The sequence below is a fragment of the Xenorhabdus indica genome, assembly GCF_014467235.1.
Classification (GTDB): Bacteria; Pseudomonadota; Gammaproteobacteria; order Enterobacterales; family Enterobacteriaceae; genus Xenorhabdus; species Xenorhabdus indica.
The window spans coordinates 62,402-116,124 of the sequence record NZ_NKHP01000002.1; the positions used below are offsets into that span (position 1 = coordinate 62,402).

The 53,723-nt window shown below is 44.8% G+C and carries 40 protein-coding genes, 1 pseudogene and 1 riboswitch; of the genes and pseudogenes, 25 read left to right on the forward strand and 16 right to left on the reverse strand.

Annotated elements, in window-relative coordinates:
• The 10 genes from Xind_RS01990 to Xind_RS02035 all read left to right on the forward strand — a co-directional run.
• The coding region (locus Xind_RS01990; RefSeq protein WP_476756466.1) for an EF-Tu C-terminal domain-related protein at positions 1-199 on the forward strand (199 nt) is incomplete at its 5' end.
• A 358-nt stretch (positions 200-557) separates the two neighbouring features.
• The gene (secE, locus tag Xind_RS01995) at positions 558-941 is read left to right on the forward strand and encodes a preprotein translocase subunit SecE (RefSeq protein WP_047684961.1); all 384 of its coding nucleotides are present in this window, start codon (positions 558-560) and stop codon (positions 939-941) included.
• A gap of 2 nt (positions 942-943) precedes the next feature.
• The gene (gene nusG / locus Xind_RS02000) at positions 944-1,489 is read left to right on the forward strand and encodes a transcription termination/antitermination protein NusG (protein WP_038260749.1); all 546 of its coding nucleotides are present in this window, start codon (positions 944-946) and stop codon (positions 1,487-1,489) included.
• 216 nt (positions 1,490-1,705) lie between these two features.
• Positions 1,706-2,134, forward strand: a complete 429-nt coding sequence (gene rplK / locus Xind_RS02005; RefSeq protein ID WP_047684958.1) for a 50S ribosomal protein L11 — start codon at positions 1,706-1,708, stop codon at positions 2,132-2,134.
• A 3-nt stretch (positions 2,135-2,137) separates the two neighbouring features.
• Positions 2,138-2,839 carry a 50S ribosomal protein L1 gene (gene rplA / locus Xind_RS02010; RefSeq protein WP_047684955.1) on the forward strand — a complete coding sequence of 234 codons (702 nt, stop codon included), beginning with the start codon at positions 2,138-2,140 and terminating at the stop codon, positions 2,837-2,839.
• A gap of 340 nt (positions 2,840-3,179) precedes the next feature.
• A complete protein-coding gene (gene rplJ / locus Xind_RS02015; protein WP_038260741.1) occupies positions 3,180-3,677 on the forward strand; it encodes a 50S ribosomal protein L10 in 498 nt (165 codons plus the stop codon).
• 63 nt (positions 3,678-3,740) lie between these two features.
• Positions 3,741-4,106, forward strand: coding sequence for a 50S ribosomal protein L7/L12 (gene rplL / locus Xind_RS02020; RefSeq protein ID WP_047684952.1), 366 nt, complete (start codon positions 3,741-3,743; stop codon positions 4,104-4,106).
• A 421-nt stretch (positions 4,107-4,527) separates the two neighbouring features.
• On the forward strand, positions 4,528-8,556 hold the full coding sequence (rpoB, locus tag Xind_RS02025; RefSeq protein WP_047684950.1) for a DNA-directed RNA polymerase subunit beta: 4,029 nt from the start codon (positions 4,528-4,530) through the stop codon (positions 8,554-8,556).
• A gap of 209 nt (positions 8,557-8,765) precedes the next feature.
• Positions 8,766-12,989 (forward strand): DNA-directed RNA polymerase subunit beta', encoded by a 4,224-nt coding sequence (gene rpoC, locus Xind_RS02030; protein WP_047684947.1) that lies wholly within the window; start codon positions 8,766-8,768, stop codon positions 12,987-12,989.
• Between the two features lie 124 nt (positions 12,990-13,113).
• Complete coding sequence (locus tag Xind_RS02035; protein ID WP_369793167.1) at positions 13,114-14,382, forward strand: polysaccharide deacetylase family protein; 1,269 nt, start codon at positions 13,114-13,116, stop codon at positions 14,380-14,382.
• 165 nt (positions 14,383-14,547) lie between these two features.
• Here Xind_RS02035 and malM read toward each other — a convergent pair whose 3' ends face one another.
• Genes malM through malK form a run of 3 tightly spaced genes read right to left on the reverse strand, consistent with a single transcriptional unit; the run spans position 14,548 to position 17,932 of the window.
• Entirely contained in the window at positions 14,548-15,489 is a 942-nt protein-coding gene (gene malM / locus Xind_RS02040) for a maltose operon protein MalM (protein ID WP_187649365.1), read from the reverse strand.
• A 20-nt stretch (positions 15,490-15,509) separates the two neighbouring features.
• Positions 15,510-16,787, reverse strand: a complete 1,278-nt coding sequence (locus Xind_RS02045) for a maltoporin (protein ID WP_187649366.1) — start codon at positions 16,785-16,787, stop codon at positions 15,510-15,512.
• A gap of 35 nt (positions 16,788-16,822) precedes the next feature.
• Positions 16,823-17,932, reverse strand: coding sequence for a maltose/maltodextrin ABC transporter ATP-binding protein MalK (gene malK, locus Xind_RS02050; RefSeq protein WP_187649367.1), 1,110 nt, complete (start codon positions 17,930-17,932; stop codon positions 16,823-16,825).
• Between the two features lie 377 nt (positions 17,933-18,309).
• On the opposite strand from malK, the gene malE reads away from it, so the two are divergent.
• From malE to malG, 3 genes are all read left to right on the forward strand, one after another.
• A complete protein-coding gene (malE, locus tag Xind_RS02055; protein WP_047684935.1) occupies positions 18,310-19,509 on the forward strand; it encodes a maltose/maltodextrin ABC transporter substrate-binding protein MalE in 1,200 nt (399 codons plus the stop codon).
• 146 nt (positions 19,510-19,655) lie between these two features.
• Complete coding sequence (gene malF, locus Xind_RS02060; protein ID WP_187649368.1) at positions 19,656-21,245, forward strand: maltose ABC transporter permease MalF; 1,590 nt, start codon at positions 19,656-19,658, stop codon at positions 21,243-21,245.
• Positions 21,246-21,257: 12 nt separating this feature from the next.
• On the forward strand, positions 21,258-22,148 hold the full coding sequence (gene malG, locus Xind_RS02065) for a maltose ABC transporter permease MalG (protein WP_047684929.1): 891 nt from the start codon (positions 21,258-21,260) through the stop codon (positions 22,146-22,148).
• Positions 22,149-22,340: 192 nt separating this feature from the next.
• Here the strand turns inward: malG and malQ are convergent, their stop codons facing one another.
• Both malQ and malP read right to left on the reverse strand, forming a co-directional pair.
• Positions 22,341-24,488: a 4-alpha-glucanotransferase gene (malQ, locus tag Xind_RS02070; protein WP_187649369.1), complete on the reverse strand. Its 2,148-nt coding sequence runs from the start codon at positions 24,486-24,488 to the stop codon at positions 22,341-22,343.
• 9 nt (positions 24,489-24,497) lie between these two features.
• Entirely contained in the window at positions 24,498-26,933 is a 2,436-nt protein-coding gene (malP, locus tag Xind_RS02075) for a maltodextrin phosphorylase (protein ID WP_047684923.1), read from the reverse strand.
• Positions 26,934-27,278: 345 nt separating this feature from the next.
• On the opposite strand from malP, the gene malT reads away from it, so the two are divergent.
• From malT to Xind_RS02105, 6 genes are all read left to right on the forward strand, one after another.
• Positions 27,279-29,993, forward strand: coding sequence for an HTH-type transcriptional regulator MalT (malT, locus tag Xind_RS02080; protein WP_187649370.1), 2,715 nt, complete (start codon positions 27,279-27,281; stop codon positions 29,991-29,993).
• Between the two features lie 208 nt (positions 29,994-30,201).
• Positions 30,202-31,476 (forward strand): class-III pyridoxal-phosphate-dependent aminotransferase, encoded by a 1,275-nt coding sequence (locus Xind_RS02085; RefSeq protein ID WP_052189741.1) that lies wholly within the window; start codon positions 30,202-30,204, stop codon positions 31,474-31,476.
• Positions 31,476-32,537 carry a zinc-dependent alcohol dehydrogenase gene (locus tag Xind_RS02090; RefSeq protein ID WP_047684917.1) on the forward strand — a complete coding sequence of 354 codons (1,062 nt, stop codon included), beginning with the start codon at positions 31,476-31,478 and terminating at the stop codon, positions 32,535-32,537. Before Xind_RS02085 ends, Xind_RS02090 begins: the two co-directional genes overlap by 1 nt.
• A gap of 24 nt (positions 32,538-32,561) precedes the next feature.
• Positions 32,562-33,194: an HAD family hydrolase gene (locus tag Xind_RS02095; protein ID WP_047684976.1), complete on the forward strand. Its 633-nt coding sequence runs from the start codon at positions 32,562-32,564 to the stop codon at positions 33,192-33,194.
• 203 nt (positions 33,195-33,397) lie between these two features.
• Positions 33,398-34,507, forward strand: coding sequence for an MFS transporter (locus Xind_RS02100; RefSeq protein ID WP_187649452.1), 1,110 nt, complete (start codon positions 33,398-33,400; stop codon positions 34,505-34,507).
• A gap of 14 nt (positions 34,508-34,521) precedes the next feature.
• Entirely contained in the window at positions 34,522-35,127 is a 606-nt protein-coding gene (locus tag Xind_RS02105; protein ID WP_047684913.1) for a DUF1349 domain-containing protein, read from the forward strand.
• Positions 35,128-35,280: 153 nt separating this feature from the next.
• Here Xind_RS02105 and thiH read toward each other — a convergent pair whose 3' ends face one another.
• From thiH to Xind_RS02145, 8 genes and pseudogenes are all read right to left on the reverse strand, one after another.
• The gene (gene thiH / locus Xind_RS02110) at positions 35,281-36,459 is read right to left on the reverse strand and encodes a 2-iminoacetate synthase ThiH (RefSeq protein ID WP_187649371.1); all 1,179 of its coding nucleotides are present in this window, start codon (positions 36,457-36,459) and stop codon (positions 35,281-35,283) included.
• The gene (locus Xind_RS02115) at positions 36,456-37,223 is read right to left on the reverse strand and encodes a thiazole synthase (RefSeq protein WP_047684910.1); all 768 of its coding nucleotides are present in this window, start codon (positions 37,221-37,223) and stop codon (positions 36,456-36,458) included. Before Xind_RS02115 ends, thiH begins: the two co-directional genes overlap by 4 nt.
• 15 nt (positions 37,224-37,238) lie before the next feature.
• The gene (gene thiS, locus Xind_RS02120; RefSeq protein WP_047684907.1) at positions 37,239-37,451 is read right to left on the reverse strand and encodes a sulfur carrier protein ThiS; all 213 of its coding nucleotides are present in this window, start codon (positions 37,449-37,451) and stop codon (positions 37,239-37,241) included.
• Positions 37,448-38,233 (reverse strand): HesA/MoeB/ThiF family protein, encoded by a 786-nt coding sequence (locus tag Xind_RS02125; protein ID WP_187649372.1) that lies wholly within the window; start codon positions 38,231-38,233, stop codon positions 37,448-37,450. The genes thiS and Xind_RS02125 overlap by 4 nt, the downstream gene beginning before the upstream one ends.
• Positions 38,227-38,913: a thiamine phosphate synthase gene (thiE, locus tag Xind_RS02130; RefSeq protein WP_187649373.1), complete on the reverse strand. Its 687-nt coding sequence runs from the start codon at positions 38,911-38,913 to the stop codon at positions 38,227-38,229. The genes Xind_RS02125 and thiE overlap by 7 nt, the downstream gene beginning before the upstream one ends.
• The gene (gene thiC, locus Xind_RS02135) at positions 38,897-40,882 is read right to left on the reverse strand and encodes a phosphomethylpyrimidine synthase ThiC (RefSeq protein WP_187649374.1); all 1,986 of its coding nucleotides are present in this window, start codon (positions 40,880-40,882) and stop codon (positions 38,897-38,899) included. The genes thiE and thiC overlap by 17 nt, the downstream gene beginning before the upstream one ends.
• A gap of 191 nt (positions 40,883-41,073) precedes the next feature.
• Positions 41,074-41,197: riboswitch (TPP riboswitch) on the reverse strand.
• Between the two features lie 272 nt (positions 41,198-41,469).
• Positions 41,470-42,117: pseudogene (locus tag Xind_RS02140) on the reverse strand (Rpn family recombination-promoting nuclease/putative transposase); the annotation flags it as partial.
• Positions 42,118-42,228: 111 nt separating this feature from the next.
• Positions 42,229-42,903, reverse strand: a complete 675-nt coding sequence (locus Xind_RS02145; protein ID WP_047684898.1) for an HAD family hydrolase — start codon at positions 42,901-42,903, stop codon at positions 42,229-42,231.
• A 252-nt stretch (positions 42,904-43,155) separates the two neighbouring features.
• On the opposite strand from Xind_RS02145, the gene nudC reads away from it, so the two are divergent.
• Positions 43,156-43,920 carry an NAD(+) diphosphatase gene (gene nudC / locus Xind_RS02150; RefSeq protein ID WP_047684895.1) on the forward strand — a complete coding sequence of 255 codons (765 nt, stop codon included), beginning with the start codon at positions 43,156-43,158 and terminating at the stop codon, positions 43,918-43,920.
• 176 nt (positions 43,921-44,096) lie between these two features.
• Here the strand turns inward: nudC and dcp are convergent, their stop codons facing one another.
• Entirely contained in the window at positions 44,097-46,304 is a 2,208-nt protein-coding gene (dcp, locus tag Xind_RS02155) for a peptidyl-dipeptidase Dcp (protein ID WP_187649375.1), read from the reverse strand.
• A gap of 402 nt (positions 46,305-46,706) precedes the next feature.
• Between dcp and hemE the strand changes: the two genes are divergently transcribed.
• The 5 genes from hemE to Xind_RS02180 all read left to right on the forward strand — a co-directional run bounded on the left by hemE (position 46,707) and on the right by Xind_RS02180 (position 50,280).
• Positions 46,707-47,771, forward strand: coding sequence for a uroporphyrinogen decarboxylase (hemE, locus tag Xind_RS02160; RefSeq protein ID WP_187649376.1), 1,065 nt, complete (start codon positions 46,707-46,709; stop codon positions 47,769-47,771).
• 3 nt (positions 47,772-47,774) lie between these two features.
• The gene (gene nfi, locus Xind_RS02165; protein ID WP_047684887.1) at positions 47,775-48,452 is read left to right on the forward strand and encodes a deoxyribonuclease V; all 678 of its coding nucleotides are present in this window, start codon (positions 47,775-47,777) and stop codon (positions 48,450-48,452) included.
• A gap of 76 nt (positions 48,453-48,528) precedes the next feature.
• Positions 48,529-49,116 carry a YjaG family protein gene (locus Xind_RS02170; RefSeq protein WP_047684884.1) on the forward strand — a complete coding sequence of 196 codons (588 nt, stop codon included), beginning with the start codon at positions 48,529-48,531 and terminating at the stop codon, positions 49,114-49,116.
• A 187-nt stretch (positions 49,117-49,303) separates the two neighbouring features.
• Complete coding sequence (hupA, locus tag Xind_RS02175; RefSeq protein ID WP_010848914.1) at positions 49,304-49,576, forward strand: nucleoid-associated protein HU-alpha; 273 nt, start codon at positions 49,304-49,306, stop codon at positions 49,574-49,576.
• A 47-nt stretch (positions 49,577-49,623) separates the two neighbouring features.
• On the forward strand, positions 49,624-50,280 hold the full coding sequence (locus Xind_RS02180; protein ID WP_420856058.1) for a DUF1481 domain-containing protein: 657 nt from the start codon (positions 49,624-49,626) through the stop codon (positions 50,278-50,280).
• 36 nt (positions 50,281-50,316) lie between these two features.
• On the opposite strand, the gene purD is transcribed toward Xind_RS02180, so the two are convergent.
• Together purD and purH are read right to left on the reverse strand one after the other, a co-directional pair.
• Positions 50,317-51,615, reverse strand: a complete 1,299-nt coding sequence (gene purD, locus Xind_RS02185; RefSeq protein ID WP_187649377.1) for a phosphoribosylamine--glycine ligase — start codon at positions 51,613-51,615, stop codon at positions 50,317-50,319.
• A 30-nt stretch (positions 51,616-51,645) separates the two neighbouring features.
• On the reverse strand, positions 51,646-53,235 hold the full coding sequence (gene purH / locus Xind_RS02190) for a bifunctional phosphoribosylaminoimidazolecarboxamide formyltransferase/IMP cyclohydrolase (RefSeq protein WP_047684878.1): 1,590 nt from the start codon (positions 53,233-53,235) through the stop codon (positions 51,646-51,648).
• Between the last annotated feature and the right edge of the window lie 488 nt (positions 53,236-53,723).

Below are 53,723 nucleotides of genomic sequence, written 5' to 3' on the forward strand. Positions count from 1 at the left end.
ACAGTTCTACTTCCGTACCACTGACGTAACCGGTACTATCGAACTGCCAGAAGGCGTAGAGATGGTAATGCCAGGTGATAACATCAACATGAAAGTGACTCTGATTGCGCCAATCGCAATGGACGAAGGTCTGCGTTTCGCAATCCGTGAGGGTGGCCGTACTGTAGGTGCTGGTGTTGTTGCTAAAGTGATCGCATAATCTTTTTAATGTGTTCATTTTGGAAGGGGCATCGACAGATGCCCTTTTTATACGTTGTCCTAGGAAGAACCTATCTCATCAATAGTTGTCTGATGGTACGCTGACTGAAATAACTGTGAATTATTGGTGAGATAGGCTCTGATACAACGGATAGACTTTGGTATCGCCCAGTTTTCAAGAATTCTTTCTAAAAAATAGTTTTCAAGAAAACAGATACAAAAAGTCCTGCTGAATTATGGCACCGAGTCAGATACAATTACAATTATCTTTGGGTTCGGTCTGATTTGTTTTGCTCTTGCGAGGCAAGCTGGCTATCTATTTACATCATAGTTACTTACATATAGTTACAGGTTGGTTTATGAGTGCGAATAGCAATGCTCAAGAAAGCGGGCGTGGTCTTGATATAGCAAAATGGCTATTGGTGGCAGTGCTGCTGGTGGTTGCTATTGTGGGTAATTACTATTACCGGGAGTATAACCTGCCTCTGCGCGCGATAGCCGTTGTTGCTATTGTTGCCCTTGCAGGAGCAGTTGCATTGTGGACTGCGAAAGGCAAAACTGCATTAGCATTTGCCCGTGAATCCCGCGTTGAAATGCGTAAAGTCATTTGGCCAACACGCCAGGAAGCTCTGCATACGACACTGATTGTTGCGGCTGTTACGGCTGTCATGTCTCTTATTTTGTGGGGGCTGGATGGTATTCTGGTGCGTTTAGTTTCATTTATTACAGGCCTGAGGTTTTAAGAATGTCTGAATCCCCAAAAAAGCGTTGGTATGTCATACAGGCATTTTCTGGGTTTGAAGGTCGTGTGGCTCAATCTCTGCGTGAGCATATCAAATTGCATGATATGGAAGATTCTTTCGGCGAAGTGATGGTGCCGACAGAAGAGGTTGTTGAGATCCGCAGTGGCCAGCGTCGTAAAAGCGAGCGTAAGTTCTTCCCTGGCTATGTCTTAGTACAAATGGTAATGAACGATGCAACCTGGCATCTGGTTCGCAGTGTACCACGCGTAATGGGCTTTATCGGTGGTACATCTGACCGCCCGGCACCAATTAGTGATAAAGAAGTCGATGCGATTATGAATCGCCTTCAGCAGGTTGGTGATAAACCACGTCCAAAAACTTTGTTCGAACCAGGCGAAATGGTTCGTGTCAGCGATGGTCCGTTTGCGGACTTCAATGGCGTAGTGGAAGAAGTCGATTACGAGAAGAGCCGTTTGAAAGTTTCGGTTTCTATTTTTGGTCGTGCCACGCCAGTTGAGCTGGATTTCAGTCAGGTCGAGAAAGTTTGATCTGATGCTTAATTAAGCGAGTTGGCTTGCAAAGGGTGTGAAATTAACATACAATTTCGCGCCTTTTGTTTTTATCTAGATAAGCAAGCAACTAAGTCTGGTAACAAACATAACTTTTTTTGTGGTCTGGTCTTTATTAGATTATTAGACGAGGCCTGAATCGTTAGGGGAGCCTCTTTCTGGAGGCGATAACACCCATATAGAGGAAAAATATAGATGGCTAAGAAAGTACAAGCCTACGTTAAGCTGCAAGTTGCAGCAGGTATGGCTAACCCAAGCCCACCAGTTGGTCCAGCTTTGGGTCAGCAAGGTGTTAACATCATGGAATTCTGTAAAGCGTTTAATGCTAAAACTGAAAGCATTGAAAAAGGCCTGCCAATTCCAGTTGTTATCACTGTTTACGCAGACCGTTCTTTCACTTTCGTTACTAAAACCCCACCAGCGGCTGTCCTGCTGAAGAAAGCAGCAGGCATCAAATCTGGTTCTGGCAAGCCGAACAAAGACAAAGTTGGTAAAGTAACCAGCGCTCAGATTCGTGAAATTGCTGAAACTAAAGCTGCGGACATGACTGGTGCTGATGTTGACGCAATGATGCGTTCAATCGAAGGTACTGCTCGTTCCATGGGCCTGGTAGTGGAGGGTTAATCAATGGCTAAACTGACCAAGCGCATGCGCACTATTCGTGAAAAAGTTGATGCAACTAAACAATATGACATCAATGAAGCCGTTGCTCTGCTAAAAGAATTAGCTACCGCTAAATTTGTAGAAAGCGTTGACGTAGCTGTTAATCTTGGCATCGATGCGCGTAAATCTGACCAGAACGTTCGTGGTGCAACTGTACTGCCACACGGTACTGGTCGTTCAGTACGTGTTGCTGTATTTACTCAGGGCGCAAACGCTGAAGCAGCTAAAGCTGCTGGTGCAGAACTGGTAGGTATGGAAGATCTGGCTGAACTGGTTAAGAAAGGCGAGATGGATTTCGACGTAGTTATCGCATCTCCAGATGCAATGCGCGTTGTTGGCCAATTGGGTCAAATTCTGGGTCCACGTGGCCTGATGCCAAACCCAAAAGTTGGTACTGTAACTCCTAACGTTGCAGAAGCGGTACAAAACGCTAAAGCAGGTCAGGTTCGTTACCGTAACGACAAAAACGGTATTATCCATACCACCATCGGTAAAGTTGACTTTGATGCTGACAAACTGAAAGAAAACCTGGAAGCTCTGTTGGTTGCGCTGAAAAAAGCTAAGCCATCTTCTGCTAAAGGCGTTTACATCAAGAAAGTTAGCTTGTCCACTACCATGGGCGCAGGTGTTGCAATCGACCAGTCTGGTCTGAACACCGCAGCTTAATAATTTAAGCTAAAAGCGAATAACGCTTTACCTTGGCGTCAGATTTGTCTAAAATCTGACGCTTCGAATTTGCCTGAACAGATGTATAACAATTGATAATAATTGATACATAAAATGTATCAGAGCAAATCACAGTTTTCGGTTGGAGCTTGGCCTAATCCAAGCCCCGTCCAAGACCGCAGGCGTAAGTAATTACTTAATATCCTGCGTAGACGGTGACAGAGCCAAAGGAAATTTATTTTCTGGATTCTGCTCACCGTGTTTCAGCGCTCAGGCACATTTCGTGCTCTGGGTGAAGTGAGTCCCGGGTCTGCCCGGTTAATCCAGGAGCAAGAAGCTAATGGCACTAAATCTTCAAGACAAACAAGCGATTGTTGCTGAAGTCAGCGAAGTAGCCAAAGGCGCGCTGTCTGCGGTTGTTGCGGATTCTCGCGGCGTTACCGTAGATAAAATGACTGAACTGCGTAAAGCAGGTCGCGAAGCTGGCGTTTACATGCGTGTTGTTCGTAACACTCTGATGCGCCGTGCTGTTGAAGGTACTGAGTATGAGTGCCTGAAAGAAGCGTTTGTTGGTCCAACCTTGATTGCTTTTTCTAATGAACATCCGGGCGCCGCTGCTCGTCTGTTCAAAGATTTCGCGAAAGCGAACCCAGCATTCGAGATTAAAGCAGCAGCCTTTGAAGGTGAGTTTATCCCAGCGAGCAACATCGATCGTCTGGCAACGCTCCCAACTTACGAAGAAGCAATCGCACGCCTGATGTCAACCATGAAAGAAGCCGTTGCAGGCAAACTGGTTCGCACCCTGGCTGCACTACGCGATAAGAAAGAAGCAGCTTAATTGCTTATTTCCTTCGTTGCTTTTTAACGTATAAATTTTTTCTGAATTTTAGGAACACTTGTTATGTCTATCACTAAAGAACAAATTCTGGACGCAGTTGCAGAAATGTCTGTAATGGACGTTGTTGAAATTATCAGCATGATGGAAGAGAAATTCGGCGTTTCTGCTGCTGCTGCTGTAGCTGTAGTTGGTGCTACTGCTGAAGCAGTTGAAGAGAAAACTGAATTCGACGTAATCCTGACTGGCGCTGGTGCTAACAAAGTTGCTGTAATCAAAGCAGTACGTGGTGCAACTGGCCTGGGTCTGAAAGAAGCTAAAGACTTGGTTGAAAGCGCACCAGCAGCACTGAAAGAAGGCATCAGCAAAGAAGACGCTGAAGCTCTGAAAAAATCTCTGGAAGAAGCAGGTGCTTCTGTTGAGATCAAGTAAGATCAGTTTGAAGTTCGCAGCCTGATTATTAAGGCTGGCGGCTGGCGGTTTTTTAATCGCCAGCCTTTTTGCGCTGTAGAGCACCTTATTGTTTTAAAGATCATTGTTTTATAAAGTCATTTTGGAGTTTTATAAGGCATATGCTCTATAGAGCACAACGCAGGGAGTTAGTAGCATTTCACACTGTTTGGCTGCTAATGAACCCAGAATACTCCTTCCTATTGACGACTTAATATACTGCGTTCTCAGCTACGATCCACTCGGGTAGCTCGGTAGTAAGTAACGCAATGAAATGATTTAAGAGTAATAGTAATGAGTATTACGGAAAATATTCTATTTTCTGTTCGAAAAAATAGTGTTGCAGAGTGCTGTCCTTAAGGGCGGACAGAGTGGGTCACTTATCAGCGAGCTGAGGAACCCTATGGTTTACTCCTATACCGAGAAAAAACGTATTCGTAAGGATTTTGGTAAACGTCCACAAGTTTTGGATGTTCCATACCTTCTTTCTATCCAACTTGACTCGTTCCAGAAGTTTATCGAGCAAGATCCTGAAGGCCAGAATGGACTGGAAGCGGCCTTCCGTTCTGTGTTCCCAATTCAGAGTTACAGCGGCAGTTCTGAGCTGCAATATGTAAGCTACCGTCTTGGCGAACCTGTTTTTGATGTTCAAGAATGTCAGATCCGTGGCGTGACTTATTCTGCTCCACTGCGCGTTAAACTGCGTCTGGTGATCTATGAGCGTGAAGCGCCAGAGGGTACAGTTAAGGACATCAAAGAACAAGAAGTCTACATGGGTGAAATTCCACTCATGACTGATAACGGGACTTTCGTTATCAACGGTACTGAGCGCGTAATCGTATCTCAGTTGCATCGTAGCCCAGGCGTTTTCTTTGACAGCGATAAGGGTAAAACCCATTCATCCGGTAAGGTACTGTATAATGCACGTATCATTCCTTACCGTGGTTCATGGCTGGATTTCGAATTCGATCCTAAAGATAATCTGTTTGTACGTATTGACCGCCGTCGTAAATTGCCGGCTTCGATTATTCTGCGCGCGATGGATTACACCACTGAAGACATTCTGAATCTGTTCTTCGACAAAACTATTTTCGAAATCCGCGACAACAAGTTGCAGATGACTCTAGTACCAGAACGTCTGCGTGGTGAGACTGCTTCATTTGATATTGAAGCGAACGGCAAAGTATATGTTGAAAAAGGCCGTCGTATCACTGCTCGTCATATCCGTCAGTTAGAGAAAGATCAGGTAGACCGTATTGAGGTGCCTGTCGAATATATCGCGGGTAAAGTTGTTGCGAGAGATTACATCGATCAGAACACAGGTGAAATCATCTGTGCTGCTAACATGGAACTCTCTTTGGATCTGCTGGCACGTTTGAGCCAATCTGGTCATAAATCCATTGAAACTCTGTTTACCAACGACTTGGACCACGGTGCATACATCTCCGAAACTCTGCGTATTGACCCAACCAATGATCGTTTGAGCGCACTGGTTGAAATTTACCGCATGATGCGTCCAGGTGAACCACCAACCCGCGAAGCAGCAGAAAACTTATTTGAGAACCTGTTCTTCTCTGAAGATCGTTATGATCTGTCTGCTGTTGGCCGTATGAAGTTCAACCGTTCTCTGGATCGTGAAGAGATTGAAGGTTCCGGTATCCTGAGCAAAGACGACATCATTGATGTCATGAAGAAGCTTATCGATATCCGTAACGGTAAAGGCGAAGTGGATGATATTGACCACTTGGGCAACCGTCGTATTCGTTCCGTTGGCGAAATGGCTGAAAACCAGTTCCGGGTTGGTCTGGTACGTGTAGAACGTGCGGTGAAAGAGCGCTTGTCTCTGGGTGATCTGGATACCCTGATGCCACAGGACATGATCAACGCTAAGCCAATTTCTGCGGCAGTGAAAGAGTTCTTTGGTTCCAGCCAGTTGTCTCAATTTATGGACCAGAACAACCCACTGTCTGAAATTACCCATAAACGTCGTATTTCTGCTTTGGGCCCAGGTGGTTTGACCCGTGAGCGAGCAGGCTTTGAAGTTCGAGACGTACACCCGACTCACTATGGTCGTGTATGTCCAATCGAAACGCCTGAAGGTCCAAACATCGGTCTGATTAACTCACTGTCTGTTTATGCACGTACTAACGAATATGGTTTCCTTGAAACCCCTTACCGTTTAGTGCGCGACGGTGTAGTAACCGATGAGATTCACTACCTGTCAGCGATTGAAGAAGGTAATTACGTCATTGCGCAGGCTAACTCTGCATTAGACGAGGAAGGCCATTTCATTGAAGAACTGGTAACTTGCCGTCACTATGACGAATCCAGCTTATTTAACCGTGATCAGGTTCAGTACATGGACGTTTCGACACAACAGATCGTGTCTGTCGGTGCTTCCTTGATCCCATTCCTTGAACACGATGACGCCAACCGTGCATTGATGGGTGCAAACATGCAACGTCAGGCAGTTCCAACTCTGCGTGCAGATAAGCCGCTGGTCGGAACAGGTATGGAGCGTGCAGTAGCGGTTGACTCTGGTGTAACCTCCGTTGCTAAACGTGGTGGTGTGGTTCAGTACGTTGACGCATCCCGTATCGTGATTAAGGTTAACGAAGATGAAATGTACGCAGGTGAAGCGGGCATTGATATCTATAACCTGACCAAATATACCCGTTCTAACCAAAACACTTGTATCAACCAGATGCCATGTGTATCTCTGGGCGAACTCGTAGAACGTGGTGACGTTCTGGCTGATGGTCCATCCACTGACTTGGGTGAACTGGCACTGGGTCAGAATATGCGTGTGGCGTTCATGCCATGGAATGGTTATAACTTCGAGGACTCCATCCTCGTATCTGAACGTGTAGTTCAGGAAGACCGTTTCACCACTATTCATATTCAAGAACTGGCTTGTGTATCCCGTGATACCAAACTGGGGCCTGAAGAGATCACCGCTGACATCCCTAACGTGGGTGAAGCCGCCCTGTCTAAACTGGACGAATCCGGTATCGTTTATATCGGTGCGGAAGTGAAAGGTGGCGACATTCTGGTGGGTAAAGTGACACCGAAAGGTGAAACGCAGTTAACGCCAGAAGAAAAACTGTTGCGTGCGATCTTTGGTGAGAAAGCATCTGACGTTAAAGACTCATCACTGCGCGTACCAAACGGTGTTTCCGGCACTGTTATCGACGTACAGGTCTTTACCCGTGATGGTGTAGAAAAAGACAAGCGTGCGTTGGAAATCGAAGAGATGCAGTTGCGTCAGGCGAAAAAAGACCTGACTGAAGAACTACAAATTTTCGAAGCTGGTCTGTTTGCCCGAATTCGCAATGTATTGATTTCCGGTGGCATTGAAGCGGAAAAATTAGACAAACTGCCACGTGAGCGCTGGTTAGAACTGGGTCTGGCTGATGAAGATAAACAAAATCAGCTTGAGCAATTGGCAGAACAGTATGACGAACTGAAAGCTGAGTTCGAGAAGAAGCTGGATGCTAAGCGCCGTAAAATCACTCAGGGTGATGATTTGGCACCAGGCGTGCTGAAAATTGTCAAAGTTTATCTGGCAGTGAAACGTCAGATCCAACCTGGTGACAAGATGGCAGGTCGTCACGGTAACAAGGGTGTCATCTCTAAGATTAACCCAATCGAAGACATGCCTTACGATGAAAACGGTACGCCGGTTGATATCGTACTGAACCCGCTGGGCGTACCATCACGTATGAACATCGGTCAGATTCTGGAAACCCATTTAGGTATGGCGGCGAAAGGCATTGGTGACAAGATCAATGCGATGCTGAAACAGCAGCAAGAAGTTGCCAAACTGCGTGAATTCATCCAGAAAGCATATGATCTGGGTGACGATACCCGTCAGAAAGTTGATTTGAATACTTTCACTGACGACGAAGTCATGCGTCTGGCTGAAAACTTGAAGAAAGGGATGCCAATCGCAACTCCAGTCTTCGACGGTGCGAAAGAGACTGAAATCAAAGAGCTGTTGAAATTGGGTGGTTTGCCGACCTCTGGTCAGATCACTCTGTTCGATGGCCGTACTGGTGAGCAATTTGAGCGTCAGGTAACTGTTGGTTACATGTACATGCTGAAATTGAACCACTTGGTTGATGACAAGATGCATGCTCGTTCTACTGGTTCTTACAGCTTGGTTACTCAGCAGCCACTGGGTGGTAAGGCACAGTTCGGTGGTCAGCGTTTCGGGGAGATGGAAGTATGGGCACTGGAAGCATACGGTGCTGCATATACTCTGCAAGAAATGCTTACCGTTAAATCTGATGATGTTAACGGCCGTACCAAGATGTATAAAAACATCGTGGATGGTAATCACCAGATGGAACCAGGTATGCCGGAATCTTTCAACGTATTGCTGAAAGAGATCCGTTCCTTGGGTATCAACATCGAGCTGGAAGACGAATAAATTGTTTTCCGCTGGCACTGTCCGGCCTTATGTTGAAACCGGGTGTTGAAACATGGTTTTGCAACGTTGTGTTGAAATATTGCGTTGAAACATTGCGTTGAAACATATAGCAATGTCGGGCAGTTTGCCAGCCAGTGGTTACACTGGTCATAGGGGGGAGTGGCATGGGCCACTCACCTAACAGGTCTAACTCCGACAGGAGCCATTTCGTGAAAGACTTATTGAAGTTTCTGAAAGCGCAAACCAAGACCGAAGAGTTTGATGCGATCAAAATTGCTCTGGCCTCTCCAGATATGATCCGTTCGTGGTCATTCGGAGAAGTAAAAAAGCCGGAAACCATTAACTACCGTACGTTCAAACCTGAGCGTGACGGACTTTTCTGTGCGCGTATTTTCGGGCCAGTAAAAGATTACGAATGCTTGTGTGGTAAATACAAGCGCTTGAAACACCGGGGTGTCATTTGTGAGAAGTGTGGTGTTGAGGTGACTCAGACTAAAGTTCGTCGTGAACGTATGGGTCACATCGAACTGGCATCTCCGACCGCTCACATTTGGTTCCTGAAATCTCTGCCATCCCGTATCGGTTTGCTGCTGGATATGCCACTGCGCGACATTGAACGCGTATTGTACTTCGAATCCTATGTAGTTGTTGAAGGTGGCATGACCAGCCTTGAGCGCGGCCAGATCCTGACTGAAGAACAGTATCTGGATGCACTGGAAGAATTCGGTGATGAATTCGACGCCAAAATGGGTGCGGAAGCGATACAATCTTTGTTGAAAAACATGGATCTGGAAAACGAATGTGAAACCCTGCGTGAAGAACTGAACGAAACCAACTCTGAAACTAAGCGCAAGAAGCTGACCAAGCGCATTAAGCTGCTGGAAGCCTTTATTCAGTCTGGCAACAAGCCAGAGTGGATGGTTCTGACCGTTCTGCCAGTTCTGCCACCGGATCTGCGTCCATTGGTTCCACTGGATGGCGGTCGTTTCGCAACTTCAGACCTGAACGATCTGTATCGTCGCGTTATTAACCGTAACAACCGTCTGAAACGCCTGCTGGATCTGGCTGCGCCAGACATCATCGTACGTAATGAAAAACGTATGCTGCAAGAAGCGGTTGATGCGCTGTTAGACAACGGTCGTCGTGGTCGTGCGATTACGGGTTCCAATAAACGTCCTCTGAAATCCCTGGCAGACATGATCAAGGGTAAACAAGGCCGTTTCCGTCAGAACCTGCTAGGTAAACGTGTTGACTACTCAGGCCGTTCTGTCATTACCGTAGGTCCATACCTGCGTCTGCATCAGTGTGGTTTGCCTAAGAAAATGGCGCTGGAACTGTTCAAGCCATTCATCTACGGTAAGCTGGAACTGCGTGGTTTGGCGACTACCATCAAAGCAGCCAAGAAGATGGTTGAACGCGAAGAAGCGGTTGTATGGGATATCCTTGATGAGGTTATCCGTGAGCACCCGGTTTTGTTAAACCGTGCACCAACCCTTCACCGTCTGGGTATTCAGGCATTCGAACCGGTTCTGATCGAAGGTAAAGCAATCCAGTTGCACCCACTGGTGTGTGCGGCATATAACGCCGACTTTGACGGTGACCAGATGGCTGTTCACGTACCGTTGACACTGGAAGCTCAGTTGGAAGCGCGTGCGTTGATGATGTCTACCAACAACATCCTGTCTCCAGCGAGCGGTGAACCAATCATCGTTCCATCTCAGGACGTTGTATTGGGTCTGTACTACATGACTCGTGACTGTGTTAACGCGAAAGGCGAAGGCATGGTTTTGACCGGTCCTAAAGAAGCAGAACGCGTATACCGCGCAGGTCTGGCTTCTCTGCATGCCAGAGTCAAAGTTCGTATTACCGAAGAAGTGAAAGATGGTGAAGGTAATGTCACTGTCAATACAGGATTGGTTGATACGACTATTGGTCGTGCCATCCTGTGGATGATCGTACCAAAAGGTTTGCCGTATTCATTGATTAACCAGCCTCTGGGTAAAAAAGCTATCTCTAAGATGCTGAATACCTGTTACCGCGTACTGGGTTTGAAACCAACCGTTATTTTGGCTGACCAGACCATGTATACCGGTTTTGCTTACGCTGCCCGTTCAGGGGTATCCGTAGGTATTGATGACATGGTTATTCCTGAGAAGAAAGAAGGCATCATTGCAGAAGCTGAAGCCGAAGTTGCCGAAATTCAGGAACAGTTTCAGTCAGGACTGGTAACTGCGGGCGAACGTTATAACAAGGTTATCGATATCTGGGCTGCGGCGAACGAGCGTGTTGCTAAAGCAATGATGGAAAACCTCTCTTCTGAAACTGTGATTAACCGTAATGGCGAAGAAGAACAGCAGGTTTCCTTCAATAACATCTTTATGATGGCCGACTCTGGTGCTCGTGGTTCTGCGGCTCAGATCCGTCAGTTGGCGGGTATGCGTGGTCTGATGGCAACGCCAGATGGCTCCATCATTGAGACCCCAATCACTGCGAACTTCCGTGAAGGTCTGAACGTACTCCAGTACTTCATCTCAACTCACGGTGCTCGTAAAGGTCTGGCGGACACCGCATTGAAGACTGCGAACTCCGGTTACCTGACGCGTCGTCTGGTTGACGTTGCTCAGGATCTGGTGGTCACTGAAGATGACTGCGGTACTCACGACGGTATTCTGATGACCCCGGTTATTGAGGGTGGTGACGTTAAAGAACCTCTGCGTGAGCGTGTATTGGGCCGTGTGACTGCTGAAGACGTCCTGAAACCAGGTTCAGCAGACATTCTGGTTCCACGTAATACCCTGCTGAACGAAAAATGGTGTGACCTGTTAGAAGAAAACTCCGTTGACAGCGTGAAAGTACGTTCCGTCGTGAGTTGTGAAACTGACTTCGGTGTTTGTGCGAAATGTTACGGACGTGACCTTGCTCGTGGACATATCATCAACAAAGGTGAAGCAGTTGGTGTAATCGCGGCACAGTCAATCGGTGAACCAGGTACACAGTTGACGATGCGTACGTTCCATATCGGTGGTGCGGCATCTCGTGCGGCGGCAGAATCCAGCATTCAGGTACGTAATAAAGGTCAGCTTAAACTGACTAACGCAAAATTTGTTACTAACTCTGTGGGCAAACTGGTTATTACTTCCCGTAATACTGAATTGCGCCTGATTGACGGCTTCGGTCGTACGAAAGAAAGCTATAAAGTACCTTACGGCGCGGTATTGGCTAAAGGTGATGGTGAAGCAGTAACCGGCGGTGAAACTGTTGCGAACTGGGATCCACACACCATGCCAGTCGTGAGTGAAGTATCCGGTATCATCCAGTTCTACGACATGGTTGATGGTCAAACCATCACCCGTCAGACGGACGAACTGACTGGTCTGTCATCACTGGTCGTTCTGGATAGTGCAGAGCGTACTGGTAGTGGTAAAGACCTGCGTCCGGCACTGAAAATCGTTGATGTTCAGGGTAACGATGTTCTGATCCCAGGTACAGACATGCCTGCTCAGTACTTCCTGCCGGGTAAAGCGATTGTTCAGTTGGAAGATGGCATGGCTATCTCTGCGGGTGATACGCTGGCGCGTATTCCTCAGGAATCTGGCGGTACTAAAGATATTACCGGTGGTCTGCCACGCGTTGCAGACCTGTTCGAAGCTCGTCGTCCAAAAGAGCCTGCTATCCTGGCAGAGATCAGCGGTATCGTTTCCTTCGGTAAAGAAACCAAAGGCAAGCGTCGTCTGGTAATCAGCCCACTGGATGGTGGTGATGCTTACGAAGAGATGATCCCTAAATGGCGTCAGCTCAACGTGTTCGAAGGTGAGGTTGTTGAACGTGGTGACGTGATCTCCGATGGTCCAGAATCTCCACATGACATTCTGCGTTTGCGTGGTGTTCATGCTGTTGCCCGTTATATCACCAACGAAGTTCAGGAAGTTTACCGTCTGCAAGGCGTTAAGATTAACGATAAACACATTGAAGTTATCGTTCGTCAGATGCTGCGTAAAGTTACCATTGCAAATGCGGGAAGTTCTGAATTCCTCGAAGGCGAGCAAGTTGAATACGCACGCGTTAAAGTTGCTAACCGTAAGTTGGAGCAGGACGGCAAAGTATCTGCGACTTTCCACCGTGATCTGTTGGGTATTACCAAAGCGTCATTGGCAACAGAATCCTTCATTTCTGCGGCGTCGTTCCAGGAAACAACTCGCGTACTGACTGAAGCTGCTGTTGCAGGTAAGCGTGATGAGCTGCGTGGCCTGAAAGAGAACGTTATTGTGGGTCGTCTGATCCCTGCGGGTACAGGTTATGCTTACCATCAGGATCGTATGCGTCGTCGTCACGAAAATGAAGTGATTGAAGCACCACAAGTTAGTGTTGATGAAGCCACTGCAAACCTTGCTGAATTGTTGAATGCTGGTTTCGGTAGCAGCAATAACGAGTAATTTCCTGATGATGAATAATAGTATACTTAATCAGTATAGCTAATTGTAAAATGCCCTCTCTTGGTAGAGGGCATTTTTTATTGGGTGGAAAATACAAATGAGACGAATCGTTCATGTTTTTGTAATGGTTTTCTTACTGCCCTTGATATTTTTTCTCAATCCGGCCGTAGCACATCAGCATAATGGGTCAAGCTATCGTTATATGGAGGTAATCAGAGATAGTGAAATCTATGCCTGGATTGGTGAACATGTCATTCAGGTTGGACTATTCAAAAAAGGGCAAAACCTGAAAGTGACTCAGGAAGAAGGGGAAGACAGTGATTATTACGAACTTAGCTTTGGTAATGGGAAAGGTTATATTGCCAAAGAGAGTTTGAGGGAAATAAAGAGATCAGCATTTCCTATTGATCCCTTCCAGACTCTCAATAAAAAAGCATCTCAAGGCTTGGTTATTTTTAAGGACATTCGAGTCTATAGCACACCAAAAGTAGATAATAAACCCGTCGCAATTTTGGCAGCGGATCTCCGTTATCCAATTTTGGATAAATTACAAGACGCTTCACATCATATTTGGTATGAAATCAATTTAGGCGATCGCTTGGGTTACATTAGTGACCAAGATGCTGAGTTGGATAATGGTATTCCTGTGTTGACTTATCACCATGTTCTTAATGATAAGGAAAATAAACGTTTTCTCCATACTTCAACAACCACTTCTTTGACTGCTTTTCGTCATCAGATGGCTTATTTGAAACAGGCGGGCTATACCACGATTTCATTATATGAACTGGAAGGATACCTGAATAGAGACATTAACTTGCCAGCTAAAGCTGTTGCTTTGACGTTTGATGATGGATTGAAATCTGTATATCGGTATGCTTATCCAATACTGAAAGAAAATGGACAAAAGGCAACGCTTTTTATTATTTCATCCCGAATTAAACGCCACCCACAAAAATGGAACCCTAATAGTCTGCAATTTTTAAGTCTTTCTGAATTATACTCCATGCAGAACGTTTTTGATTTTCAATCCCATACCCATTTTTTGCATCGTTTAGGTAAAAATAAACAACCAATATTATTCAGTCGTTCATACCGCAATATCCTGTATGATTTCGAGCATTCACGCCGGGCACTATCACAATTTAATCCCTATGTACTTTATCTCTCTTATCCTTTTGGTGGATATAACCAGATAGCGATGAAAGCTGCTAAAAATGCAGGATTTCATTTGGCGGTTACTACAGTTCAGGGAAAAGTAAAGTTTGGGGATAATCCCTTCTCTTTGAAACGATTATATATATTACGGACAGACTCCATTGAAAAAATGGCAAGAATGATTTCTAATCAGGCAAATATTGTACCTTTACAGCTTATAGATAACAGGATGTAAGATATTAATACATTGTCAGATTTTTAGAGGTTCACCATAGTTATAAATGTACAGTTATAAACCTATCTGAATTCATAGGATATAGAGCCTATTCCTTTAGGCCCTAAGTTTATTTATTGAATCTCACTATGGTTTTCGCTGAATATGGTTTTCGCTGAAACAAGCCTATTCTTTGTTTTTTACCATTTTGATAAATGTTTCTCGTGCGCTTGGTGAGCCAAGACGCTCTGCTTCATCTAATAACTTCAGTGCCTTATCAATATCACCACTTTTAATCGCTTTTTTAATAGCATCATTGAAATACTGTTCGGTATCACCTAAGACCGATTTGGTTTCCGGTGCAATAGATGACGGTTGCCCAGAAGGAACAGTATTTAGTTGGGTAGAACCAACAGTCACTGCTTTAGGCTCGGATACAGTAAAAGCATGACCAATTAAAATATTTCCAGCATCTCGTTCCGATTTTACTTTCAGCGTTAAAGTACCTGTATCGGTATGGTGAGCTATCGGATTAGGGATATTAGGCACAGCATTACCGACTCCCTGTGCATAAGCTTTGGCGGGATCAACCATTTCTGTCGATGTTTGTAGATCTGTATGGGTTGTATAAATCAGCATATAAATTTGCTGCTGCCCTAATGCAGGTGTCAGTTTTAATGTCCCCTCAAGCCTGTCTGCTGACATAATACTTGGTTGCTGATAGGTAAAATAATGGCTTGGGTAAAAAGCAGCAGGACGGAATTGTTCATCAAGCACTAACACATTAGGTGAATAAACTTGTCTGTCTTTTATCAGGCTACTCAGGGTTATTTCCAATGCTCCATGATTGGCAGGTAAAGCAAGAGCGGCAACTGCACCCTGGATATTTCCTTGGTTAAGCTGAATTGATGCGTGATTAAGAGTCACTGTTTGCTTGGCATTGGTATTCACCGATTGCCATGCTAATTTCTGTAAAACGGAGATAGGTAAAGAAGGCGCAACAGCGTTGCGCTTTCTCAAATCAGTGATGGACTTATCAGAAACCGTTTCAGTGACAGCATAAGTCGTTGTGGGTATGTTCATGCAGAACAAGATACCGAAACAAATAGGAAGCAGTTTGATTCGCATTTTATGACCTTTGCCTGACATTACCACCAAGCCTCAAATTGAGCCCCAAACGTGAATTCATCACTCTTACCACGGCTGAAACGGTGTGCTGGTGTATCAGAGTAAGCAACGCCATTGAGATAACCGTCATGTTTATTGGCATAACCCCACTTTTCATTCCATTTGGCATAAGTAACAAATAAACGGATAGCAGGACGGGACCAGATACTATCCCCTGCTTGCCATTGCTGTGCCAATGTAATTTTGTATTGATTATTTGTTGCTTTGGTGCGTTGAGATTTCACACTGTCATAGCCAGCTTCCATCAACGTACTCATAATAGGGGTCCACTTATACATTGGCCGGATACCAACCGTATACCATGTGGTGCCGTTACGATTATCGCGGTCAATATCCTGATACATAGCCACGTACATCAGATCCCATTTTTTTGCCAGATTAATTGCACCATGATTTAAAATACGCAGCATATGACCATTATTGTTGACGTTAGCACCTTCTGGACGACCATTATTGCTGGAGGTCATGGAATCAGTTGCATACTGAACAACAAACTTGTTGAATCCTCCTAACATACTTTGTGTGTGTTCAGCCGTTAGCATAACGCCATCTTTGGAGGCGTTTTTATCCAGATGATAGCCTTTGCGCGCATTAGCACGCCCATAGTCAATCCCCAATTCCAGCGTTCCACCATCATTGATAGGTAAATCAGCAAGCCGAATATCGAAAACATCATTAGAGGTGGAGGGATCGCCCTGTTTACCTGCAATCCAGCCATATGAGCCACCATTTTCGGTATTGCGAGTCACAGCAAGGGAAAGTTTGCCCACACCAAGATCAATATTTTCCAAGCCTGCACCGGGGCCAGAGATATCCCAATAATAAAAATCGATCATATGCACATCATGGCGTTGGTAAAAGCGCTTACCTGCCCATAAAGTCGAACCGGGTAGCCAATCAATGATATTACTTGCCTTCACATTCATTTCACGAAGAGCCGGGCTGATTGATTCCCAATCGCTCTTTTGTGCGATGGAATAGGCCAGATTAGTGTCAAAATAGAAGCGCTTGTCACCTTCCTGCCACAATTCCTGTCCTAATTTTAATTCGGCATAGGTTTCACACTCATTGCCGAGGCGATATTTACTTTGTGCGCCTGTACTTTGAGCACATTTTTGTTCACCTCCACTGCCTGTCCAACCGATACCTGAACGGGCATAACCGTGAAAGTCTACCGCAGCGGCTTGTATGGAAAATAATCCAGCCAGTATAGTCAATGAGAGAGGTAAGATACGCATTAATAATTCTCCTGTTATTTTTTTATAGAGTAGATTTAAACTCCTGGTTCTTTATGCAAACGCTGGCATGCCGTTCCATCTTCCCGGAACAGATGGCAGCGATGAGGAGCTAACCCGATCGTGAAGGTTTCCCCTTCTTCCACGAGAACAATATCAGGCCGGAGATAAACGAGGTTTTGATGGATAGCTGATATGTGGATATGGATTTGCGTTTCATTTCCTAACTGCTCTACTAGCTGTATTGTTCCTTCTAGTGTTACGTCGGCAATATCATTGGGCAGTAGGTGTTCCGGGCGAATGCCTAGGGATACGTTACTGCCAACAGTGAGGCCTTTACTTTCGACAGGAAGCCAAACATGCTGTCCATTGGGCAGGCTGATTTGCACTTGATCGACGGCGATAGCAGAGACCTTGACGGGCAAGAAATTCATTTTCGGAGAGCCAATAAAACTGGCTACAAAACGGTTGGCAGGGTAGTGATAAATCTCCAGAGGTTTTCCAACCTGAGCAATATTGCCTCCGTTTAATACGACGATCTTATCTGCCAATGTCATAGCTTCGGTTTGATCATGGGTGACATAGATCATGGTGCGTTTCAGTCGCTTGTGCAGGCGTGAAATTTCAATACGCATTTGGACACGCAGGGCTGCATCCAAATTGGAAAGAGGCTCATCCAGCAAAAAGATATTAGGTTCGGCTACCAGAGTTCTGCCAATAGCAACTCGCTGACGTTGCCCGCCTGATAGCGCTTTTGGGCGGCGATCTAATAAGTGAGCAAGCTGGAGAGTTTCTGCAACTCGCTCTACTCGCTTCTGTATTTCACTCTTTTTAACACCTGCTAGCTTTAAACCGAAAGACATATTATCTGCTACAGACAGATGGGGGTAGAGCGCATAAGATTGAAAAACCATTCCGATACTGCGTTTGGCAGGCGGTACATCATTTATTCTTTGCCCTGCGATCAATAGCTCACCGGAAGTAATATCTTCCAGCCCGGCAATCATCCTTAATAAAGTTGATTTTCCACATCCTGATGGGCCAACAAAAACCACGAATTCCCCTTCTTCAATCTCAAGATTGAGATTTTTAGAAATAATATTTTCACCATAAGCCTTAGATACATTACGAAGTGTGACGCTGGACATGTATTTCCCTCGGAGTTGCCATCCTGGTTTGTAGTGAAAAGCAGATGGCAGGATTGTGTGCAAAATAACAGGAACAAAAATCCTCCATTTCATAGTTTTTTATGGGGGAGGAGGTAGGAGGATTAGATTAATAAAATTGAAAAATTCTTTGATAAGTCACGGAATAAGATGTGATTTTAATCCCAAAAATTGATGCCTTTTTAAGACTAACAGTCTGGTTTACAGTGCTTTTGTAATCATGCTCACACTCATTTGATGGGAGGCGTAGGATAAAGGAGGATGAGCCTGTTTTCCATTAATTGCACACTGAGGACTATTTTCTGAAAGTGTAATGAGAAATTTAGCTTAAATTAGCAGACGATAAAAAGGACGGAATGATGACAAAAACAACTTTGAAAGTGAGTGTTCGTGCTCTGATGCTTTCCGTTTTATCTACATGGGTACTCTCTGCCCCGGCTTTAGCAAAATTGGAAGAAGGTAAACTAGTCATTTGGATCAATGGGGATAAGGGATATAACGGTCTGTCTCAGGTTGGTGATAAGTTTGCGCAGGAAACGGGCATTTCAGTCAGTGTTGAACACCCAGATAAACTAGAAGAAAAGTACTCCCAGATTGCTACAACGGGGGATGGTCCTGATATCATTTTTTGGGCACATGACCGTTTTGGAGGCTATGCACAGTCTGGGCTGTTAGCTGAGGTCACACCTGATAAAAATTTTATAGACAAACTGTTTCCTTTTACCTGGGATGCTGTTCGCCATGATGGCAAGATAGTTGGTTATCCTGTTGCTGTTGAAGCACTTTCCCTTATTTACAATAAGGATCTACTTAAGTCACCACCTGCAACATGGGAAGAAATTCCGGCATTGGATAACGAACTAAAAAAACAGGGAAAGAGTGCCATTATGTTTAATTTACAGGAGCCTTATTTCTCCTGGCCCCTGATTGCTGCTGATGGTGGATATGCTTTTAAGAGGCAAGGAGATACTTACAATATTAAAGATAGTGGTGTAAATCATGCTGGCTCTAAAGCGGGTTTGACATTTTTAGTCAACTTGGTAAAAAACAAACATCTCAGTGCGGATATCGATTACTCCATTGCTGAAGCTGCTTTCAATAAAGGCAAAACAGCAATGACGATCAATGGCCCTTGGTCATGGGCGAATATCGACAAAAGTAAGATCAATTACGGTGTCACTCTGTTACCTACTTTTAAAGGTCAACCTTCTAAACCTTTTGTTGGTATTTTAAGTGCGGGAATTAATGCTGCCAGTCCTAATAAGGAATTGGCGAAAGAGTTTTTGGAAAATTACCTGCTGACTAATGAAGGTTTGGCCATGATGGATAAGGATAAGCCATTAGGTGCTGTAGCGTTGAAAACCTATCAGGATATCCTTGCCAAAGATCCTCGCATTGCTGCCACGATGGAAAATGCTCAGAAAGGGGAAATTATGCCCAATATTTCACAAATGAGCAGTTTCTGGTATGGCATGCGTAGCGCCGTACTCAATTCAATAAGTAGTCGACAATCTGTAGATGCGGCTCTTAATGATGCAGAGGCTCGGATAGTAAAATAAACGAATATTAAGCTCCTGATTTTGAAGGAGCTTTTTTTATCTGTTGAAAGGCAAGTTTGGTTACTGTATTTCAATAACAGATTTTGAGTAAAGATATTTTTGTAACGGGAATAGTTATTAACCGGGATAGTAACAGGAAGTGCATAATGTCAACGAGATTGAACAAAAAAGTATGGTGGTCACGTTCTGTCCTGAAACGGCTTGTTGTGGGGCTGATAGCGGGGATGGGCCTATTTTTTACCGGTTATTTAACTGTGTTGATGTATGCACAAGGGGAATACCTGTTTGCTATGCTGACACTGGTATTACTGGGCAGTGGTATTTATATTTTTGTTAACAGCAGAGCTTATGCTTGGCGTTATACCTATCCGGGTATTGCCGGAATGGCTTTGTTTGTATTGTTTCCGCTTATTTGCACCATTGCGATTGCTTTTACAAATTATAGCAGTACTAACCAACTCACCCTTGAGCGGGCTAAGACAGTATTAATGAGTCGTCAATATCAGACAGGAGAAGCATTTGATTTCAAGCTTTATCCTGAAGCTGAACGGTGGGTTTTGGCATTGAGTATCCCGGATAGTTCTAAGATGTCCAGTTATAATATATTGGTATCAGAACCTTTTTCTTTATCTGAATCTGAAAAGGAAGAGATGATTCTGCCATTGCATGAACGAACGGTTGGTTTCGAACGTAGTGCTGCTACATTACGTACTATCACTCAGAACCGACAGATATTAGGGAAAATTGTGGTGATTTTGCCTGATGGCAGTAAGTTACGTATGAGTTCTCTACGGCAATTTTCTGGTATACATGCACTTTATACTCTGAGTGAAGATGGTAACGCTCTAACCAACAATCAAACTGGTGTGCAATACCGACCAAATATGGAGACAGGCTTCTATCAATCCATTAATGCCAAAGGGGAATGGGGGCAAGAAACGTTGAGTCCCGGTTTTACTGTTTCTATTGGGTGGAAAAACTTCTTGCGGGTGATACAGGATGAAGGGATTCAAAAACCTTTTCTCTCCATTTTTGTCTGGACGGTGATCTTTTCCCTGTTGACAGTAATGTTGACTGTGGCGCTAGGTATGATCCTGGCGTGTATTGTACAGTGGGAAGCACTCAAAGGCAGGGCAATCTACCGAGTATTACTTATCTTACCGTATGCTGTACCTTCCTTTATTTCTATCCTTATCTTCAAGGGGTTATTTAATCAAAGTTTTGGCGAAATTAACCTGCTGCTTAATGGGTTATTTGGTCTGAAACCGGATTGGTTTACTGATCCGACTCTGACCAGAACCATGCTGATTATCGTCAATACATGGTTGGGTTATCCCTATATGATGATCCTGTGTATGGGATTGCTGAAAGCGATTCCTGATGATCTGTATGAATCATCCGCAATGGATGGTGCAGGACCGTTACAGAATTTCTTCTATATCACGTTTCCTTTGTTAATTAAGCCCCTGACGCCATTGATGATTGCCAGCTTTGCTTTTAACTTCAACAATTTTGTCCTGATCCAATTACTCACTAAAGGTGGACCAGATCGTATTGGCACAACAACACCTGCGGGTTATACCGACCTCTTAGTCAGCTATACCTATCGTATTGCGTTTGAAGGTGGTGGAGGACAGGATTTTGGATTAGCGGCGGCGATAGCAACGTTAATTTTCCTGCTGGTGGGCGCCTTAGCAATCATTAACCTGAAAACCACACGTATTAAATTTGACTAAGGAGATGACAACATGGCGATGGTGCAACCTAAATCGCAACGGTGGCGAGTATGGGCAACACATATATTCATGCTGACTTTTATCGCTTTGATTTTATTTCCATTACTGATGGTTATTGCTATTTCCTTACGGCCGGGAAATTTTGCTACAGGGAGTCTTATTCCGGATACGATTTCCTGGGAACACTGGAAATTGGCACTTGGCATTAGTGTAGAATCCGCTGATGGGCGAGTTACATCTCCACCATTTCCGGTGATGTTATGGCTATGGAATTCTGTAAAAGTCGCATTTATTACTGCCACGGGTATTGTTGCACTATCAACAACATGTGCTTATGCCTTTGCTCGTATGCGTTTTCGTGGCAAAAGTACCTTGTTGAAAGGAATGTTGATTTTTCAAATGTTCCCTGCTGTTTTGTCATTGGTAGCACTATATGCTCTGTTTGATCGACTAGGAGAATATATTCCTTTTATCGGGTTGAATACCCATGGCAGCGTGATCTTTGCTTATATGGGGGGAATTGCTCTGCATGTGTGGACGATAAAAGGTTATTTTGAAACGTTAGACCGTTCTTTAGAAGAAGCGGCTATGTTGGATGGGGCGACATCGTGGCAAGTTTTTCGTTTGATACTTTTGCCTCTTTCTGTACCAATACTGGCAGTTGTATTTATTCTGTCTTTTATTGGGGTGATTACTGAAGTGCCAGTGGCGTCACTATTGTTAAGTGATGTGGACAATTACACATTAGCTGTGGGGATGCAGCAATATCTTCATCCACAAAATTACCTTTGGGGGGATTTTGCAGCGGCTGCCGTACTTTCTGCTGTGCCTATCACAGTGGTTTTCTTACTTGCTCAGCGCTGGTTGGTGGGAGGATTAACAGCGGGTGGAGTGAAGGGGTGACTATCTGATTTGAAAGTCAACCAAAGTAAAGAGAATTTAAGTTGGAACTTCGTACCGCAATTATTCCGGTACGAAGTTTAATACTAAATAATTGCGGAGAATTTCAGACCAGAAGCGTGGACCACACGAATAATGGTATGGTTGTGCTTATATTTAGCAAAATCTGCCGTAAGCCCGCCCTAGTACAAGTATTTATTCAACAGATTCCGAAATCGTCCTTCTGTGCTTATTCACTGTTTCCAGCAAGTGATTTACACGCTCATCTTTGAAAATAGTTTCCAATGTAACAGCTAATTTACGTCTCCAGTTCGGGTATTCCCTGGTTGTGCCGGGAACATTGACAGGGTGTTCCATATCTAACCAATCTTCGGGCTGTAAGCCTAATAAAGCGCTGGTACTGCTGGCGAGATAATAGTGTATGTCATGATTAATGGAGATTGATATCTGTGATGATGATGCCTCTTGCTGCAATCGAATTGGCATATTTGTTATGAACGATGATTCAGAAAGATAGCCAGAGCGGTGTAAACCTGCCAATAGCTTTTGCTTACAATGTTCGCGTTCATCATATAACTCAGCAAGTAGCGTGTTATCTGGATATAAGCCGATTGATTCCCCCAGTTTCAGATCGCCACTTTGCCAAAACCCGCGTAATGTTGGTAAATCATGGGTGGTGATAGTCGCCATAGCTTGTATGGTATATGCATCAGGTGACTTAAATTCTCCTTGTCCGTCGCGCTCGAAATAAAATACCTTGTAAGAGTAGACACCACGGTCGCGTAATTTCCCGACAATCTCTTCTGGTACAATCCCTAAATCTTCACCTATCACCATGCAACAGTGGCGTTGACTTTCCAGTGCTAGTATTGCCAGCAGATCATCAACGGGATAGTGAACATAAACTCCGTGGGCTGCACTTTCTCCTTGTGGGATCCACCAAAGCCTGAGCAGTGCCATCACATGATCAATTCGTAATGCACCGCAATGACGCATATTGCTACGTAGTAATTCAATAAAAGGCTGGTAGTGTTGGGTCTGTAACACGTGAGGATTCATCGGTGGAAGTCCCCAGTCCTGCCCTAGTGGCCCCAAAATATCCGGTGGTGCACCAATGGATGCTTCAGTGCAATAAAGCTCTCGGTTCTCCCAGGTTTCTGAACCGCCTTGCGCCACACCGACAGCCAGATCACGGTAAATACCAATTGGCATAGAACTGTTTTGGCTTTCACTAAAACAGTCAGCTAACTGACTGTCAGCTATCCATTGTAGCCAAAGAAAAAATTCCACTTCCTGTGAGTGGGTATGACAAAATTCCTGAACGGTATCACTATCTGGATCACGATATTTTTCTGGCCAGGCGGGCCAACCCCAATAAGCATGGTTTTCACTGTACAGTTTACAGAGCAGGGCATCATAGACAGCCTGTGAATACAGGCTCTTACCACCTTGAGTAATAAATTGCCGGAAAGCGATGTAAAGGGGATCTGCATCAATTCGGGTATTGAATTGCTGATAAGCCAAACGTAACGCCGTCATTTTTAATGCCATTACGGTGGAATAATCAACCCATTCTGTTTGGCGGGCATGCTGAAGTTTGTGCTGAGTTTCCGGTGACTGCCACCATATTTGAGCTTCGATACAGGATTTGAAGTCTTCTACCTGATTTACATCAATGTAAATGACATTAAGCCAATGGCGGGATGAAGGACTATAAGGGCTGGCGTTTTCAGGCATGGCCGGATACATTGCATGTAGCGGATTCAGGCCGATAAAAGCCCCTCCGCGTTGTGCCAGTTCTCGCAACATCTGTTTTAAATCACCAAAATCACCGATTCCCCAGTTATTTTCTGAACGCAGAGTATAGAGTTGAACACAGGCTCCCCAAAGTTTATGGCCTTTCTTCAAGGGCTTTGGTTCATAACAGCGTTCTGGTGTGACAATGATCTGCATCGTGTGATGTTGTGCATCGTTTTTTTGCTCTGATATAGGTGTCAAAATAAGAGTGTGGTAACCCAGAGGCAAAGAGGTCGGCAATGTAATCTGATATTGGCAACTTCCATGTAAATCTTCTCCTTGTTCTGTCTGTATCTGCCATTGATATGGTATTGAGCTATCCAAAGACAAAGTAAATGCTTTTCCCTGCATCAATACTTTCACTGTGGGTAAAGACAGAACAGATAGGTCAGAAACCGGTCTTTTGACCGGTGTATTTGTCCCCATAGCTTGTAAAATCCGATGCCTTATTTGAGCAGGAATAGCCTGTGGTTTCCCATAAGCATTAATATATTCAGTGGCAATACCAGCCTCTGTTGCCAAATCATCAAGGCATTTATTTTCCATGACGGATCCTTATTTCGACTGCCAGATACGCTGTTGATAATCTTGAATAGTTCGGTCAGAGCTGAATTTTCCCATACGGGCAGTATTAAGGATCGCGCTCTGTGTCCAACCGTGGGTATTACGATATAGAGCGTCGATCCGCTGCTGAGCAACGCAGTAATCAGCAAAATCTGCCAGTACCAAATAAGGGTCACCGCCATCAATCAGGCTATGCAGCATTAAAGCAAATGCTTGTGTATCTCCATGACTGAATTCACCGTTGGCAAGCGAATCGAGGATGTCTTGTAGGTGACTGTTTTGTTGGAGAATGCTTTGTGGATTGTAGCCATTTTTCAGTAATGCTTTTGCTTCCTCTACTGTATGCCCGAAGATAAAAATATTATCGTTACCAACTTGTTCGGCTATTTCGACATTCGCACCATCCAGTGTGCCGATAGTTAGCGCTCCATTTAAGGCGAGTTTCATATTACCTGTGCCGGAGGCCTCTTTTCCTGCTGTAGAGATCTGTTCTGATACATCGGCGGCAGGGATCATTAATTCAGCTTTAGAAACATTGTAATCGGGAATAAAGACAATCTTTAGGCGATCTCGTACGATCGGATCATGGTTGATCTTTTCGGCTGCGTGGTTGATGGCTGAGATAATATTTTTTGCCAGATAGTAGCCGGGGGCGGCTTTAGCACCGAACAGGAAAACTCGTGGGTGAATATCCAACGCCGGGTTTTCCTGAATTTGTCGATAAAGTGAGAGGATATGCAGCAGATTCAAATGCTGGCGTTTGTATTCATGCAGTCGTTTGATTTGTACATCGAAAATGGCATGGGGATCGAGTTTAAGCCCCATCACTTTATTAACGTAGTTGGACAAGCGGATTTTATTATCCTGTTTTACCCCCCGATAAGCTTCATGGAAAGCCGCATCATTGGCATAGGGTTCGAGTTTTTTTAACGCGGTAATATCGTTGAACCATTCGTGTCCTAATGTCTGATCAATCAATGAGGAAAGTGCTGGATTGCACTGTTTTAGCCAGCGACGTGGTGTAACGCCATTGGTTACATTATGGAATTTTGCCGGCCACAATTGATGATATTCAGGGAATAGGTCTGTCACAATCAAAGATGAATGCAGTGCTGCCACTCCATTGACTGCAAAACAGGCTACAACACAGAGATTAGCCATCCTCACCTGATGGTCATGGATAACAGCCAGTTTTTCCCATATTTTTTGATTGCCTGGCCAGTTTTGTTCCACTGTTTCACGGAAACGACGGTTTATTTCCTGAATGATACGGTGGTGGCGCGGCAGTAATTCACTGACCAGATGTTCATCCCAACGTTCTAAGCCTTCTGGTAATAGGGTGTGGTTGGTATAAGCGAAGGTCTTCCCAGTAATGGCCCATGCAGTGTCCCAATCCAATTGGTGTTCATCAATCAGAAGACGCATCATCTCAGGAATGGCAATGGTTGGGTGGGTATCATTGAGCTGGATAACTTCGTACTGCGGTAACTCTTGTATTTTGCGGTCAGCTTGTTGATGACGGCGTAGAATATCAGCCACAGCACAGGCGCACTGGAAATACTGTTGCATCAGACGAAGGCGTTTTCCGGCCTGATGATTATCATTCGGATAGAGGACTTTGGTCAGGCTGGTGGCTTCAATGCCTTGTTGCTCAGCATGCAGGAACTGCCCATCATTAAACAGTGATAAATCAAAGGGGTTATCGTGAGTTGCCAGCCACAGACGCAGGGGTTGTATAACACCATTATCATAACCAATCACAGGTAGATCCCATGCTTCTCCTGTCAGCGTAAAATCAGGTAGCCAGGTTTCACGACCTTCTGTTGTTATGACAATTTTACCGCCGAAACTGACGTTAACTTTCAACTGTATATTGTGGTAAAACCACGGATAGGTATTGCGTTCCCAATCATCAGGAGTTTCAATTTGTAGCCCCTGTTCGAAAGATTGCCGGAACAGACCATATTGATAATTGAGTCCGTAGCCTATTGCTGGTTGCTTAAGGGTTGCCATCGAATCAAGAAAACAAGCTGCCAGACGCCCTAATCCACCATTACCCAAAGCAGGATCGACTTCTTCTTCCAGTACATCACTTAATACCACGCCATATTCGGCTAAATAAGTCTGAACATCATCATACCAGCCAAGGTTAAGCAAATTGTTAGCAGTCAAACGGCCGATGAGAAATTCCATCGAAATGTAGTTTACGTGTCGTTGATTGCCTTTTGAGTTATCGACGTGGTTTGGATTATCAATTTGATGATTACTGCTTTGACGATAAGTAGGCAGTAATTCCAAAAGAGTGGTACTGATAGCTTGCCACCACTGATGTGTTGTCATTTTCTGTGCTGAATCAAGGCCAAAGCGTTGCCATTGACGGGTAAGCGCAGCCTGAAATACGGCTTTATCGAGTTTGGGCTGTTTCATGGAGTCTTCATCCTGAGGAAAAGATAGAGATTATTTAGCCTGATATGCTGAAGGCTCAGTAGGCAAGACACATCATCCTGTAAGGATATTCACGGGGATGAGTATCAGGGCGTAGCTATTTTTTCGGATGCTTTCGCAATTCTATTGGGAACAAGAAACGTTTCAGATAAAGAATGTGACAAGGCGCAACTTAACACAATGAAATCAATCAACCTAATTGCAAAAGGCGGGCGTTTCTCTAAATTTGGTTGTTCATTAGCAAATGTTACTGATTTTGATTGCTTAATAACATCGAACAAAGTTTCAGGAATCAGTTTTACTCGTTATTTGTGAGGGGAGGAAATCATGCTTATCCCGTCGAAACTTAGTCGCCCCTTTCGCCTCAATAATATGGTTATGCGTGAGCGCCTGTTAAAACAGCTTAATGAAGCACAGAATTATCGATTGGTGCTGATAACCAGTCCGGCAGGGTATGGTAAAACCACGTTAATGTCACAATGGGCTGCCGGACAGGATAATCTGGGGTGGTATTCTCTGGATGATAGTGATAATCAGCCGGAACGTTTTGCCAGCTATCTGATTGCTGCTATCCAACAGGCGACACAGGGGCATTGTGTTAAAAGTGAAGTATTAGCGCAAAAACATCAATATGCCAATTTATCTGCTCTGTTTGCACAATTGTTTATTGAACTGAATGAATGGAAACAGCCACTGTTTCTGGTGATCGATGATTATCATCTGATCGTGAATAAGCTTATCCATGAAGCCATGCGTTTTTTTCTACGCCATCAGCCGGAAAACCTGACGTTGATTATCCTTTCCCGTCATTTACCGTCATTGGGCGTTGCCAACTTACGTGTGCGCGAGCAATTGTTGGAATTCGACAGTCAGCAGTTAGCTTTTAATGATCAGGAAGCTCAGCAATTTTTTGATAAACGGCTGACCAGACCATTAGAAGCTGATCATTGCAGACAGTTATGTCACGACGTGGGAGGGTGGGCGACGGCGTTGCAGTTAATTGCTCTTTCTGCTCGTCAGGCAGGTAATACAGCAGAAATGTCGGCAAAACGTCTCTCAGGAATTAATGCCTGCCATTTGTCAGATTATCTTGTGGACGAAGTTTTGAACCGCGTTGATCAGGAAACACGGGAGTTTTTGCTGCGTAGTTCTATCCTGCGTTCGATGAATGATGGTTTGATTGTCTGTCTGACAAGAATGGAAAATGGTCAGCAACGCCTTGAAGATATTGAACGTCAAGGGTTGTTTATCCAGCGCATGGATGATTCTGGAGAGTGGTTTTGTTTTCATCCCTTGTTTGCTTCATTCCTTCGCCAACGTTGTCAGTGGGAAATGGCAGCGGATTTACCGGAGTTGCATCGTGCGGCGGCAGAAGGCTGGTTGATGCAGGGGTATCCGGGAGAAGCGGTTCATCATGCTTTGGCGACAGCAGATACGAAGTTGTTATGTGGTATTTTGCTACAACATGCATGGGAGTTGTTTAACCACAGCCAGTTATCGCTACTGGAAGAGTGCATGAATGCTTTGCCACATGAGCAGCTATTGGAAAATCCGCGTTTGGTGCTGTTACAGGCATGGCTGGCGCAGAGTCAGTATCGGCATTATGAAGTCAATGCGTTATTGAATCAGGCAGAGCGATCTTTGGAGCAAAAAGAGATAAAGGTTGAGGCTGAATTACTGGGAGAGTTTGACGCATTGCGTGCTCAGGTCGCGATTAATGACGGCAGACCGGATGATGCCGATTTACTGGCTGAAAAAGCGTTGGCAAGTCTGCTGCCTGATAATGAATATGGCCGTATTGTCGCGATGTCAGTGAAAGGGGAGGTATTGCACTGTAAAGGTGAGTTGTCTCGTGCATTAACGTTGATGAAGCAGACAGAACTGCTTGCCCGCCACTGCCATGTTTACCACTATGCTTTATGGGCATTATTGCAACAAAGTGAAATTTTACTGGCTCAGGGATATTTGCAGGCCGCCTATGAGACTCAAAATAATGCTTTTGACTTGATCCGTGAACAGCATTTGGAACAGTTACCCATGCACGAGTTTCTGCTGCGTATTCGTTCACAGCTTTTGTGGTGTTGGGCGCGTATTGATGAATCGGAGGAATCGGCACGTCGTGGTTTAGATGTGTTGTCTAACTTTCAGCCTCAGCAGCAATTACAGTGTCTGACTCAACTGGCGAAATGCTCTTTGATTCGTGGCGATATTGATAATGCCCGCCGTCATTTATCCCGGTGTGAGAATCTGCTCAATAATGGGCATTATCACCGTGACTGGCGAACCAATACTGATAAATTGCGGGTCATTATCTGGCAACATCTGGAGGATAATGTTTCAGTGGCACAATGGCTGGTTCAGGCAGAAAAACCTGACAGCTTCAGTAACCATTTCAACCAGAACCAGTGGCGTAATATTGCCCGTGCTCAGATCTTGCTTGGTCAGTATGAAGAAGCAGAAGCCATTTTGGAAACGCTGAATGAATATGCTTTAAAGTTGGAATTGGTCAGCGATCTGAATCGCAATTTATTGTTATGCAATTTACTTTACTGGCAGCTTGAGCGTAAGGTTGAAGCACAACAAGTGCTAATGGAAGCCTTGCATTTGGCTAATCGCACGGGGTTTATCAGTCATTTTGTGCTTGAAGGTGAGTTAATGGCTCAGCAATTGCGCCAGCTCATTCAACTCAATATCTTGCCTGAATTTGAGCAACATCGGGCGCAGCGTATCCTGCGGGAAATCAATCGCCAGAATCGGCATAAATTTGCTCACTTTGATGAAACGTTTGTTGAGCAGCTCCTTACTCATCCTGATGTCCCTGAACTTATTCGTAATAGCCCATTAACTCAACGTGAATGGCAAGTATTGGGGTTAATTTATTCTGGTTACAGTAATGAGCAGATTGCTGTTGAACTGGAAGTGGCGGCGACGACAATTAAAACTCATATTCGCAATCTGTATCAAAAAATGGGTATTACCCATCGTCAGGAAGCTATTCAGCAAGCACAGTATTTAATGCAAATGATGGGATTAGGAATCTGATCATTTTTTCCCAATGTGATATTACTGTTAAGAACATAAATAAATATGAATAAATAAAAATATAACTTAAAAATATAAAATAATTTTTAAAACTATTTAATCTTTTTTATGGGCTTCTTGTGATCGACATTACATTTGAAAGAGGTCTAATCTTATTCTCCATAGTTGGCGTGTTTTTGTTAAATATAACTAATGATGGAGAGTGATTATGGAAAATAACTATCACCTTAAAGAAGATCACCTTAAAGAGAATCATTTCGAAGAAATGCTTTCTCGTTATGTCGGTCATGGCCCGTATTTGGTCATTGATGGTGAAAAATATATTGATGCGGCATCGGGAACGTTTAATTTACCGCTTGGTTACACCAATCACAGGATCGCTGAAAAATTAAAGCAGCAGATTGATAGATGCACACATTTGAGTTCTGCCTATACACGAGAAATGTCACAGTATATTTTGAATAAGTTGGTTAAACATACCCCAAAAGGTATAGACAGTATTTGGTTACGGGATGTTTCTGGCTCTGGTGCTGTGGAGTGTGCCATTCGTATTGCTCAAAAAGCGACAGGCCGTTCTGGTATCGTTTCTTTCTTTCTGGCCCATCATGGTCAGTCTCTTGCTACGGCGCAGGTTTCTGGCAATGCGTTCCGGCTTAAAAATTTTCATATCAATATCGAAGGTTCCATAAAAATTCCAGCTCCGAGTAGTGTCATGGCTGAACCCCCAGATGAAGCAACACAGTATATCGATTTGGAACAGTTCATTCAGTTGGGCTCAAGCGACAATATTGCATGTCTGATTATTGAACCGATTCAGGGGAATGGCGGGAATATTGTTTTCCCCGTGGAGTTCTATCGCAAGATCCGGGAGATTTGCCACCAGCATGGCATTATTATTATTGCAGATGAAGTTCAGACAGGGTTTGGGCGTACTGGTACTTTCTTTGCTTCTACTGGTTATGCCAAAGAACTAGAACCAGATATTATCGCCTTTGCCAAAGGCGCAGGCGGCATTGGCATCCCAACTGGCGGTGTGCTTATGCGTAGTTCATTGGATGTATTGGAATCATTCGAGCATTCAAGCACTTCCGGCGCTAATCCGTTGTCTTTGGTCGCGCTTAACGAAATCATCGATATTATTGAAGATGAACATATCTTAGAAAATGTACGTCAGAACGAAACCTTCCTGCGTAACGGATTGCTGGATTTACAACATAAATATCCTGAAATTACCGGAGTCAGGGGCATTGGGTATATGTTTGGTTTTGATACGCCAAGTCCAGAGTTTGCAGCCAGGGCGATTGCGGTTGCCAACTACCATAAACTTATCCTGCGTGGTTCCCGGTATGGTAAGGGGCGGGCACTCAAGGTACGTCCTCCTTTGATTTGTACACAAGTGCACTTGAACGAAATACTCCATAAATTGGATCTGACTTTTGCTGAGCTGACGGTTTCTGCCCAGGGACACAGGGAGGTTGCATAATGAAAGCGCTTAAATTTAATCAAGTATGGGATATTCAAGTCCAGGACGTTGAGCCGTTGCACTGTATTGAACCGGATGATGTGGTGGTGAATATCGCTGTATGCGGGATATGCGGAACTGATGTAGGCATTATCACTGGTTCTTACCCTGTTGCAGTACCGGGAACGACATTGGGTCATGAAACGGCAGGCGTTGTGGCACAGGTGGGTAGTGGAGTGACGCGCTTTCAACTTGGTGATCGTGTAGTCATTAACCCGACATACTCTTGCGGGTGTTGCAGAATGTGTCAGACAGGCAACCCAAATCATTGCGAGAAGAAAATGGGTACAGAAGCGGGTGTTTCCTATGATGGCGCATTTGCGGAGCAGTATCTGGCAAAAGAGGGTTCACTGATTAAATTGGAACCTCATGTCAGTATGGAAGCGGCTTCATTGACAGAACCATTAAGTTGTACATTGACTGGCGTGGATAAATTGGGGATTACCCACACTAATATTCGTGCAGTAGTCGCAGGCGCAGGGCCGATGGGGATGTTGTACCTTTGGGCGTTGCATGAGCGAGGCGTTAAGGCGTTCATGATTGAGAAAAACCCGAATCGTATACAGTTTGCCCGCCAGAATTTACCTGCGGAATGCCGATTATATACTGATTTTGATGAAGCGCTGACACAGGAATACGGTGATAAATCCGCATTAATAGACCTGTGTGTAGATACTACCGGGCAACTGACAGAGTATATTTTCGGTCATTTGGCACCGGGAGGTAAATTGTTGAATGTTGCTTTAAAAGACAAACATGCCAATCTCGATATCTTAAAAATTGCGGATAAAAGCCTTTCTGTGATTGGTTCTATTGATTCCCTGAACAACAGTTTTGAACGGGCTTACACCATGATCCGTGATGGTGTGATCCCGGCAGATCGCTTGATTAGTCATGTTTTTGCTTTTGATGATTATCAGCAGGCATTTCTGACTGTTGGTTGTGATGTTGCAGGCAAGGCTCAAATACCGCTTGGCACGCCAAACTGTAAGGTGTTAATCCGTGTGGCTGATTTGAAGTAATCGATAAGTATTGGAATAGTGATGATGGATAAATTCAATGTCATTTTTGATATCGACGGGGTCATTGTTGATAGTGAACAGCTACATTTTGATGTGCTGTGTGAACTGGCACCTGAACAGACACGCGATATTCAGCCACAACAACTGATCGGCCTGAGTCTGGCAGAAACACTGAATGTGATTGGTGTTCCATCACAAGTACAGCAAAGCATTACCAACAAGATTATCTCGGTTTATCAAGATAAATTATCTACACATTACCTGCGACCAGGCATTTCCGGCTTGCTAACAGCCTTACAGCAAAATGGAGTTGCTTTTGGCTTTGTTTCGACCGCTCCACGCGAAGTGTGTTTGGCCAATCTTGGGTTGTTGGGCCTGGCGGAAGAACCAGCGTTGATTTCTGGTGATGATGTTGAACAAACCAAGCCTTTTCCCGATCCCTATCTGGCTATGCTTAAATTGAAAAGAATGGAGGTTCGGCAGACTTTAGTCATTGAAGATACTGATTTGGGAATTATGGCAGCAAAACAAGCGGGAATTCCACAAATATATGCCTGGCCTCATGCCTTGTCAGTAATGGAACAGTATAAGCAGGCAACGCGTGTTATTAAGAGACTGGCAGATATTCCCCAATTTGCAGGGCTAATCTCAATATAATTCAAAAAGATTTTTCAGCCAGTATGATTTGGGTTTTATATCCCAAGCTAATGCCCTTTGTAAAAAATTGAGAAGGGCATTGTTTGAATAAGGGTAATTTTTATCAGGCTTGTGTATTTGTAAGACAACGTTGCATAAGCGGAAATTGATGGAGGAAGCGGGTGTCTGGGGAATATACGATTACTTTGGTTAAACAGCCTATTATGGCGACAAAAATCTCTTTTTTTATTGCAGGCTTCAGTATGGCGAGTTGGGCTCCTCTGATCCCATTAGTTAAAGAGCGACTATTCTTGGATGATGGTGCAATGGGGTTGCTGATGTTGGCATTTGGCATTGGCTCTTTCATTATGATGCCAGTTGCAGGAATGTTGGCCGCCCGATTTGGTTGCCGGAAAGTTTTTGCTTTCTTCACATTACTGGCCATTTTGATGTTGCCGGGATTAAGTATCCTACCTACTCCCGCAGTTCTGGCTTGTGCACTATTTTTATTTGGGGCAGGGATTGGGGCGATGGATGTCTCGGCCAATATCCACGCAGTTAATATTGAAAAAAGAGTACAGAGTCCTGTGATGTCAGGTTTTCATGCTTTGTTCAGTTTAGGGGGAATATCCGGGGCTGGTTCGGTGAGTTTGTTGCTGTTTATGGGAATATCCCCATTTTTAGTAATGGTCGCTGTGACATTATTGATTATCCTGTTGCTGTTTCCGGTATGGAATGGATTGCTGGATGATGCAGAAGCCGGAGATACCCCGTTTTTTGCTTTGCCGCGTGGTATTGTGATCCTGATAGGTTTTCTCTGCTTTGTTGTTTATCTGATGGAAGGTTCCATGCTGGATTGGAGTGGGATTTTATTAAGCAGTGTTCATAGCATAGATAGTCATCAGGCGGGATTGGGTTATACCCTGTTTGCCATTACCATGACATGCGGTCGATTTTTCGGAGACAGGATGATTGCCGCCTGCGGGTATCGGCAGGTTTTTTTGGCAAGCGCCATTTTGGCGACATCAGGGTTTATCCTGATTTATCTGGCATCCGGTGTCATTGCATTGGCGGTGGCATTCCTGATGATCGGCGCTGGTTTGTCCAATCTGGCTCCGATGTTTTTTACCGCATCGGGACGGCAAAAAGTGATGCCTGACTCTCTGGCTGTTTCTGCTGTCTCTACAATGGGATATTCAGGTATTTTGCTTGGGCCTGCGATTATTGGTGGTTTAGCCCATCAGATAACATTGCACAGCGCGTTTGGTTGTATCGCTTTGTTATCTCTTTCATTATTGGCGGGATATTGGTTAATTGCACCCGACCGAAAATAACAGAGGAAATATTGATGAATTTGTTGCACTGCCATTGGCTTAATGAACCCGTTTCGTGGAAGCATCAAGATGATGAATTGCATGTGGTGACTGATAATCAAACAGATTTTTGGCGGGATACTTGGTACGGCTTCCAACGCCATAGTGGACATGTTTTTGGTGGTTATGTAGAGGCTGCTTTTATCGAAGAAGGGTTCACTTTTCAGCTCTGCATTGAAGGGCGTTTTGAGCAGTTATACGATCAGGCCGGTATTATGTTGCTGGTGGATGAGCACCACTGGTTGAAAGCGGGTATTGAGCATTCTGATGGGCAGTCAACAATTGGCAGTGTACTGACAGCTCCTTGCTCTGATTGGGCAATGGGGGTTTTTCCGGGTGACCCTGATAGATACTGGCTGCGTCTGACCTATCAGGAGGGTGCTATCCGCTTGCAATATTCCACTGATGGTAAGCGATGGCCATTGTTGCGGTTAGCTCCTTTTAATATCAGTAATCACACTGAACAGCAGGTATTTGTTGGGGCTATGTGTTGTTCACCGGAACGTGAAGGATTACAGGTGAAATTCTCTGATTTCAAATTGACGTCATCATTGAACAAAGCTCTGCATGATTTGAGTTAGAAACTATTCTATCGGGTTGTGTGTTTTATGCACAGACTTTATTGAAGTGATGGCTTGTATGATTGCAAACCGATCCGATGAAATCCCGTTTTTAAATAAATAGTTAGATGATACCCCTCATCCAATGTGGATGAGGGGTATCATTTTATTTTTTTATCCATGCCTGCCCAAATAACTATCCCAATCCTTCCAGACTGGTTGCAATCCAGCTTTCACCAAAGCACCTGCAACCTGTTCAACAGAACGATGATCGTTTGGAGAAAACTGCTCCAGCTCGTGATGGTCATTATCGACATAACCACCTGGTTGGGTTTTGGAGCCGGCACTGACACTATTTATTGCCAATGGCACGACGTGATCGCGGAAATACGGGGATTCACGTGTGGAGAGGGAAAGCTCTACATCTGGTGCCAGCAGGCGGAATGCACAGATCAATTGTACCAGTTCGGCCTCATTCATCAGAGAAGCGGGTTCAATGCCTCCAGCACAGGGACGCAGGCGTGGAAAAGAGATGGAATATCGGCTTTTCCAGAATTCTTTTTGCAGGAAGAGCAGATGTTCTGCCACCATATAACAATCTGTGCGCCAGTTATAGGATAAACCGATTAACGCGCCCAAACCGATTTTGTCGATACCTGCTCGTCCGAGTCGTTCAGGGGTTTCCAGTCGCCAATGGAAATCCTGTTTTTTCCCTTTGAGATGATGCAATTGATAACTTGGTTCATGATAGGTTTCCTGATAGACCAGTACGCCATCCAATCCTAGTGTTTTTAGTTCTGCATATTCCTCTTGTGCCAATGGTTGCACTTCCATTGTGACAGAGCTGAAGTAACGGTGTATTAAGGGAAGATAACGGCGAAAATAATCCATGCCGACCTTTTTCTGATGTTCCCCGGTTACCAGCAGGATATGCTTAAACCCTAGTTTTTTGATGGCCTGACATTCAGCTTCAATTTCCTGTTCATTGAGCGTCTTACGTTTGATGTGGTTACTCATAGAAAAACCACAATAAGTGCAGTCGTTGGCGCACAGGTTGGAAAGGTAAAGTGGGATGTAAAATCCCACGGTATGACCAAATCGTTGACGGGTTAATTGCTGTGCCCGTTGCGCCAACGGTTCAAGGTAAAACTGCGCTGCGGGGGAGAGCAGTGCCATAAAATCATCCAATGTCAGATGTTCGCTGTTTAGGGCATGTTCGACATCTTGTCTGGTTTTACTGTTGATATGTAGCGTGATGTCATCCCAATCCAACTGTTGCCAGCGTTGACGAAAGGTAGCTTCTGTCAATCGATTACGGGTCGCTGTGTTACTGGGTAATGTGTTAACTGTCATAACACCCCCAGAAAATCGGTCAGTGGGCTGGAGGCTTCTGCATGGGATTTCTGGCTTGCCATACCGGCCTGATGAGCAAGTTCACCTGCCTCAATGGCTGCTTTAAATGCTTGCGCCATTTTGACCGGATTATGAGCAACGGCGATGGCAGTATTGACCAAGACGGCATCGGCTCCCATTTCAATGGCTGCCAGTGCATGGCTTGGTGCGCCAATACCCGCGTCCACGACGACAGGAACATGGGATTGTTCGATGATGATTTGCAGAAAATCACGGGTGAGCAAGCCCTTGTTTGAACCAATAGGAGCGCCTAATGGCATTACAGCAGCACAGCCTGCTTCTTCCAGGCGACGGCACAGAACCGGATCTGCGCCGCAATAAGGCAGGACAATAAAGCCTTCTTTGACTAACTGCTCTGCACCTTTCAGTGTTTCTACCGGATCAGGCAACAGGTATTTTACGTCAGGGTGAATTTCCAGTTTGATCCAGTTGGTGTCCAGTGCTTCCCGTGCAAGACGGGCGGCAAACACGGCTTCTTCTGCGGTTTTTGCCCCAGAGGTATTAGGCAGGAGTTTGACGCCTGACGCTTGTAATGGTGCGAGAATACCATCATCGTTGCCATGCAGATCGATACGTTTCATGGCCATTGTGACTAACTGGCTACCGGAAGCACGGATAGTTTCCATCATTAATCCGGCATTGGCGAATTTACCTGTTCCTGTAAACAGGCGGGAGTGAAAGGGAGTATCAGCGATTTTTAACATGATTAACCTCCGGCATTAGCCACCAGCAATGGCCTGAAACAGCAGGATATTGTCCCCGTCATTAATCAGGTGAGTATCCCATGCTGAGCGCGGGATAATAGTCTGATTAATAGCTAACGCAGTGCCCGGTTGGGTACGCTGTATATGTTTCAGTAACTGTTGTACCGTCATAGGCTTATTCACAGGAGCGGGCAGTGTGACTGTTTGATCATTGACGATAATATTCATGCGATTTTTTTTCCTGAAACTGTTTTATCTATAAAAGATAATGTTCCGCAGATTGGGCATTGCGGTGATGCAGTTAGCTGTAATGTGCTCCAGCTTTGTTGCCTGCCATCAAACAGCCGCAGTTTTCCACTCAGATGAGAAGGAAGACCGGACAGCATTTTGATTGCTTCCAGCGCTTGCAGTGTACCGATAACACCGACGACTGGCCCCAGAACACCAGCAGTTCGACAATTACGTTGCGGTTCTTCTTGATCGGGATAGAGACAGGCATAACAGCCATGTGGGTAAGGGGGCTCAAACACCATCAGTTGCCCGCTGAACCCCACAGCACTGCCACTGATAAGGGGGGTATTAGTTTCAACACAGACAGCATTAATTGCGTGTCGGGTTGCCATATTGTCACAACAGTCCAATATCAGATCGACTTGCCGGGCAAGATTTGTCAGTGACGTTTTATCTTGTCGCTCGCTAATAACGGTGAAATTGACAAGGGGATTTAAATCGGCCAATTGTTCTGCCGCCAGAGCCGCTTTTCCGGCGGAAATATCTGCCGTGCGATAGAGGATTTGGCGTTGCAGGTTAGAGACATGTAGTTTGTCATCATCTGAAAGATAGAGGTGCCCTATTCCTGCTGCGGCGAGATAAAGTGCTGCGGGGGAGCCTAATCCCCCCATTCCAACAATCAATACCTTGCTTGCTTTTAATTTTTCTTGTCCATCAGGACCGATGTCTTCCAGTAACAATTGGCGGCTGTACCGCATAAATTCTTGATCGCTCAACATAAGAGCCTCCGATCATTTCTCTCAACGATCCCTTCAACCATTATTCCTTCAACCAAATGAAGCAATCTGGATGTTGCCTGTCGCCAGTCTTTGGCTTTAGTGATGGCACTGACCATCGCCACACCCCCGACACCTGTTGCGATCACATCCGGTACACGTTCCAGTGAGATACCGCCGATGGCAACGGTAGGAAATTCTGGCGTGGTCTCTACCTGATGTTTCAGTGCGATAAGCCCCTGTGGCGCTGATGGCATCTCTTTGGTCGTGGTCGGGAAAATATGGCCCAGTGCGATATAAGATGGACGCAGAGCTTTTGCCCGTGCTAATTCCTGTTCATTATGGGTGGAAATACCCAGACGAAGTCCGGCCTGTTGAATGGACTGAAGATCGGCGATATCCAAATCTTCTTGCCCCAGATGTACGCCATAGGCACGGTGTTTGATTGCCAGACGCCAGTAATCGTTGATGAACAGACGAGCGTTGTATTGATTCCCCAGTGTAATGGCTTGCCGGATATCGTTCTCCACTTGCTCTTCGGACATATCTTTGATGCGCAATTGCAGAGTTCTGATACCCGCTTCCAGTAATCGTTCAATCCACATCAGGGAATCCACAACGGGATATAGCCCCAGCCGATGTTCAGTCGGAGCAAAGGATATTGTTTTAAGCTGATTTGACATCGTTGATATCCTCGGCACGGTGATACAGTTCACTGCCATGAGCACGGAATTCTTCGGACATCTGTTCCATGCCAGCTTCTTGCTCTAGTTTTGCAGCATAATCTCGCACATCTTGCGTGATCTTCATTGAACAGAATTTTGGCCCACACATTGAGCAGAAGTGAGCAACCTTACCGGATTCTTGTGGTAAAGTTTCATCGTGGTAAGCGCGGGCAGTTTCAGGATCAAGCGCCAGATTAAATTGATCTTCCCAACGGAATTCAAAACGAGCTTTTGACATGGCGTTATCGCGGATTTGTGCACCGGGATGACCTTTAGCAAGATCTGCAGCATGAGCGGCGATTTTGTAGGTGATCAGCCCCTGCTTCACATCTTCTTTGTTTGGCAGGCCGAGATGCTCTTTAGGCGTGACATAACACAGCATGGCACAGCCGAACCAACCGATCATTGCTGCGCCAATACCAGAGGTGAAATGGTCATAACCCGGTGCGATATCCGTTGTCAGTGGTCCCAAAGTATAGAATGGTGCTTCGTGGCAGTGCTCCAGTTCTTCTGTCATATTGCGGCGAATTAACTGCATTGGAATATGCCCCGGCCCTTCTATCATCACCTGAACATCATATTCCCAGGCGATTGTGGTCAGTTCACCGAGGGTATGCAGTTCGGCAAATTGAGCTTCATCATTAGCATCCTGAATAGAGCCGGGGCGTAATCCGTCCCCCAAAGAGAGGGAAATGTCGTAGGTCGCACAAATTTCACAAATTTCACGAAAGTGGGTATAGAGAAAGTTTTCCTGATGATGGGAAAGGCACCATTTCGCCATAATTGAACCACCACGGGAAACAATGCCTGTCAGGCGCTTGGCGGTCATAGGAACGTAACGCAGCAATACCCCCGCGTGGATGGTGAAATAATCCACGCCTTGTTCGGCTTGCTCCAGTAACGTATCGCGGAACATTTCCCATGTCAGGCTTTCCGCAATGCCATTGACTTTTTCCAGTGCCTGATAAATAGGCACTGTGCCGATGGGTACTGGGCTGTTACGTAGTATCCATTCACGGGTTTCGTGGATATAGCGTCCGGTGGAGAGATCCATCACCGTGTCAGCCCCCCAACGGGTAGACCAAATCAATTTTTCGACTTCTTCTTCAATAGAGGAAGTGACGGAGGAATTACCGATATTGGCATTAACTTTCACCAGAAAGTTACGCCCGATAATCATCGGTTCAGATTCTGGATGATTAATATTAGCAGGAATAATCGCACGGCCAGATGCGACTTCTTGACGGACAAATTCAGGGGTGATGTTATCCGGCAAGTTTGCGCCGAAACTTTGTCCTGCATGTTGTTGAAGCAGAATGTCACCACGGATACGCTCACGTCCCATATTTTCACGCAGTGCAATAAATTCCATTTCTGGTGTGATAATGCCTTGGCGTGCATAGTGCAATTGAGTCACGCGCTTGCCCTGTTTGGCTTTCAATGGCTGAGAACGATGTTTGAAGCGCAGGTGATCCAGTCCGGCATCTGCAAGACGCTGTTGAGTAAAGTCAGAACTGCGTCTTGCAACAGGTTCAGTATCATTGCGCTCTTCAATCCATGGTTGGCGGATTTTCTGCAAACCCGTTTTTACGTCCAGTATGGCTTCTGGATCACCATAAGGGCCGGAGGTGTCATAAACAGGTACGGGTTCATTCTCCTCAAATTGAGGATCCTCTTTCGTTCCGCCAATCAGTGTGGGAGATAACTGAATTTCCCGCATGGGAACCTGAATATCTTCGCGTGATCCTGCCAGATAAATACGGTTTGAATTGGGAAATGTCACACCTTGAATCGAACTGATAAATTCCTGTGCTGCATCTCGTTGGGCTTTACGTGGCCGTGCTGGATGAGCTTTAGGTGAGATATTGGTTGCAGGGATAATGTCAGCGGTAGAGGTAACGCTGTTGTTATTAATCGCATTAGACATAGCAAATTCCTGACTGTGTTATCGCCTGTCTCATTGCGCAAATAAACATGACGCTCAGAGAGGGCTTAAGTTGAGAAAATTGCTTGTCTGGAGCTCGCAGGGAGTAATGGTTGATTGCTGAATTACGTCATCCAAACAGATTTGTTTGTACAACAACTTATTTGTACAACAATAAAGAAGAACATATCAGCGGAGTGATTACTCTTGTTCCCTTCGCGGGTATTAGCCCGATCAGGTTCTGCGGATCCCGAATAAACGGTCTCAGCCTGTGTTCACCGTGATACAGGTGAACGCTAGGCACTCCGACAAGAAAACACCCAGAGTATAAAGGGGATTCTGAAAACTGCAACCAGAAAGCGATAACCTTAAAGTCAGAATCCTTTGTGTGAAGCTGGCCATCCGGGATTAGATTCGTGGGATTAGGTACTACGATGAGTCTGAACCCCCTTTTTTCCGTTAAAAGACCTTGTGCCAACTGCCCTTTTCTCAAAGAAAATGGTTGAGTAAATTTAATTTTGGTTAACTTAATAAATTAATAACGCTTACCCGCCCCGAAAAGCGGGTAAGGGAACAACAAGAAGAGAGTATTATTGCAGGGAAAGAAGTTCTTCACGGCTCAGGCCAGTGCTTGCCATGACCAGTTCAATACTGACGCCATTCTTTAAGAGAGTACGGGCAATATCAATTGATGCCTCTTTTTTACCTTCCAATCTGCCTTCCAATCTGCCTTCCAATTTACCTTCCAATCTGCCTTTATCCTGTAATCGTTGTGCAATATTCACAATTACCTCCTGATGACTATCTGCCTGTTCAGTCAGTTGCTGGATCACCTGTTCAAAATGGGGAGAATCCATCGTAACAAACAGGTAATTAAGGATAGTAACAACATCACTGTCACTATTGTAGTTCTGTTTGAGGGCGTGAGCTAATAACGTAGTCACAGCTTTAAACCCCTCGCGCAAATTCTTATGTTTCATCGCCAGTTCCATCACGGCGATTTTACGATGATTAACCAATTCGTCATCATCAATAACAGTCACATCGACTAGCGGAAATGAGTTGAAATACATCTCCTCCGCCAGTTTTGGCAATGAAAAACATTGCGTCCAGACCTGCTGGAAAGGATAAGGGCTGGCATCGCCATGATAAAACAAAACGGGCACAACCAGCGGCAATTCTTTATTGCCCTGTTGCAAATGCTGATTCATTGCCATAAATGCATAGTGCATCATGCGGTGTGGGGATCGCCTTTTTATTCTTCATATTTTTTTATTAAAAATGATTCTCGCACCCAGTGTATAGTACATTTGTAAAAAACTAATTTTTCACGTAGTTAGATCCGTAAATTAAGTGCGTGACGCTAAAGCCCAATTCAATTGTTTCCAACCATGAGCTTTTGCTGCCGCCCGCAATTGTCTATCTGGATTAACGGTAAAGACTTCGCTGGCAAATCGGCACATCGGTAAGTCATTCGCAGAGTCTGTATAAAAATAGATATGTTGTGGCGATAAATTCTGCTCTGCCAGCCACTGTTGTAAACGGGCAACTTTTCCTTCCCGGAAAGTAGGGATGCCCTGAATATCTCCGGTATAACAACCATCTTTCATTACCATATCAATCCCCATTGCTGTTTGTACTCCAAATGCCGTCGCGATTTTCTTAACGACAAAAGAAACAGTGGCAGAAATGATGATGACAGGAATGTTTTGATGGCGGTAGATATCTAATTGTTTTTTGGCGGCAGGATAGAAGACAGGTTTGATTTTGGTTTCCACAAAATCGGTCAGCCAGATATCTATTTGCTCATGAGGAATTTGGCTGAGTGCCTGCAAGTTGGTCGCCAGATATTCTTGCATATTCAGTTTTCCTGCACAGTAATCCGATATCATTTTCTGGTCAGCTTCTATAAAGTGCGGGTCAGTAATGATGCCTTTTTCCCATAAATAATGAGTCCAGAACTGGCTGGAATCTCCACAAATCAGGGTATCATCCAGATCAAATATGGCAACCTGTTGTGACATAGTTATTATTCCTTAATTTAGGATACCTATTGATACCTTCTTATTATTGATTGAAAGAAAATTAAACACTTTATCTGCATTAAAGAACATTCAGAAACGTAATTAATATAACAGATTGCAGACAAAATACGATGAAGAGGAGTATGCTGTACTTATATTGATTTTTTATAACATTTAATTAACATTTTAATGTGGTTATAACTTAATTTGGCTATAACACAAAATACGATGCAACACATGATGGAATTGATGATGCAAAAAAAATTGACAGGTATAGAACGAGGCTGGTGGATTGTCAGTCTGGAAAACAGGCTATGGCTACCACAAGGAGAATTGCCATTAGGGACAGCCAGTCAGTGGTCATTGCAAGGCTATGTAGCTTACGCTATCGGTGAATGGTTGGGAGAAACTGTTTGGTTGATACGTCATAAGATGGAAGCAGATATGTCTTCTCCTCGTCGGGTTGCAGAGCAAGATCCCAGGTTATTTCAATTGGCAGGACGTGGAATCCAATTGGCTGAGTTCTATCGTTCACATCATTACTGTGGTTATTGTGGCCAAGAAATGCAACAGAGTCAGCATGAATGGGCCTGTTTGTGCCGGCACTGTGATGAACATTATTATCCGCAAATTGCGCCTTGCATTATTGTCGGCATTCGTCGTGGTGATCACATTCTGCTGGCACAGCATCAGCGTCATCGTAACGGTATTCATACGGTACTTGCCGGGTTTGTTGAAGTGGGAGAAACACTGGAAGAAGCTGTGCATCGTGAAGTGATGGAAGAGAGTGGGATAAAAATCCGTAACTTGCGTTATGTTGCTTCTCAGCCGTGGCCTTTCCCAAATTCATTGATGATGGGATTTCTGGCGGATTATGATAGCGGTGAAATTGAACATGACCCTGTCGAACTTATCAGCGCAGATTGGTATCGTTATGATGAGCTCCCTCTGATCCCTACGTCTGACACGATTGCCCGCCGTTTGATTGAGGAAACGGTTGCATTATGTCGTCAGTAATGATGTTGATTGATCAATGCGCTAATCCTTTTCAAAACATGTCCATAATCTGCGCGGGAGTAGCCTGGTAACAGCTATTTCTCCCGCGGCTGTATAAACCATGAGAGTTACCTTGTGTTTTGTATAAGGGGACTATACTCATATCAAAATAGGTGACTCTCAATCTTTAATACACTTTATTGTTTTTGTTCCTCTAGGCCTCGGTTTTTCAGCATATGCTTAATACTCGGTGGCTTACCGCGCCAGTCGATATACAGTTTTTCCAAGTCTTCACTATTACCACGTGACAACACTTTATCGCGGAAACGTTGGCCATTCTCTGCCGTCAGACCGCCGTGTTCGGTAAACCAGGCAAAAGCATCATCTGCCAGCATTTCTGTCCACAGATAAGCATAATAACCGGCAGAATAACCGCCACCCCAAATGTGGCTGAAGTAGCTGGAACGATAGCGCGGCGGTACGTAGCTGAGATAGATGTTGTCTTGTTGCAGGGACTCGGCTTCAAACTTATCCACGTCCTGCTGTGGTTGAGCCGCGGTCAGCATATGCCAGTGCATATCCAGCAACGCGGCTGACAGAAGTTCGGTCATGCTATAACCTTTGTTGAATTTGTCAGCTTTATTGATTTTATCCACCAACGTCTGTGGCATTGCTTCACCGGTTTGGTAATGCTTGGCATAGTGGGCAAACACTTTTGGATCACGCGCCCAATACTCATTAAATTGTGATGGAAATTCCACAAAATCACGGGCGGTGTTGGTGCCGGACAGGCTCGGATATTCCTGATCGGCAAACATTCCGTGCAAGGCATGCCCAAACTCATGGAATATTGTGATCACGTCATCATACGACAATAGCGCTGGTTGGCCCGGTGCTGGTTTAGTAAAGTTGGCGACGTTGTAAATTACCGGCTTGGTTCCGATGAGCTTTGACTGATCGACAAAATTACTCATCCAGGCCCCACCGTTTTTGTTGTCGCGCTTAAAGTAATCGGCATAAAACAACGCCAATGGCTTCTTGTCTTTATCGAAAACTTCATACACGCGGACGTCGGGTTGATAAACTGGGATGTCTTTGCGCTCTTTAAAAGTAAGGCCATACAGCAGATTGGCGGCATAGAATACGCCATTATTCAGAACGTTATTCAACTCGAAATATGGCTTAATCTGTGATTCATCCAAATCATATTTTGCTTTGCGTACCTGTTCGGCATAAAACGGCCAGTCCCAGGCCTCCAGCTTGAAGCCTCCTTTTTGCTGATCAATCACCGCCTGAATGTCTTTGGCTTCGCGCTCAGCGCGTGCAGTGGCCGCTGGTACAATATCACGCAAAAATTTCAATGCGGCTTTAGGCGTTTTGGCCATCTGATTTTGCAGTTTCCACGATGCATAATCCGGGAAGCCTAGCAGCTTAGCTTGTTCAGCACGGATCTTCGCTAACCGGGCCAGGGTTTGACGCGTATCATTATCGTCACCTTTTTCAGCTCGCGTCCACGAGGCCTCAAATAACGCTTTACGCGTCCCACGATCTTTCAGGCTTTGCAGACTCGGCTGTTGGGTCGTGTTTTGCAATACCAACAACCATTGTTTATCTAGGTTACGCTCACTGGCAGCCTGCGCAGCTGCGGCAATTTCACCCTCGGACAGCCCGTCCAGGCTGGCTTTATCTTGAATCGCCAGCGCACCATTTTGGGTTGCCGCCAGCAGTTTGTTAGTAAACTGGGTACTGAGTGTTGCTGCTTCCTGGTTCAACGCCTTTAACTTTGTTTTATCTGCATCAGATAAGTTGGCTCCCGCTAACTCGAAGTTTTGATAAGTCACTTCCACCAATCGGCGCGATTCTGGATCCAGATTCAACGTTTCGCGCTGCTGGTAAATGGTTTTGATACGGTTGAACAATTTACTGTTCAGCATAATTTCATCATTCATTGCTGCCAGTTTTGGTGAAGTTTCTTCATTCAGTTTTTGTAGCCTGCCAGTGGTATTAGCCGACGTCATTGCCCCAAATACGTTCATCACCCGTGTTAACATTGCCCCCGATTTCTCCAGCGCGACAAATGTATTTTTAAAACTAGGTGCAGCGGGGTTATTGGCGATCTTCTCTACCTCCTTCAGTTTCTGTTTAATACCGGCCGCAATTGCGGGGGCATAGTCTGTTTCTTTTATCTTATTGAACGGAGGAGCCTGGAACGGTAGTACACTTGGAGAGAAGAAAGGATTTTTGTTCTTCTTGTATTGTTGTTGATTCGCTTCATCGGTCACACTCACCTCCTTTACTTGGTCACTTGATACGTTCGTGTGGTCAGATCCCAGTTTATTTTCTTCGGCCTGCGCCTGACTGCCTAGTGCCAAGCCAATAGCTAGTACTAAAGTGGATAAACGCATTAGTCTAAACTCCTCCATGTAAATAGGTTATTTATCAATGAAATGACTTCATAGGCGCTTTGACACAGTTAATTAACTAACTAAACAATTAACTAACGTAAACCAATTCGTCCAATGATTAACTGAAGAGCGCAAACAATGAAGGGTTATGGCAACACGAGAAACGGTATTGCCTCCATGCAACATGGGTGTTACATGAATGTAACATAATGAGAGCGATGGGTCGGTGTGCATAGTTCTTGTTCCGGGTTTTGTGACTCTGCACATAAATTTTTTTTATCTGGTGACGTTTGTTTTGGGGAATTGGTGCTTGAACGTTTATTTATTGTAGTCAAGACGGAAGTTCGGCTTCTGACGTGTTATCATGCGCGCGCTTTTTGTCGATAATCAAGGGAGCTTGTCATGAATGAGTTGAAAAACGACCGCTATCTGCGCGCCTTATTACGTCAGCCTGTTGATATTACACCCGTATGGATGATGCGTCAGGCAGGACGCTATTTACCTGAATATAAAGCCACGCGTCAGGAGGCGGGGGATTTCATCTCGTTATGCAAAAATACTGAATTGGCTTGCGAAGTTACGCTCCAGCCCCTGCAACGTTTTCCATTGGATGCGGCGATTCTGTTTTCTGATATTTTGACGATCCCTGATGCAATGGGATTGGGGCTTTATTTTGAAGCAGGTGAAGGGCCGCGTTTTCAATTTCCGATCCTTAATCGTGCTAATGTGGCAAAGTTATCTGTCCCCGATCCAGAGATGGAGTTGGGTTATGTGATGGATGCTGTTAGAGCGATCCGCAAAGCACTAGCAGGGCAAGTTCCTCTGATCGGTTTTTCTGGCAGTCCGTGGACATTGGCGACTTATATGGTCGAAGGGGGAAGCAGTAAGGCATTTACTAAGATCAAAGCCATGATGTATGCTGAGCCCGCGACATTGCATCTACTGCTGGATAAATTGGCAAACAGCGTTATTCTATATCTAAACGCGCAAATTAAAGCTGGTGCTCAATCTGTCATGATTTTCGATACTTGGGGCGGTGTGTTATCTCAGCGTGATTATCAGGAATTTTCGTTGCAATATATGCATAAAATTGTCGATGGATTAATCCGTGAACATGAAGGCCGCCGTGTACCTGTGACTCTGTTTACAAAAGGCGGCGGGCAGTGGCTTGAGGCGATAGCTGCAACAGGTTGTGATGCCCTTGGGCTGGATTGGACAACGAATATTGCTGACGCCCGCCGCCGTGTCGGGGATAAAGTTGCTTTACAAGGTAACATGGACCCATCCATGCTGTATGCCGCGCCAGCGCGAATTGAACAAGAAGTTTCGACGATCCTACAGGACTTTGGTGCAGGCAGCGGGCACGTTTTCAATCTGGGGCATGGTATCCATCAGGATATTCCGCCAGAACATGCAGGGGCTTTTGTCGAAGCAGTGCACAGACTTTCAGTAAAATATCATCAATAGCCTATGATTGATACGAAGGCATTACGTCAGGAACAGATAGAAAAAGCACGACAGGTTATCCGCCATGATGCTTTTTCTGCGTCTTTTGTACCGGAGTTCATTGCGGGCGCGGATGTTGGATTTGAAGAAAACGGTACGATAACCCGTGCTGCCATTGCTATCTTGCATTATCCCACCCTTAAACTGGTAGAATACCAAATCGCGAGGGTGGATACTGTACTCCCCTATATTCCCGGTTTACTCTCATTTCGTGAATATCCGGCATTGCTCGCAGCATGGAATAAGCTAAATCTACGACCCAATCTGGTGATGGTTGATGGTCAGGGTATTGCCCATCCGAGACGCTTGGGGGTTGCCAGCCATTTTGGCTTGCTGGTGGATGTTCCGACAATCGGGATAGCTAAAAGTCGCTTATGTGGTGAGCATGAGCCTGTGGGCGAGGCATTGGGTAGTAGTCAGCCATTGATCGATCATGGTGAACAGATTGGTCTCGTATGGCGGAGTAAAAAAAGATGTAATCCACTCTATATTTCCATCGGTCATAAGATCAGTATTGAGAGTGCTATCTATTGGATTGAACATTGTATGAAAGGATATAAATTGCCTGAACCGACCCGTTGGGCTGATGGAATTGCCTCAAATAGACCGTTTTTTAAGCAAACAATGCAGAAAAATCTATAATTGAGGCGGAAATATGTGGATATTCTTGATTTTCAGGTAAACTTCGACGCAAATTAAGCATCATGAGTAACAGCTAATGTTAAGAAACCCGATCCACCTGAGGTTGGAGAAACTTGAAAGTTGGCAACATTTGACTTTTATGGCTAGTCTATGTGAGCGGATGCATCCAAACTATCGAGCGTTTTGTTGCCAGACTGAGTTTGTAGATCCTGCGCAATATCGTCGCATTCTCGATCTGGTTTGGGAGACATTAGTTGTCAAAGATGTAAAAGTAAATTTTGATAACCAACTGGAAAAACTGGAAGCCATTATCCCATCAGCAGATAGCTATGATATTTATGGTGTGTATCCAGCAATTGATGCGTGTATTGCATTAGGTGAAGTCATTCATTCGCGTTTGAGTGGTTCAACGTTAGAGCATGCAATAGCCGTCAGTGAAATATCCATCCGAACTGTCGCCATGCTGGAAATGACCCAAGTTGGTAAAGAAATGACAGAGGATGAATTAAAGGCATTGCCTGCCATTGAAGAAGAATGGGATATTCAATGGGAGATTTACCGTTTATTGGCGAACTGCGAAGAACGGGACATAGAATTAATTAAAGGATTAAAGGCTGATCTCCGTGAGTGCGGGGTCAGCAATATCGGCATAAACTTGGAGTGATAAGTCATAAAACGTGACTTAGTGCTTGAATTGCCGGATTTAAAGACTTCACATTTGCCCTCACTCTGTTCTACATTGAGGGCGAAAAGAAGTGGCTATCGGTGCGTGTATGCAGGGGTGCTGTCAAATCGGCATATCCGTCGCACTCGATGCTTTGCAAACGATAAACACACTGTAAGGATAATCTATGAATAAGACTGAATTAGTTGATGCAATCGCAGCAGGTGCTGATCTGACCAAAACTCAGGCTAAAGCTGCCCTGGAATCAACTTTGAATGCAATCACTGAATCTCTGAAAAACGGTGATGCAGTGCAACTGGTTGGCTTTGGTACTTTCAAAGTTAATCATCGTGCAGAGCGCACTGGTCGTAACCCACAGACTGGTAAAGAAATCAAAATTGCAGCAGCAAACGTACCTGCTTTCTCTGCTGGTAAAGCACTAAAAGACGCAGTTAAGTAATCGTATTGCGAAAAAAGAAGAGAGAGGGGAATTCAACGCCCCTTTTGTTGACGCTACAGGGGCTGCTAGCATTGGGGGTTATCTCATTGCTCAGCGCCTGTTCAGTCCAACCAAAAACTCCAATTTTCAGCGCCAGTGGTTTCATTACCGATGGTGGCGTTATCCGCTTATGGCGCTTGAATGATCAAAATAGTAAACCTCAAGTTATTATGAGTGTTTACAGCCCCTATCATCATAAAAATACCACTGTCTCTTTCTATGAATACCGCCGGGGGAATTTGTGGCAAGTGCGTCGTAATGTACTCAACAACTATCCGGTAGAAGAGATTTTGCGGTTAGATAGAGAGGACAATGTTATTTTTATGCAAAGTCAGTTCGATGGCCGACGTGAACAACTCTCCAATGATGACATTATTAGCTTGCAGTTTGATGCTAAACGGACAAAGGAAATCAGCAATGCTTTAATTGCAGGAGCAGTTAAACTGGTTCAGGGACATTGGCAGAATGGTGAAGTGACTACTTGTGCGGGGAAAAAAGTATTTATTGAGTTTGAGCCTCAGGATCGGGTATGGCTCGAAGAAAGGCACAAGAATAGTTATGGTACACTCACAATTGCATGGTTGGAAGCCCCGGCAGGGAGGCAGTTATTACTGGTTGCCAATGATGATTTTTGTCGCTGGGAGCCGACGAAAGATAAGTTGTAAGTCTGTATTTTCGCCAGCCCTTTATTTCCGATTATTTTATTTCAGACGCGCAATGGCACGATAACCAATGTCTTTCCGATAAAAACAACCTTCCCAGTTAATCTTTTCAGCTTTCAAGTAAGCCTTTTTTTGTGCTTCTGCAATATTGCCACCTAATGCCGTAACACATAAAACACGGCCACCTGCGGTTACTATCTCTGTATCCTTGAGCGCTGTTCCCGCGTGGAAAACTTTTTCATCAGATTGAGTTTCGTTGAATAGTGCTTCTTGATTCAGGCCAGTGATCACATCACCTTTGGTATAATCAGCCGGATAGCCATTTGCCGCTAACACTACACCCAGTGCAGAGCGGGCATCCCAGTCGGATGTTTTGCCATCTAACTGGCCTTTTGCTCCAGCGAGACAGAGTTCAACCAAATCAGAGCGCAAACGCATCATAATTGGTTGGGTTTCAGGATCACCAAAACGGCAGTTAAATTCGATAACTTTCGGCTCACCTTGTTTATCAATCATCAAACCTGCATAGAGAAAGCCGACATAGGTATGTCCTTCTGCAGCCATACCTTCAATTGTCGGGTAAATGATTTTCTCCATCACACGCTGGTGGATCTCATTATTTATAACTGGTGCTGGAGAGTATGCGCCCATTCCGCCAGTATTTGGCCCTGTATCTCCATCACCGACCCGTTTGTGATCCTGGCTGGTTGCCATGGGAACCACATTTTTACCATCTGCCATGACAATAAAACTGGCCTCTTCTCCGTCCAGAAATTCTTCAATGACAATACGGTGCCCTGCGTCACCAAATGCATTGCCCGCCAACATATCTTTAACAGCGTTTTGAGCCTCTTCCATCGTCATGGCGACAACTACTCCTTTACCTGCTGCCAGACCATCGGCCTTAATGACAATAGGTGCTCCCATTTTTTCCAGATAAGCGAGAGCGGGTGCAACTTCTGTGAAATTTTGGTAAGCCGCTGTTGGTATATGGTGACGTGCGAGAAAATCTTTGGAGAAAGCCTTAGAACCTTCCAGTTGGGCGGCCGCCTTAGTCGGGCCAAAGACTGTCAGCCCTGCCTGTTGAAAAGCATCAACCACACCGATAACCAGAGGGGCTTCTGGCCCTACAATAGTGAGAGCAATATTATGGCTTTGAGCAAAGGCCAATAAACCATCAATATCTGTTGCAGCAATATCTACATTCTTTAGATTCGTTTCCAATGCTGTTCCAGCGTTACCCGGTGCGACATAAACTTGGCTTGCCAGCGGAGATTGAGCTGCTTTCCACGCCAGTGCATGTTCCCTCCCACCACTACCAATAATCAGTATATTCATCAGGTTCTCCTATTATAAAGCTGAGATAGGTTAATGGCGGAAATGACGCATGCCGGTAAAAATCATGGCAATGCCATGCTCATCAGCAGCAGCAATCACTTCATCATCACGTATAGAGCCGCCTGGCTGGATCACACAACTCACTCCCACGGCTGCGGCAGCATCAATACCATCTCGGAACGGGAAAAAAGCATCAGAAGCCATAGCACATCCCTGAACTTCCAGCCCTTCATCGGCTGCCTTAATTCCTGCGATCTTAGCTGAATAAACACGGCTCATCTGGCCTGCACCAATACCGATTGTCATATTATCTTTGGCATAAACAATGGCATTGGATTTAACAAACTTAGCGACTTTCCAGCAGAATAGCGCATCCTGCATTTCTTGTTCTGTTGGTTGACGTTTAGAAACTACCTGTAATTGAGCTTTTGTTACCATACCTAAGTCACGCTCTTGTACCAATAAACCACCATTGACACGTTTGAAATCTAACCCGACAGCGGGTAAATACCATTCGCCACAGGACAGAACACGGATATTTTGTTTGGTTGCCAGAATGGGCAAGGCTGCTTCATGAATAGTAGGTGCAATGATGACTTCAACAAACTGGCGCTCAATGATGGTTCTGGCAGTATCTGCATCCAGTTCACGGTTAAAGGCAATAATTCCACCAAATGCGGAGGTAGGATCAGTTGTGAATGCTCGATCATAAGCTGTATGGATATCAGTTCCAATCGCAACGCCACAAGGATTGGCATGTTTGACAATTACGCAAGCAGGTTCGGAAAAGGTTTTCACACACTCCAGAGCGGCATCGGTATCTGCGATATTATTGTAAGAGAGCGCCTTGCCTTGTAATTGTGTGGCTGTAGCAATAGAAGCTTCTTCTATATTCTCTTCTATATAGAAAGCAGCATCCTGATGACTATTCTCACCATAACGCATATCTTGCTTCTTGATGAAGTTCAGATTTAGTGTACGAGGGAATTTACCTGACGGTTGATCGATTTCACCGTGATAAGCAGGAACCAGTTTGCCAAAGTAATTGGCGATCATGCTGTCATAAGCGGCTGTGTGTTCAAATGCTTTAATAGCCAGATCGAAGCGAGTTGATTGGGTCAGAGAATTCTGATGGTTATCCATTTCCTCTATAATCTTGTTGTAATCTTGGCTATTAACAACAATAGCGACATCTTTATGGTTCTTGGCTGCGGAGCGAACCATGGTCGGGCCGCCAATATCGATATTCTCCACCGCATCTTCCAGAGAGCAATCCGGCTTCGCGACAGTTTGCGCGAAAGGGTAAAGATTGACGACGACCATATTAATCGGCGCAATCTGATGTTGCGCCATCACTGCATCATCTTGCCCGCGTCGACCAAGAATGCCGCCATGTACTTTAGGATGAAGTGTTTTCACTCGTCCATCCATCATTTCAGGAAAACCAGTATAGTCGGAAACTTCGGTAACATTCAGACCTGCTTCGGCCAGTAGATGTGCTGTTCCCCCTGTTGAAAGCAGTTCGACACCGCGATTGGATAAGGCTTTAGCAAATTCAACAATACCCGCTTTGTCAGAAACACTCAGCAGGGCACGATGGATTGGACGAAGCTGTTGCATTAGTGTGATCCCTTGGATTTCATCAAACAAGAATGTGTCATTAAAAAATTATGTGGTAATTTTTCTACTATGATTGTAACGCAAACGTTTGCGTGATGCTCGATAAATTTTATCAAAATATCCACCTGTTAATAACTTGTGTGTAACTTCGTATAAGTCGGGATTTTGCTGTGTAATTCAGCAAATGATAATTTTTTTCAAAAAAACTATTGTCAGCGCCGGAAAACTCCCTATAATGCGCATCCGTTGTCACGACAAACACACAAACCAGTCGGGATGACAAGCGTGAAAAGCCGCGAAAATAAAGGCTTGACACGCTGAGAGGAAAGCGTAAGATACGCAGCCTCGCAACCCGGAACGAACGTTCGGTTGCCCTGCTCTTTAACAAGTTAATCAGACAATCTGTGTGGGCACTCGCAGGACATTATCAACAAGGCCGAAAGGCCAGAAAGATTAAAGTCTTGAAGAGTGACTGAAACAGTTAATTC

Coding starts and splice junctions, on each gene's coding strand:
- secE (WP_047684961.1), top strand. CDS start 558: ATGAGTGCGAATAGCAATGCTCAAGAAAGCGGGCGTGGTCTTGATATA.
- nusG (WP_038260749.1), top strand. CDS start 944: ATGTCTGAATCCCCAAAAAAGCGTTGGTATGTCATACAGGCATTTTCT.
- rplK (WP_047684958.1), top strand. CDS start 1,706: ATGGCTAAGAAAGTACAAGCCTACGTTAAGCTGCAAGTTGCAGCAGGT.
- rplA (WP_047684955.1), top strand. CDS start 2,138: ATGGCTAAACTGACCAAGCGCATGCGCACTATTCGTGAAAAAGTTGAT.
- rplJ (WP_038260741.1), top strand. CDS start 3,180: ATGGCACTAAATCTTCAAGACAAACAAGCGATTGTTGCTGAAGTCAGC.
- rplL (WP_047684952.1), top strand. CDS start 3,741: ATGTCTATCACTAAAGAACAAATTCTGGACGCAGTTGCAGAAATGTCT.
- rpoB (WP_047684950.1), top strand. CDS start 4,528: ATGGTTTACTCCTATACCGAGAAAAAACGTATTCGTAAGGATTTTGGT.
- Xind_RS02035 (WP_369793167.1), top strand. CDS start 13,114: ATGGTTTTCTTACTGCCCTTGATATTTTTTCTCAATCCGGCCGTAGCA.
- malM (WP_187649365.1), bottom strand. CDS start 15,489: ATGCGAATCAAACTGCTTCCTATTTGTTTCGGTATCTTGTTCTGCATG.
- Xind_RS02045 (WP_187649366.1), bottom strand. CDS start 16,787: ATGCGTATCTTACCTCTCTCATTGACTATACTGGCTGGATTATTTTCC.
- malK (WP_187649367.1), bottom strand. CDS start 17,932: ATGTCCAGCGTCACACTTCGTAATGTATCTAAGGCTTATGGTGAAAAT.
- malE (WP_047684935.1), top strand. CDS start 18,310: ATGACAAAAACAACTTTGAAAGTGAGTGTTCGTGCTCTGATGCTTTCC.
- malF (WP_187649368.1), top strand. CDS start 19,656: ATGTCAACGAGATTGAACAAAAAAGTATGGTGGTCACGTTCTGTCCTG.
- malG (WP_047684929.1), top strand. CDS start 21,258: ATGGCGATGGTGCAACCTAAATCGCAACGGTGGCGAGTATGGGCAACA.
- malQ (WP_187649369.1), bottom strand. CDS start 24,488: ATGGAAAATAAATGCCTTGATGATTTGGCAACAGAGGCTGGTATTGCC.
- malP (WP_047684923.1), bottom strand. CDS start 26,933: ATGAAACAGCCCAAACTCGATAAAGCCGTATTTCAGGCTGCGCTTACC.
- malT (WP_187649370.1), top strand. CDS start 27,279: ATGCTTATCCCGTCGAAACTTAGTCGCCCCTTTCGCCTCAATAATATG.
- Xind_RS02085 (WP_052189741.1), top strand. CDS start 30,202: ATGGAAAATAACTATCACCTTAAAGAAGATCACCTTAAAGAGAATCAT.
- Xind_RS02090 (WP_047684917.1), top strand. CDS start 31,476: ATGAAAGCGCTTAAATTTAATCAAGTATGGGATATTCAAGTCCAGGAC.
- Xind_RS02095 (WP_047684976.1), top strand. CDS start 32,562: ATGGATAAATTCAATGTCATTTTTGATATCGACGGGGTCATTGTTGAT.
- Xind_RS02100 (WP_187649452.1), top strand. CDS start 33,398: ATGGCGACAAAAATCTCTTTTTTTATTGCAGGCTTCAGTATGGCGAGT.
- Xind_RS02105 (WP_047684913.1), top strand. CDS start 34,522: ATGAATTTGTTGCACTGCCATTGGCTTAATGAACCCGTTTCGTGGAAG.
- thiH (WP_187649371.1), bottom strand. CDS start 36,459: ATGACAGTTAACACATTACCCAGTAACACAGCGACCCGTAATCGATTG.
- Xind_RS02115 (WP_047684910.1), bottom strand. CDS start 37,223: ATGTTAAAAATCGCTGATACTCCCTTTCACTCCCGCCTGTTTACAGGA.
- thiS (WP_047684907.1), bottom strand. CDS start 37,451: ATGAATATTATCGTCAATGATCAAACAGTCACACTGCCCGCTCCTGTG.
- Xind_RS02125 (WP_187649372.1), bottom strand. CDS start 38,233: ATGTTGAGCGATCAAGAATTTATGCGGTACAGCCGCCAATTGTTACTG.
- thiE (WP_187649373.1), bottom strand. CDS start 38,913: ATGTCAAATCAGCTTAAAACAATATCCTTTGCTCCGACTGAACATCGG.
- thiC (WP_187649374.1), bottom strand. CDS start 40,882: ATGTCTAATGCGATTAATAACAACAGCGTTACCTCTACCGCTGACATT.
- Xind_RS02145 (WP_047684898.1), bottom strand. CDS start 42,903: ATGTCACAACAGGTTGCCATATTTGATCTGGATGATACCCTGATTTGT.
- nudC (WP_047684895.1), top strand. CDS start 43,156: ATGCAAAAAAAATTGACAGGTATAGAACGAGGCTGGTGGATTGTCAGT.
- dcp (WP_187649375.1), bottom strand. CDS start 46,304: ATGCGTTTATCCACTTTAGTACTAGCTATTGGCTTGGCACTAGGCAGT.
- hemE (WP_187649376.1), top strand. CDS start 46,707: ATGAATGAGTTGAAAAACGACCGCTATCTGCGCGCCTTATTACGTCAG.
- nfi (WP_047684887.1), top strand. CDS start 47,775: ATGATTGATACGAAGGCATTACGTCAGGAACAGATAGAAAAAGCACGA.
- Xind_RS02170 (WP_047684884.1), top strand. CDS start 48,529: ATGTTAAGAAACCCGATCCACCTGAGGTTGGAGAAACTTGAAAGTTGG.
- hupA (WP_010848914.1), top strand. CDS start 49,304: ATGAATAAGACTGAATTAGTTGATGCAATCGCAGCAGGTGCTGATCTG.
- purD (WP_187649377.1), bottom strand. CDS start 51,615: ATGAATATACTGATTATTGGTAGTGGTGGGAGGGAACATGCACTGGCG.
- purH (WP_047684878.1), bottom strand. CDS start 53,235: ATGCAACAGCTTCGTCCAATCCATCGTGCCCTGCTGAGTGTTTCTGAC.